This window comes from Pseudolysinimonas sp. (assembly GCF_049651805.1).
In the GTDB taxonomy this organism is placed as follows: domain Bacteria; phylum Actinomycetota; class Actinomycetes; order Actinomycetales; family Microbacteriaceae; genus Pseudolysinimonas_A.
The window spans coordinates 1-40,646 of the sequence record NZ_JBASCU010000054.1 but is presented as its reverse complement, the minus strand read 5'-3'; the positions used below and the strand labels follow the sequence as shown (position 1 = coordinate 40,646).

Below are 40,646 nucleotides of genomic sequence, written 5' to 3'. Positions count from 1 at the left end.
CGATCCAAACCCGCCTGATCCACCTCGCCGCTGCCAAGACCACCGCGCTCAGCGCCGGAATCTCGCGAGCAAAACCCGGTGAGGCACGCACCCACCTTTCGCGAGCATCTTGACGTGAGGCACTACGACGAGCGTTTCGCCCGGGTCTGTTCGGCACGTGCGGCGAGCTCCTCATCCGGCGGGTACCCCACCTCGACGAGGGTGAGTCCCTTCGCCGGAACCACGACGAACTCGCTCGTACGCGCGGTCGCCTCTCGTAGCTCGGTAACCCGTCCGGCGCTGAGCTTCCCGTCGCCCGCCGCGAGGCATGCGCCGACGAGGGCCCGCACCATCGAGTGGCAGAAGGCGTCGGCCCGCACGTGCGCGACGAGCACGCCGTCGGCATCCCGAGCCCAGGTGAACTCCTGAAGGGTGCGGATCGTCGTCGCCCCCTCGCGCGGGCGGCAGAACGACGCGAAGTCGTGCAGTCCGAGAAGGCTGCGGGCGGCGGTCTCCATCGCGTCCCCGTCGAGGGTGGTCGGATGCCACACCTCGTAGCCGCGCCGGCGGGGGTCGCGCAGCGCGGCGGCATCGGCGATGCGGTACTCGTAGCGGCGCCACGTCGCGGCGAAGCGAGCGTCGAACCCGGGAGGCGCCAGTGTCGCGCGCTGAACCTGCACGTCGCCGGCTGCACCGGCGATGCCGTTCAGCCGCCGCACGAGCGCGTCGAGCCCGCGCGGCGCGGGGCCTCCCCGACGCCGACGATCGAGGTCGGCGAGCTGTGCGTCGTCGAGTTCGACGTGGGCAACCTGACCGGTGGCGTGCACGCCGACGTCGGTGCGCCCCGCGACGGTGAGCGTCGGCGCCGACCCGACCGTACGAAAGATCGTCGCCAGCGCCAGCTCGAGTTCGCCCTGCACGGTGCGCAGGCCGGGCTGCTTCGCCCAGCCGGTGAAGTCGCCGCCGTCATAGGCGAGGTCGAGTCGGATGCGCACCACGCGACGAGTCTGCCGCACCGGGATACCCTGGTTCACGTCAGTCCTCCCCTGCTGACATCTTCCGCATGAAGTCGACGACGCCGAGTCCCACCGCCGCGCGCGGCACCTTCCGTGTGCCGGGACTGGACGGCATCCGCGCTCTCGCTGTTGCGACCGTGATCGTCTTCCATCTCTTCCCTGGAACCCTCATCGGCGGTTACCTCGGCGTCGACATCTTCTTCGTCGTCAGCGGGTTCCTCATCACGACGCTTCTGCTACGCGAGCGCGCCACCACCGGCGGCATCTCGCTGCGCGGCTTCTGGACCCGGCGCGCTCGCCGGCTGCTCCCCGCCCTCGTCGTGCTGTTGCTCGCCGGTTGCGCGGCGGCCCTGTTCGTCGGGGGGGACGTGCTGGTGGGGCTCGGCAGCCAGGTCCTCGCGGCCCTCACGTTCTCGAGCAACTGGGTGTTCATCGCGCAAGGCGCCTCGTACTTCGACGCGACGGTACCCGAGCTGTTCCGCAATCTGTGGTCGCTGGGCGTGGAGGAGCAGTTCTACATCGGCTGGCCCCTGCTCGTGGTGTTCGTGCTCGTGCGCATCCCGCGGTGGTCGCGCCTGACACTCATCGGGGCACTCGCGGTCGGCTCGGCCGTCTGGATGGGCGTCTCGTATTCGTCGATCGATCCAACGCGGGTGTACTACGGCACCGATTCCCACGCGTTCGGGCTCGCCGTCGGAGCATTCCTCGCCGTGCTCATGCTCGGGCGCGGCGTGGTTACCGTGGGAGATGTGCCGACGGGGCTCACCTCGCGGGCGGCGCGTTGGACTCTGGATCTCACCGGCACATTGGCGATCGCGGCACTCATCGGGCTGTCGGTGGTGATGAACGGCGACCTCGATCTCGCGTACCGCGGCGGTCTGGCCGCAGTGGCTGTGCTGAGCGCCGTCGCGATCGCCGCGCTGCTCGTCCCCGGCTCGCTGCTCGGCCGGGCGCTCGAGTTCGCACCGATCCGCTGGGTGGGGCTGCGCAGCTATGGCCTCTACCTGTGGCAATGGCCGGTGTTCGTGCTCGTCGGCGCTGCCTACCCCGCGGGGCCGCGCGAGGGTGTCGATGCGGTCACCCGCGGCGTGATCGCGCTCGCGATCACCGTCGTCGCGGCCGGGCTGTCGTACCGGTTCATCGAACAGCCGATCCGCCGGCACGGGTTTCGGGCGACGGCGCGCGCGGTACTCGACGCGCCTCCACGCAGCCGACGGGCGCTCGGCGCTGCATTCGCGATGCTCCTCATGACCGGTCTGGCGGGAACCAGTGTCGCCGCTCTGGTCGCCGACCCGGGTCGTGGCGAGGCGCAGACCTACATCGAAGCCGGACAGGACGCGATCGACGACGCGACGACGACACCGCCCGCGACCGAGGATGCCGAGCAGGACGCCGTCACGACCGGCGACGAGATCACGGCGATCGGCGATTCCGTGATGCTCGCCGCCGCACCCGCCCTCCAGGAGGCGTACCCGGGCATCGCGATCGACGCCGCCGTCTCCCGTTCGATGTACTCGGCCCCGGCCGTCGTGCAGGCGCAGAAGTCGGCCGGCACGCTGCGCCCGGTCGTCGTGATCGCCCTGGGGACCAACGGCCCCATCGATCGCCGCACGCTCGAGGAGGTCCGCGAAATCCTCGGCCCGACGCGCGAACTGATCCTGGTGAATGCCCAAGCGCCGCGCGGCTGGATTCCCGGCGTCAACGCCGAGCTGTCCGCGTTCGCGCGCGTTTACCGCAACGTCGAGTTGGCGAACTGGTACGGCGCCGTCCAGCCTTACCTGCAGGAGATGGCTCGCGACCAGGTGCACTTCGGCCCGATCGGCGCAGGGATCTTCGCCGGCGCCGTTCGCGAAGCGGTCGAACGCCTGGCTGCGCTGCCGCCTCTCCGTGACGAGTCCGCCGACCTCTCCCTTCCGACGCCCTTCTAGCGGTGCGGGCCGGGATGATCGTCCTCACCTTGCGGATCGGCGAGCTGCGCTGTAGGGTCATACCCCACGGGGGTATCACCACTCCGCACCACAGAGAAGGAACGACATCCATGTGTTCAGACCACGCCACCCACGACCTCGGCCTCACCGAAGCGAACCACTCCTGTTCCTGCGGTGACCACGGTCACGGAGCCGCGGCCGCTCCCGCCGGCGAAACCGCGGCGATCAGCGAGTCCGCCGTTCGCGAGCACTACCTCGTCGATGGCATGACGTGCAGTCACTGCGTCGCGAGCGTGACCGAGGAGGTGACCGCGCTCGACGGCGTGGAGAGCGTCAGCGTCGACCTGAACGCCGGCGGAGCGTCGCGGATCATGGTGGTCAGCTCGAAGCCGATCCCTGCCGACGCGATTCGCGATGCGGTGACCGAAGCCGGCTACTCCCTCACGCCGGCGTGAACTGGTGACGACCACCGATCTCGATCTTGAGATCGGGGGCATGACCTGCGCGTCCTGCGCCACCCGGATCGAACGGAAACTGAACCGGATCGACGGCGTCGTGGCGTCGGTGAACTACGCGACCGACCGGGCTCGCATCAGCTCCGCCGGCGTCGATCCGGCGATCCTCATCGCCGCGGTGGAAGCAGCCGGGTATTCGGCGAGCCTCCCGACTCCGCCGGCAGCCGATGACCCCGAGCCGACGAGCCCCGCAGATCGAGAAGTCGCCGAACTCAGGCATCGGCTGATCGTCTCCGCCGGCTTGGCGGTTCCCGTCGTGCTGATGTCGATGATCCCCGCGCTCCAGTTCACCAACTGGCAGTGGCTCGCCCTCACGCTCGCGGCGCCCGTCGCCGTGTGGGGAGCGTGGCCGTTCCATCGCGCCGCGGCGATCAATGCGCGGCACGGCGCGGCGACCATGGACACGCTGATCAGCGTGGGCGTCCTCGCGGCGTTCGGGTGGTCGCTGTACGCGCTCTTCTTCGGGATGGCCGGCATGCCGGGCATGCACATGACCTTCCGATTCATCGGCACACCCGAGGCGGGGGCGTCGGAGCTCTACCTCGAGGTCGCCGCGGCAGTGACCGTCTTCATCCTGGCCGGACGCTACATCGAGGCCCGGGCAAAGACCCAATCGGGCGCCGCCCTCCGCGCTCTCCTCGAACTCGGCGCGAAGGACGCGACCGTCGTGCGGGACGGCATCGAGACCCGCGTGCCGGTCTCGGCACTGCTGCCCGGTGCCACGATCGTGGTCCGGCCCGGCGAGAAGATCGCCGCCGACGGCCTCGTCGTGGACGGTGCCTCCGCGGTGGACATGAGCATGCTGACCGGCGAGTCCCTACCCGTCGAAGTGCAGCCCGGTGACCGCGTCGCGGGCGCCACCATCAATGTCGGCGGTCGGCTGCTCGTCGAGGTGACGACGGTCGGCGCCGACACCGAGCTCTCCCGCCTGGCACGGATGGTCGAGGAGGCTCAGACCGGCAAGGCCGAGGTGCAACGCCTCGCCGACCGCGTCTCGGCCGTCTTCGTGCCCGTCGTGATCGGGTTGGCCCTGACGACGTTCGTGGTGTGGATGATCACCGCCGGCGATGTCGAGCTGGCATTCACGGCAGCCGTCGCCACCCTCATCATCGCGTGCCCGTGCGCTCTGGGGCTCGCCACCCCGACCGCCCTGCTGGTCGGCACCGGGCGAGGTTCCCAGCTCGGCGTCATCATCCGTGGGCCGCAGGTGCTCGAACAGACTCGCACGATCGACACGGTGGTGCTGGACAAGACCGGCACGATCACGACGGGGCGAATGGATGTGGCCGCGGTCATTCCGGCCGGCCGCGCGGAACCGGATGAGGTGTTGCGTCTCGCCGCCGCCGTCGAGGATGGATCGGAACATCCGATCGCCCGCGCCATTGTGCACCGTGGCGACCTTCGCGACTCGGGGCGGTTTCCCGTCGTCGCTGAATTCCAGTCCGAGGCGGGGTTCGGGGTTCGGGCGTTGATCGACGGGCAGCTCGTCGTCGCCGGTCGCCTCTCCTGGTTGGCGGAGGCGTGGTCGATCGCGGTGCCTGACCAACTCGCACGGGTTGCGGTCGATCACGAGAAACAGGGCTCAACCGTCATCGCGGTCGCGAGCGACGCCGAGTTGCAGGGACTCGTGGTCGTGCGTGACACCGTCAAGGTGACCAGTTCCGAGGCGGTCGCGCGCCTGCGAGCGCTCGGCTTGCACCCCATCCTGTTGACCGGGGACAATGCCGGAGCCGCGCATGCCGTGGCCGGCGAGGTCGGAATCGACGACGTCCATGCGGGTGTCACCCCCGAAGGCAAACTCACGCTGATCCGCGCCCTGCAGTCCGACGGTCGCGTCGTCGCCATGGTCGGCGACGGCGTCAACGATGCGGCCGCCCTTGCGGCCGCGGATCTCGGGATCGCGCTGGGAAGCGGCACGGATGCGGCGATCGCCGCCGGTGATATCACGATCGTGAGTGGCGACCTATTGGTCGTGGCCGACGCCGTCCGGCTCGCCCGCCGAACTCTGGGCGTCATCAAGGGCAACCTGTTCTGGGCATTCGCCTACAACGTCGCGGCGATCCCGGTGGCCATGCTCGGGCTGCTCAATCCGCTGCTCGCAGGAGCCGCGATGGCGTTCTCCTCGGTGTTCGTCGTCACCAACAGCCTTCGCCTCCGGCAGTTCCGGCCCCTCCCTCCCCCGCCGTCGCACGCCGCCTCCTGAAGAAGGGAAACCGATCTTGTTCATCCAGCCGATCGACTACTTCCTCGCCGCCTGGTTCGTACTCGTCTTCGCGAGCACGCTGTATGTCGGCATCGACCAGTATCGGAACAACCCCGAGCCGGCGGTGATGAAGTGGGGCTTCATCCTCGTCACGCTCTACCTCGGTCCGATCGGGCTGCTGCTCTATGTGCTCGCCGACAAGGAACCGCGGCCAGGCGAGCACGAGGAGTTCACCAAGCCGCTCTGGAAGCAAAGCATCGGCTCGACCATCCATTGCGTCGCCGGTGACGCAACCGGCATCATCCTGGCCGCGGTGATCACCGCTGCGCTCGGGCTCCCGATGTGGCTGGACCTGATCATCGAGTACCTCGCCGGCTTCGCCTTCGGCCTGTTCGTCTTCCAGTCGTTGTTCATGAAGAACGTGATGGGAGGCAGCTATCTGCAGAACGTGCGTCGGTCGTTCCTGCCGGAGTTCCTGAGCATGAACTTCATGATGGCGGGCATGGCGCCGGTCATGGTGTTCCTGATGATGGGGCGCGACATGCGCGCCATGGAACCGTGGCAACTGCTGTTCTGGGGCGTCATGGCCGTGGGCGTCGCCGCCGGGTTCGCACTGGCCCTCCCGGTCAATGTGTGGCTGGTCAAGAACGGCCTCAAGCACGGTCTCATGACGCTGCGCCCCAAGGCGAAGGCCGAGGCCAAGGCCGAGAGCAAGCCCATGTCGAGTAAGGCCGGCCACGACATGTCGGCGATGAGTGGGATGGCCGACATGGACATGTCGGCCCCCGAGAAGCCCGCGCACGATGGAGCGCGAGCCGGGCTGCGGTTCACCACGACGCAACTCGTCTCCATCGCCGGCATCTCGGTCCTCGCGCTGATCGTGGGAATGATCGCCCCCGCCAACTCGGTCAACATGACGCTCAGCGCCCGCGATGTCGGCGGGCTGATCATGCCGCCGGGCATGATCATGACGCGCGACACCCCCGGTGAGGCCATGGTCGACATGGCAGCCGTCGATCCGAACAGCGTCACCGAGGTCTACGGTGCGGATGATCGCGGGGACCGGCCGCTGAAGCCGACGATCGTCAACGGCGTGAAGGTATTCAAACTGACCGTCTCCATCATCCGGTGGGAGATCTATCCCGGGCAGACGGTCGACGCCTACGCCTACAACGGGCAGGTTCCGGGGCCGCGTCTGGAGTTCACCGAGGGCGACCGGGTGCGCATCGAGGTCACCAACGCCCTCGACGAGTCAACGACAGTGCACTGGCACGGTCTCGATGTGCCGAACGAGATGGACGGTCCCGCAGACATCACCCAGGCACCCATCGAACCCGGTCAGACGTACAGCTATGAATACACCGTGCAGCAGTGGGGGACCTACTTCTACCACTCCCACGACCACGCCGATCGGCAGCAGGCGCTCGGCCTCTACGGATCGATCATCATCAGCCCCCGTGACCGCACGGCGGAGGTCGCCGCCGACAACGAGTACACGATCCAGCTCGGGCAGTGGCTCGAGCGGGAGGGCTTGACCTACCCCGGAATGCCGATGGAGGGAGGCCTCGCCAACTACTTCACGATCAACGGCAAGGCCTACCCCGCGACGGACACCATCGACATGCGCGTGGGCGAGACGTTGAAGGTGCGGTTCATCGGCTCCGATCCGGTCGCCATCCATCCGATGCACATCCACGGTGGCCCGTTCACGGTGGTAGCCGTCGACGGCATCCAGCTCGACCCCGGTCAGCAGTATCAGGCCGACACGATCAACGTCGGACCGGGTCAGCGGTATGACGTCATCTGGACGGCACTTCGCCCGGGCAAGTGGCTCATCCATTGCCACATCAACCACCACACGACCAACAACAACGTCGAGACCGACGGCGCCGGTGGCCTGACCATGATCATCAACGTCACGGAGTGAGTCGAGAGGGCGGGGACCGTCATGGAAGGCGCCTCCTCCAACTAGCGCGATCGGACGAATAGCCGTCCGGAAACGCCCGACGGGCCCGCCGGAAGCGCCAGCTCCGCGGAAACGGAGACCAGCGCACTCGACGAGCCCGTCACGGGTGGTGCTATTTCGCGTCGCCCTCGGCAGCAGCCTCGACCTCGGCAGCTTCGTCCGAAGCACCCTCTGGGGCTTCCTCTGCGAGGGCCTCCTCTGTTGGGGCCTCCTCTGCGGGGGCCTCCTCGGCGGCGGGCTTCGCGGCCTTGGCCGGCTTGTCGGCAGCGGTCTTCGCCGCAGCGGCCTTCTTCGCGGACGGCTTCTTCACGACCGGCTCGAGCACGAGCTCGATGACGGCCATCGGGGCGTTGTCGCCCTTGCGGTAGCCGGTCTTCGTGATGCGGGTGTAGCCACCCTCGCGGTCTTCGACCTGGGGGGCGATCTCGGTGAAGAGCTTGTGCACGACCCCCTTGTCGGAGATGATCCCGAGCACCCGGCGGCGGGCGTGCAGGTCACCCCGCTTCGCGAACGTGATGAGGCGCTCGGCGAGCGGACGCAGGCGCTTCGCCTTCGTCTCGGTCGTCTGGATGCTCTCGTGCGTGAACAGCGCGGCGGCGAGGTTCGCGAGCAGCAGGCGCTCGTGAGCCGGGCCGCCTCCGAGGCGGGGACCCTTAGTGGGCTTAGGCATGGTGCTTCTCTCTCAGTTCCGTCAGAGCGTGAGCCGCGAGGCTCAGCTCTGCTCCTCGTCGTCGTAGCCGCCGTAGAAGTGCGCGCCGTCGAAGCCGGGAACGCTGTCCTTGAGCGACAGGCCCATCTCGGTGAGCTTGTCCCGCACCTCGTCGACCGACTTCTGGCCGAAGTTGCGGATGTTCATGAGCTGCGTCTCCGAGAGGGCGACGAGCTCGGCGACCGTGTTGATGCCCTCGCGCTTGAGGCAGTTGTAGCTGCGCACGCTCAGGTCGAGGTCTTCGATCGGCATGCTGAGCTCGCTCGACAGCACGGCATCCACCGGCGCGGGGCCGATCTCGATGCCTTCCGCGGCGGAGTTCAGCTCGCGGGCGAGGCCGAACAGCTCGACCAGGGTGCGGCCGGCCGACGCGATCGCGTCACGCGGGGTGATCGCGGGCTTCGTCTCGACGTCCACGACCAGGCGGTCGAAGTCGGTGCGCTCACCGGCACGGGTGGCCTCGACGCGGTAGGTGACCTTGAGCACGGGCGAGTAGATCGAGTCGATCGGAACCTGACCGGCCTCGCTGAACTCGCTGCGGTTCTGCGTCGCCGACACGTAACCGCGGCCACGCTCGATGGTGAGTTCGAGCTCGAACTTCGCCTTGTCGTTGAGCGTCGCGATGACCAGCTCGGGGTTGTGGATCTCGACCCCGGTCGGCGCCGAGATGTCGGCGGCCGTCACCTGGCCGGCACCCTGCTTGCGCAGGTACGCGGTGATCGGCTCGTCGTGCTCACTCGAGACGACGAGGTTCTTGATGTTGAGGACGATCTCGACGACATCTTCCTTCACACCCGGAATCGTCGAGAACTCGTGCTGGATTCCGTCGATGCGGATGCTGGTCACGGCTGCGCCCGGAATGGACGACAGCAGGGTGCGACGCAGCGAGTTGCCGAGGGTGTAGCCGAAGCCGGGCTCCAGCGGTTCGATGACGAACTGCGAACGGAACTCGGAGAGGCTCTCCTCGGACAGGGTGGGACGCTGTGCAATGAGCACGTGTATTTCCTTTCAGCGAGGGCGTCCGCCATATGACGCCCACGTCAGGTACGGCGGGTGGCTAAGCCGCCGGTGTTGTTCAGTTATGAAAATTCGGTGGTCGAGTAGCGCCCGCAGGGCGCGTGTCGATCGGTGGTCGAGTAGCGCCCGCAGGGCACGTGTCGAGACCTACACCCGACGGCGCTTCGGCGGACGAACGCCGTTGTGCGCCTGCGGGGTGACGTCGTTGATCGTGCCGACCTCGAGGCCGGCCGCCGTGAGCGAACGGATCGCGGTCTCGCGTCCGGAACCCGGACCCTTCACGAAGACATCCACCTTCTTCATGCCGTTCTCCTGCGCTTTACGCGCAGCAGCCTCAGCCGCCATGCCCGCCGCGTAGGGGGTCGACTTGCGCGAGCCCTTGAAGCCGACGTCGCCGCCGGAGGCCCAGGCGATGACCGCACCCGAAGGGTCGGTGATCGAGACGATGGTGTTGTTGAACGTCGACTTGATGTGGGCCTGACCCACAGCGATGTTCTTCTTTTCCTTGCGACGCGGCTTGCGGCCCGCGGCAGCCTTGGGAGCGGCCATTACTTCTTGCCTGCCTTCTTCTTGCCGGCGACGGTGCGCTTCGGGCCCTTGCGGGTGCGCGCGTTGGTCTTCGTGCGCTGACCGCGCACCGGGAGGCCGCGACGGTGGCGGATTCCCTCGTAGGAACCGATCTCGACCTTGCGGCGGATGTCGGCCTGCACCTCACGACGGAGGTCGCCCTCCACCTTGTAGCTGCCTTCGATGAAGTCGCGGAGAGCGATGAGCTGGTCATCGGTCAGATCCTTGACGCGGATATCGCCGGAGATTCCGGTTTCCTTGAGGGTGAACAGCGCGCGAGTGCGGCCGACCCCGTAGATGTAGGTGAGCGCCACTTCCACGCGCTTGTCGCGCGGGATGTCGACGCCGGCAAGACGTGCCATTGCGTTACTCCTGAGAGTTTTCGGAGGTCTGTGCGTCACCGGTGCCCGGGCCTCCGACCCGAGGTGTCCCCCCTCGGTGGTCGAGTAGCCGCGCCAGCGGCGTGTCGAGACCGGGAGGATCTTGGTGACGCTTGATGTATTGAATTGTGTTCGGGAGGTCTCGACACGCGCCGCTTCGCGGCGCTACTCGACCCTGAACCTGCGGTCGAGACCGCTACGCGGTGTCGACCTCCGGTTCAGCCCTGGCGCTGCTTGTGACGCGGGTTGGACTTGCAGATGACCATGACGCGGCCGTTGCGGCGGATCACCTTGCAGTGATCGCAGATCGGCTTGACGCTCGGGTTGACCTTCATGATGTTTCTTCTCTCGCTGTCATCGTTCCCTCGGTGGTCGAGTAGCGGCGAAGCCGCGTGTCGAGACCCGAAGGCCGTTACTTCTCAGCTCGGCTTACTTGTAGCGGTAGACGATGCGGCCGCGGGTGAGGTCGTACGGGCTGAGCTCGACGACCACGCGGTCTTCCGGAAGGATCCGGATGTAGTTCTGGCGCATCTTGCCGGAGATGTGAGCGAGCACCTTGTGCCCGTTCGTGAGCTCCACGCGGAACATCGCGTTCGGCAGAGCCTCCAGCACCGAGCCCTCAAGCTCGATGACGCCGTCTTTTTTCGCCATACCTCTACTAGTGCTTTGCTGATCTGCGGGGTGGATTGGTGCACGGGCAGGCCGAAGCCGCCACAAGGCACCAAGGGTCAACCTTACGCCATCCGAGCACCTTTCGCATCCACTCGTTGCGGCACCCCGTGCCCAGTGCCCCGATTTGCGTCGAGTGCTCGCAATCACCCAATTGCGCTCGACGCAAATCAGCAGCAGTGGGCGGTTGGTCAGAGATCGGGGTGGCCCAAGGCAGCACGGATGTCGCGCTCGACCTCATGTAGGTGCTGCTCGAACTTGCGCAGCCCGAACTCCGGATAGGTCAGATACCAGCCCTCGTTACTAGCCAGGATGATGTCGACCTCGCTTGCCGAGCCAGCCAGCGTCGCCCACCAGGATGCGATCAACGGCAGCCGCCGGTGACCGTTCAGGCCCCAGATTCCCCAGATCCGAAATGACAACGCCGAACCGAGCTGGAACGCTCGCCATCCCGGGCGTGCCGGCTCGGCCGGCCTCCCGCGCCGTCGCACGAGAGCGCCCCTGATTGCGGCATCAACAAAGCCCGGCTCAAGGTCTGCCGTAATGCTCATCCGACGCATCAAGTCCGGCTTTGCCACCCTGCACCCTCCCTCACGTGTGCACACGCTACTGGACGCGACTTGCTCCTCGGATTGCCCGTTTCGCCGCATGTTTCCCGCGGAGCAATGCGCAATCGGCGGAGCAACGTGGTCAGAGCGACCCGCGCACGGACTCCACGGTGGTGGCGGCGGACTCGTAGAGGGCGTCGGCGGGGGTGAGACCCATCACGGAGGCGACGATGTCGGTGCCGTCGCGCAGCATCCCTTGAAGCTTCATGGCCTCCTCGTCGCCGGGAGCGTCGAAGCGCAGCGCGGCGGCCATGGCGCCGAGCAGCGCTGTCGCGGCTCCCCCGGCTTCGGCGATCTCGGATGCCGGACCGACGAAACGCTCGTTCCTCGAAAGTTTGCGGATGGGCTGCCGCCCGACGCGCTCCACGGAGTCGTCGATCGCGGGGTTCGAGAACCGCTCGAGCGTCTTCTCCAGATACGCACGCTGCTCGACCGCCGCGAAGTCGTGCTTTGCCACCAGGAATTCGGCCGTCTCTCCGAGCACCGCCTCGACCGACGAACGCACCGCGCCATCCGCGAGGGCGGCGGCGATCGTGGCGTGACCGGCGAGCCGCCCGTAGTACGCGGTCGTGGCGTGGCCGGTGTTGACGGTGAAGAGTTTGCGCTCGATGTACGGCGCCAGATCGGGCACGAAGTGCGCACCCGGGATCGGCGGCACGGCCGACCCGAACGCCGCCGACTCCACCGCCCACTCGCAGTACGGCTCGACCAGAACATCCAGCCCTGGCGTCGACTGTTCGGGCACGATGCGGTCGACGGCGGTGTTGGCGAACACCGCCCGCACCCCCACCTCCGCGGCCGGCGCGTGCTTCAGCACCTCGGCCCGCAACAGATCCGTCGCCCCGAGGGCGTTTTCGCACGCCATCACGGCGAGCGGCCCGGCCGAGATGGGGCGAGCGAGGATGCCGGCCGCGATCGCCGGGGCGACGAACTTGAGGATGTTGGGGCCGACCGCCGTCGTGACGACATCCGCGGCAGCGATGGCGGCGACCAGCCCGTCGGGATCGACGCCCGAGTCGATCGCCCGGTATCCGGTGACGGTCTTCTCGACACCGCCAGCCCCGGCTTCGATCACCCGGTACGACGGGGTGGCCTGCAGCGCCCCGATGAGCTCGGCGTTGACATCCGCGAAGACCACCTCGTAGCCGGCTTCGTGCAGCAGCAGCCCGATGAAGCCGCGGCCGATGTTTCCGGCGCCGAAGTGGACGGCGATCATGCGCGCCTCTCAGGCATCCAGATCGATGAGGTCGGCGAGGTCTTGCGGCGTCGCCGCGGCGCCCAGTTTCTCGACCGTCGCCTCGTCACTGAACGCGATCGCGATACCCGAGAGGATGCCGAGGTGGTCGTCGCCCTTGCCGGCGATGCCGACGACGAACCGCACCGGGTTGCCGTCCCAGTCGAGCGGCTCGTCGTAGCGGATGATCGCGAGGGCCGAGCTGAGGATGCCGTCCTTCGCCTCGTTGGTGCCGTGCGGGATCGCGAGGAGGTTGCCCATATAGGTCGACACCGCGGCTTCGCGGTCGAACATCGCGTCGGCGTACGCCTGGGTGACGGCACCCGAGTCGACGAGCAGGGCGCCCACCTCTCGGATGGCGTCGTCACGGGTTCGGGCATCGCCCGAGAGCTTGATGCGGTCGAGGTCGAGCACGTCGGTCATTGGGGGTCCTTCCCGAAGGGTGCGGGGAGAGAGTGCGGGGCGGGAGAGGTATCCACCGCCCCGCACTCATCCTGCGCGCTGCTGATTATTGCGCGCTGGCTACTTCGTGGCCTTCTGGCTTTCGGCGACGGTCGCAGCGACCTCGTCGTAAGCCGGACTGTTCATGAAGTTGTCCACCGAGACGTGCACCGCGTTCGGTTCCTGCTTCTTCGCGCGATCGGTCAGCTGCTTCTGCGTGATCACGAGATCGGCCGTGCCGTCGAGGTTGGCGATCGCCTTGTTGGTGACCGTCACCCCGGTGACGCCGGCATCCTTCAGCTTCTTGCGCAGCACCGTGGCGCCCATCGCGCTCGAGCCCATTCCCGCGTCGCACGCGAACACGATGTTCGAGATCGCTCCGCCCGAAGCCGCGGCAGCGAGCCCGGCGAGCGCCGCGCTCGACTTGCCCTTGTTCGCCTCGGTCTGCGCGATCGCGTCGCTGAACGCCGTATCCGCGTCGGCGAGGTCGCGCTTGCGGCTCGCCCGCAGGATCACTGCGGCGACCAGGAAGGTCACGGAGGCCGAGAGGATGACCGACAAGATGACGCCGACGTAGCTGTCCTGCGCCGTCTGGAACAGGATTGCGAAGATCGACCCGGGCGAGGCCGGAGCTCGCAGACCCGACCCGAAGATCACGTTCGTCAGCACACCCGTCGCGCCACCGGCGATCATCGCGAGGATGAGCATCGGCTTGGCGATGACATACGGAAAGTACAGCTCGTGGATGCCACCGAAGAAGTGGATGATGAACGCGCCGGGTGCCGTCGCGCGGGCCGCGCCCACGCCGAAGACCATGATCGCGATGAGCAGACCCGCACCGGGGCCGGGGTTGGCCTCGATGAGGAAGAAGATGCTCTTTCCGGTCTCGGCAGCCTGTTCGGCGCCCAGCGGCGTGAAGACGCCGTGGTTGATCGCGTTGTTGAGGAACAACACCTTCGCCGGCTCGACGATGATGCTCGCCAGCGGCAAGAGGCCGTTGTCGACGAGGAAGCCGACCGCGCCGCCGAACAGGTCGCTGATCCAGACCACGAGCTTGCTGAGACCGAAGAAGGCTGCGATCGCAAGCCCGAACCCGATGATGCCGGCCGAGAAGTTGTCGACGAGCATCTCGAAGCCGGCGCGGACCTTGCCCGCCCACAGCTTCTCGATCTGCTTGAGGATCCACGCGGCAAGTGGGCCGGCGATCATCGCACCGAGGATCATGACGCGATCCGGCTCGGCGACGATGACGCCCATCGCGACGAGCGCGCCGACCGCGCCGCCGCGCACGCCGTAGACCATGCGGCCACCGGTGTAGGCGATCAGGACCGGGATGAGCGTCAACAGGATGGGCCCGACGAGCGCCGCAATGGTCTCGTTCGGGGTCCACCCGGTCGGGATGAAGAACGCCGTGATGATGCCCCACGCGATGAACACCGCGATGTTGGGCAGGATCATGTTCGACAAGAACGAGCCGAACCTCTGTACTCCGACCCGGGTTTGCCCGAGTCGGCCGGGGCTGGCCGTCGATGACGTCGTCGTCATTGTGTTTCTCCTTTTTGTGTGGGGTTGCAGGGCCTGTGAAGCGGGATGGGTCAAGCGGGGGTGAGAACCTCGACCGCGGTTCGGGCGCCGGCGGCGTCCTCCGCGGCGAGGGCGAGGCGGGCGGCGTCGCGGGCTCCGGTGGGAGTCCAGCGGGCCAGTTCGTCGCGCACGTCGGCGATAGCCGGGGCGGACATCGAGAGGCTCGTCACACCGAGGCCGACGAGCACGACGGCGAGTTTCGGGTCGGCGGCGGCCTCGCCGCACACCCCGACGGGCGTGCCGAGCGCGGTTCCCGCGGCGCCGATCTCGTCGACGAGGCGCAGAACGGCCGGATGCCAGGGGTCCTGAAATCCGGACACCGAACCGAGCATGCGGTCGGCCGCCATCGTGTACTGGGTGAGGTCGTTGGTGCCGATCGACGCGAAATCAGTGACGGCGAGAATACGGTCGGCGAGCAGCGCGGCCGCGGGCACCTCGATCATGACCCCGGCGGTCTTCAGGCCGAGCTCGTGCGCCAGCGCCGTGAAGTAGCGGGTCTCGTCAACGGTGGCGACCATCGGCGCCATCACCCAGACCTCGGCGTCGGTCTCGGCATCCGCCTGGGCGAGGGCGGTGAGCTGGTCGCGCAGGATGTGTTCACTCGCCCGCAACGATCGGATGCCGCGAAGGCCCAGCGCGGGGTTCTCCTCGGGGGCGTCGTTGAGGAACGAGAGCGGCTTGTCGGCGCCTGCGTCGAGCGCTCGCACGACGACCTTCTTGCCGGGGAAGCCGGCGAGCACGGCCGAGTACGCCTCCTTCTGTGCTTCGACCGTCGGGGCGGTCGACGAATCGAGGAACAGGAACTCGGTGCGGAAGAGTCCGACACCTTCGGCGCCGGCGGCGACCGCCGCCGCGACGCCATCCGATGAGCCGAGGTTGGCCAGCAGCGGGATGGCGGTGCCGTCGGCGAGCGCGCCCGGGCCGGTGACGTGCACCCGCGCCGCGCGGTCGGCGACCTTCTGCTCGGCGGCGGCCACGGCATCCGCGGTGGGGTCGACGTCGACCAGGCCGGCGCCGGCATCCACGATCACCGTCGCGCCCTCGGCGATCTCGAGTGCCCCGGCGGTGCCGACGACCGCGGGCAGCCCCTTCTCGCCGGCGAGGATCGCGGTGTGCGAGGTCTTGCCGCCGTCGCTCGTGACGATCGCGAGCACGAGAGCCGGGTCGAGCAGGGCGGTGTCGGCGGGCGCGAGGTCGCGGGCGACGAGCACGAACGGGGTGTCGCTCTGCGGGATGCCGGGAGCAGCGACCCCGGAGAGGCGGGCCACCGCGCGGCGCGAGAGGTCGTCGAGGTCGGCGACGCGGGCGGCCATGTACTCGCCCATCCCGGCGAGCATGTCGCGGAAGACGCCGAACGCCTCGTGCACGGCCCGCTCAGCGGTCGCCCCGGTGTCGATGCGGGCATCCACGTCGGTCTTCAACATCGGGTCGTCGAGCATCAGCGCCTGCGCTTCGAGCACCTCGCCGGCCTTGCCGCCCGCCTTCGCGGCGCGCCCCCGGATGTCGTCGGCGGTCGCCGCGAGCGCGTGGGTGACGCGCTCCTTCTCGGCGTCGGGACCGAGGGTGCTCTGGGTCGTCGGCGGGTCGGGCAGCGGATCGGGCATGCGCAGCACCGGGCCGACCGCGATCCCGCGGCCGACACCGATCCCTCGCAGCTCCGTCACGCGTCGTGGTCCTCGAGCAGCATCGCCTCGAGGGCGTCGAGCGCCTCGTCGGCACCCTCACCTTCGGCGGTGAGCACGACCTCGTCGCCGTGGTCGATGCCGAGCGAGATGACTCCGAGGATGCTCGCGGCGTCGACGGTGCGATCGCCCTTCGTGAGCTTCACCGCGGCGCCCGCCTTCGCGGCGGTCTGGGTGAACAGGGCGGCGGGCCGGGCGTGCAGCCCGTGGCTCGACGCGACGACGACGGTGCGCTCAGACATTGTCGGTGCTCCTTTGCGGGGGTGGTGCGGCGATGGACTGCACGAGGGCGTCGACCGCGTCGACGGCGAGGATGCTGCCGGCCGGCGCCATCGCGTCGGCGGGAAGCACGGCGACCGGTCGCGGCGCGGCGCGCAGGCGGATCGCGTCCTCCGCGGAGGCCAGCTGAGCAGCGATGAGCACGGCGTCGGCACCGGCGAGCGCGTCCTCGAGCGCGTGCTCGGTGGTGACGACGAACTCGACATCGGGGAGAGACGGAGCGATGCGACGGGCGAGGAAGGTGCCGGAGACCCCGGCAGCGCAGACGAGCACGATGGTCGTCATGTCGCCTCCTTGCGATGTCGAACCGGATTGCTCTGCCAGTGTCCCGAAGCGGCATAGGCAGGCTCCACCAGATTCCCTTCCGCACCCCCGGAAGTGCGGGCTCCGTCGCGCCGCATGTCGCATCCATGGTTGAGTGGCTCGCGAGATGGCCGACAAGTCACCGATGCTGCTGACCTACCTCTCCCGTTCGGAGGGGTGGACGCCGGCGAGCGAGATCGCCGAGCATCTCGGCGTCTCGACCCGCACGGTGCGCAGCTACGTGACCGCGATCAAGGTCGCCGCTGCGCCGCTCGACGTCATCCACTCCTCCCCCGACGGTTACCGCCTCAACCGCGACGCCCACGCCGAATACGCGGCGCGCGACCGCACCTCGGCTGTCGCAGGCACACCCCGCGAGCGCGTCACCTTCCTGGTGACCCGGCTCACCCACGCCGGAGTGGAACTCGACGTGCACGACCTCGCCGACTCGCTGTTCGTCAGCTCGTCGACGATCGAAGCCGACCTGCGGCAGGTGCGGGCGCTCGCGCGCGAAGCGGGCCTGGAGCTGGTGCGCGAGGGTGACCACGTGCGGCTCGACGGCCCGGATGCCGGCCACCGGCGATTGGTCAGCCGCCTGTTCTCCGACGAGCAGGCGCACGGGCTCGTCGACCTGCGACGCGTGCAAGAGGCGTTCGGCATCGACGACCTCTCCGGCTTCAAGACCGACGTGATGGCGGTGCTCGAACGACAGGGCTACGCGATCAACGAGTTCGGTCTCGACCGGGTGCTGCTGCATACCGCGATCGCCGTCGAACGATCACGCGGCTCGTCGCTGGCCGACGACGCCCCCGAACCCGACGACGCCGTCGCGCGCGACCTCGACCGTCTCGTCGTCGCACGCTTCGGCACCCGCCTGCCCGCCGGGGAGCTCGCCGCGCTCACCACTCTGCTCACCACGCGGGCCGGCACCCGCCTCACGCCGCGCGACGAGGTCGGGGAGCACGTCGCAGTCGTGCGCACGATCATCGACCACGCCCAGGAGGAGTTTCTCGTCGACCTCGACGACGACGACTTCCTCACCCGGCTCGGTGCCCACGTCGGCAACCTCGTCATCCGCGCCCGCGACGGGGTGGGCAACCCCAACCCGCTCGCGCGAACCATCAAGTCGTCGTACCCGCTCACCTACGAGCTCGCGGTCTTCGTCGCGGCCGAGATTCAGCGCGAGTTCGAGATCACGATCGGCGACGACGAGATCGCCTACATCGCCCTGCACATCGGCTCCCATCTCGAGCGGCGAGCGACGCACGGCGAGCGCCTCACCTGCGTGCTGGTGAGCCCCGGCTACCACGACATCGCCGACCTGCTTCAGCGCCGCATCCTTCCCACCCTCGGCGACGAGGCGAGTATCGACCGGGTGCTCACCCGCACCGACGTCGACCCGGCCGACCTGCACGCCGACCTCGTCATCTCCACGGTGCCATGGGAGGTGCGTCCGGCGAACGTCGTCATCGTGCAACCCCTGCCCACCGACGCCGATTTGGATGCCGTGCGCGGCGCGATCACACGCATCCGTCGCCAGCGTCGTCGCCGGGCGATCACCGACGAACTGCTGCTCTACTTCGACGACGCCCTGTTCTACCGCGACCTGGATGAGCGCGATGCGGAATCCGTCATCCGAGTGCTCGGTGACCGGATGCGCGAGCGCGGCATCATCGACGACGAGTACCTCGCCGGGGTGCTCGACCGGGAGCGCATCTCGTCGACCGCGTTCACCGAGTGGCTCGCCGTGCCCCACGCCCTCACGATGTCGGCGAAGCGCACGGCGATCGCGATCGCCCTCTACGAGAACCCGATCCCCTGGGGCGACGCGACCGTGCAGGTCGTCGCGCTCGTCGCTTTCAGCGCGAAGGACCGCGCCTCGTTCCAGACCGTCTTCGAGCAGTTCGTCGAGGTCTTCAGCGACCGCGCCGACGTGCAACGTCTGCTGCGGGCATCCACCGACTTCCCCGCCTACATCGACGAGTTGGTGCGGCTGATCGATGAGTAGGTCGTGACGTGACGTGGGTCAGATGAGCCAATTCAACTCGTGCGGCAGCTTTCCGCCCGTCACTGCGACGTGATCGAGTGCGATTCGGCGCAGCCGGTGCCACATCCGCAGCGAAAGCGTCGGGATCGTGGCGATCAGAGCACCGAAAACCCACATGCCGATCGCGAAGGCGAGTGCTTTTTCGAAGGGCATACCGCGGGGAACCCCGACCCAAAGGGCCAGGAAGCCAAGCGGAACGCACATGGCCGCGAAGAGGAGCCACCGATACGGGTTGCTCGGCGGGTACGTGACGACTCCACGCAGGCGGTACTTGCGCATTCCGGCCGCGAGCAGCTTTTCGTCGAGATCCGGATCCCGATCAGCCGCAGTCAGCGCGTTGAGCGCGTCGGCGTTCGCCGCCGTCGGACCCCAGGGCGGGTAGAACCGCCGCTCCCGCTCGTTCGTCACCGCGCCATCCTTCCAGGTGTGCGGCGTTGGTCCTCAATTTGCGTGTTCCGCACGATTCGCGCGGAACAATTCGCAAAGTGCGGCGCAACCCGGTCTGAACGTGCCCAGTGCACTGATTTGCGTCGAGGGCGCGGGATCACCCAATAGCGCTCGACGCAAATCGATGCAGTCGGCGACCCAACAGGCCTGCGGGGCGGGTTAAGCGGCGACTTCGAGGCCGCGGGCGGCGAGGGCTTCGAAGATGCGCTCGGTGACGTCGTCGATCGCACCGAGGCCGTCGATCTCGACGAGCAGACCCTGCTCGCGGAAGAGCTCGATGAGCGGCGCCGTCTCGCGCAGGTAGACCTCCTGGCGGTGGCGGATCGCCTCCTCCGAATCGTCGACCCGGCCCATCTCGATGGCACGCTGACGCAAGCGCCGCACGATCTCGTCCTGGTCGGCGACGAGCCGGATGACGGCGTCGAGTGCGTGACCGTGCGACGACAGCAGCTCGGTGAGGTAACGCACCTGGTCGGTCGTGCGGGGGTAGCCGTCGAGCAGGAAGCCGCCGGCGGCATCCGCTTCATTGAGCCGGTCGGTGACGAGCGCGTTGGTGAGCGAGTCGGGCACGTAGTCGCCGGCATCCACGATCGCCTTGACCTGGGTGCCGAGTTCGGTGCCCTCGGCGATGTTCTTGCGGAAGATGTCGCCCGTTGAGATCGTCGGGATGCCGAAGTGCTCCGCGATGCGCGCCGCCTGGGTTCCCTTCCCGGCTCCGGGGGGCCCCACGATCAGCAGGCGCGTCATCGCAGGAGGCCTTCGTAATGCCGCTGCTGCAGCTGCGAGTCGATCTGCTTCACCGTCTCGAGGCCGACGCCGACCATGATCAGGATGCTGGTGCCGCCGAACGGGAAGTTCTGGTTCGCGTTGATGGCGACCAGGGCGATCAGGGGGATCAGGGCGACGAGGCCGAGGTACAGCGAGCCGGGCAGCGTCACGCGGGTGAGCACGTAGTCGAGGTACTCGGCGGTCGGCCGGCCTGCCCGGATGCCCGGGATGAAGCCGCCGTACTTCTTCATGTTGTCGGCGACCTCTTCGGGGTTGAAGGTGATCGCGACGTAGAAGTACGTGAAGCCGACGATGAGCAGGAAGTACAGCACCATGTACAGCGGGTGACCGCCGTTGGTGAGATTGTTGTTGATCCAGTCGACCCACCACGGGTTGATGCCATCGGTGCCCTGGTTGAACTGCGCGATGAGCGACGGCAGGTACAGCAGCGACGAGGCGAAGATGACCGGCACGACGCCCGCCATGTTGACCTTGATCGGGATGTAGGTGTTGTTGCCGCCGTAGGTTCGACGACCCACCATGCGTTTCGCGTATTGCACCGGGATGCGGCGCTGCGACTGTTCGACGAAGATGACGGCCGCGATGATGCCCAACCCGATCGCGATGACGATGACGAGCACCTCGATGCTCTGCTGCTGCGCGATCTGGGTGAGCGAGCCGGGGAAGGTCGCGGCGATCGAGGTGAAGATGAGCAACGACATGCCGTTGCCGATGCCGCGCTCGGTGATGAGCTCGCCCATCCACATGATGAGGCCGGTGCCGGCGGTCATGGTGATGACCATGAGCAGCATGCCCCAGATGGTCTCGCCGTCCGAGGTGATGAGCGGCAGGTCACACGGGATCAGCTGACCGCTGCGCGCGACGGTGATGAGCGTCGTCGACTGCAGCACGCCGAGCGCGATCGTCAAGTAGCGGGTGTACTGCGTCAGACGCGCCTGGCCCGACTGGCCCTCCTTGTAGAGGGTCTCGAAGTGAGGGATGACGACGCGCAGCAGCTGCACGATGATCGACGCGGTGATGTACGGCATGATGCCGAGCGCGAAGATCGACAGTTGCAGCAGCGCCCCGCCGCTGAACAGGTTGACGAGCGCGTAGAGGCCCGCGGCCCCGTCGGCCGACCCGCTCTGGATCGGCGTGAGGCAGTTCTGCACGACCTCGAAGTCGACGAACGGTGCGGGAATGAACGATCCGAGCCGGAACAGGGCGACGATCGCGAGCGAGAAGCCGATCTTCTTCCGCAGGTCAGGCGTGCGGAAGATTCGTGCGACGGCACTGAACACGACGCCTCCTGGGTTGCAGTAACGGAAAAGTTGAGCCTAACCGGCCCGACGGGCGGCCGCTGTCGAGCGCCGCCCGCATCGGGCTGGTTGAAAGGCGTGCTACTTGACGGAGCCGCCCGCCGCGACGATCTTCTGCTCAGCGGAGCTCGAGACCTTGTCGACGGCGACGTTCAGCTTAACCGCAATCTCGCCGGTGCCGAGCACCTTCACCTTTTCGTTCTTGCGAACCGCACCCTTGGTGACGAGGTCGCCGATGGTGACGTCGCCGCCCTTCGGGTACAGCTCGGCGAGACGCTCGAGGTTGACGACCTGGTACTCCACCCGGAACGGGTTCTTGAAGCCGCGCAGCTTGGGCGCGCGCATGATGGAGTTCAGGTTGCCACCCTCGAGGCCGACGCGCACCTGGTAGCGGGCCTTGGAGCCCTTGGTGCCGCGGCCGGCGGTCTTGCCCTTCGAGCCCTCACCGCGACCCACCCGCGTGCGCTCCTTCTTGGAGCCGGCGGCGGGGCGCAGGTGGTGAGCCTTGAGCACCTGCGGACGCGACGGAGCCGCATCCTTCTTGGGCGCAGCCTTGGCGGCGGATGCCTTCGCAGCAGGCTTCGCGGCGGTGTCGTCCTTCGCGGCGGCAGCAGCCTTGGGGGCAGCAGCCTTCTCAGCGGCAGCCTTCGGGGCGGTATCCTTCTTGGGCGCAGCCTTCTCAGCGGCAGCCTTCGGAGCGGCAGCCTTCGGAGCAGCCGCCTTCGCGGGCGCCTTCTTCTTCGGAGTGGTCTCTTCAGCCATTAGTCAATCTCCTCGACCTTGACGAGGTGCGCGACCGTCTTCACGTAGCCGCGGTTCTGCTTGTCGTCCGGCCGCACGACGACGTCGCCGATGCGCTTCAGTCCGAGGCTGCGCAACGTGTCACGCTGGTTCTGCTTCTCGGAGATCTTGGACTTGATCTGGGTCACCTTGAGCCGGGCGGCCATCAGGCACCTGCCTTCGCGTTGGCGAGGTCTTCGGCCTCGGCGCGCACGAGGCGCTCCGGGGCGACATCCTCGAACGGCAGCCCGCGACGGGCGGCGACGGCACGCGGCTCTTCGAGCTGCTTCAGCGCCGCGACGGTCGCGTGCACGATGTTGATGGTGTTCGACGAGCCGAGCGACTTGCTCAGAACGTCGTGGATGCCGGCGCACTCGAGCACGGCACGCACCGGACCACCGGCGATAACACCGGTACCGGCAGCGGCCGGACGCAACAGCACGACACCGGCAGCGGCCTCGCCCTGCACGGGGTGCGGGATCGTCTTTTGCGAACGCGGGACGCGGAAGAAGTTCTTCTTCGCCTCCTCGACGCCCTTGCTGATCGCGAGCGGCACCTCACGGGCCTTGCCGTAGCCGACGCCGACCATGCCGTTGCCGTCACCGACGACGACGAGCGCGGTGAAGCTGAAGCGACGACCGCCCTTGACGACCTTCGAGACGCGGTTGATCGTCACGACACGCTCGAGGAACTGGCTGTCGCCACGGTCCCGCGAGTTGCGGTCGTTACGGGGCTGACGCTCGCGCGACCCGCGACGGGCCTCGCGCTCGTTGGTGCTCGGCGCGGTGCCGGCGGCGGTCTCGACGACCTGGCCCTCCGGCGCCTCCAGCGCGGCGCCCCCGGCGACGGAGGCGACCGTCTCGGTGCTTTCCGAAGCCGTCTCGACCTCGGTGGCCTCAACCGCTGCAGTTTCGACCTCAGCGGTCTCGACCTCGGTCGCATCCTTGTTCGTTGCGTCGCTCACAGGTTCAGCCCTCCTTCACGGGCACCCTCGGCGATCGCGGCGACACGACCGGCGAAGCGGTTTCCGCCGCGGTCGAACACGACGGCGTCCACCCCGGCCTTCTTGGCGCGCTCGGCGAGCAGCTCGCCGACCTTCTTGGCCTTCGCGGTCTTGTCACCGCTGAAAGCGCGCAGGTCTGCTTCGAGCGTCGACGCGAACGCCAACGTGTGGCCCGTGCTGTCGTCGACGAGCTGTACGAAGACGTGGCGGGCCGAACGGTTCACGACCAGGCGCGGACGCGCAGGCGTTCCGACGATGCGCTTGCGCAGTCGGGCGTGCCGACGTGTGCGCTGTGCGGACTTGCTCACGGTAGCCATTACTTTCCACTCTTTCCGGCCTTGCGGCGAACAACCTCGCCGGCGTAACGAACGCCCTTGCCCTTGTAGGGCTCGGGCTTACGCAGCTTGCGGATGTTCGCGGCGACCTCGCCCACGGCCTGCTTGTCGATGCCGCGGACGGTCAGTTTGTTGTTGCCCTCGACCTCGAACGAGATGCCGGCGGGCGGGTCGACGGTGATCGAGTGCGAGTAGCCGAGGGCGAACTCCAGAGAGTTGCCCTTCGCCTGCACCCGGTAACCGGTTCCGACGACCTCGAGGCCCTTGGCATACCCTTGCGTGACGCCGATGATCTGGTTGGCGATGAGGGTGCGCGTCAGGCCGTGCAGCGAGCGCGAAGCGCGCTCGTCGTCGGGACGGGTCACGACGACCTGGCCGTCTTCGAGGGCGACCTCGATCGGCGCGGCGACGTTCAGGCTCAGTTCGCCCTTGGGGCCCTTGACGGCGACGGCACGGCCGTCGATGGTCACGGTGACACCCGCGGGGACCTCGATGGGGAGGCGTCCGATTCGCGACATTAGAGAATCACCACACGTAGGCGAGGACTTCCCCACCCACGCCCTTCTTGGTCGCGCCGCGGTCCGTCAGGAGCCCCGAGGAGGTGGACAGGATGGCGACACCAAGCCCGCCGAGAACGTGCGGGATCTCGTTCGACTTCGCGTAGACGCGCAGGCCGGGCTTCGACACGCGCTTGATGCCGGCGATCGAACGCTCGCGGTTCGGCCCGTACTTCAGGTCGATCGTGAGGGTCTGTCCGACGCGCTCGTTCTTCTCGACCTTCCAGCCGGAGATGTAGCCCTCCTTCTGGAGGATCTCGGCGATGTGGGTCTTGAGCTTGCTGCTCGGCATCGAGACCTCGTCGTGGTACGCGCGGTTGGCGTTACGCAGACGGGTCAGCATGTCGGCCACAGGGTCCGTCATGGTCATGGGTGTTCGTTCCTTATCTCAATCGGTTTCGCGCCCGGGTCCACCCCGACGCGACCTTGCTTGATCGTTGGCGCTTTACGCCTGGGTGTCGGCGGCCTTGAACGGGAAGCCGAGCTGGCGCAGGAACGCCCGCCCTTCGTCGTCGTTCTTGGCCGTCGTCACCACGGTGATGTCGAATCCGCGGACGCGGTCGATCTGGTCTTGGTTGATCTCGTGGAAGATGCTCTGCTCCTGCACGCCGAACGTGTAGTTGCCGTTGCCATCGAACTGCTTGTCCGACAGTCCACGGAAGTCACGGATGCGGGGCAGGGCGAGCGTCACCAGGCGGTCGACGAACTCCCACGCGCGGTCGCCCCGCAGGGTGACGTGCGCGCCGATCGGCATGCCCTCGCGCAGCTTGAACTGCGCGATCGACTTGCGGGCCTTCGTGACCTGCGGCTTCTGACCGGTGATCAGGGTGAGGTCCTTGATCGCGCCGTCGATGACCTTCGAGTCGCGAGCCGCCTCACCGACACCGGTGTTGACGACGACCTTGACCAGACGCGGCACCTGGTGCGGGTTGGTGAACCCGAACTCTTCGGTGAGCGCTTTGGTGATCTCGGCACGGTAGCGCTGCTTCAGGCGCGGCTGAGCCTTTTCGACCTTCGCAGCTGTTGCGGTAGCCATTAGAGCTTCTCTCCGGACTTCTTCGCGTAACGGACGCGAACCTTCTTCTTGACGCCGTCCTTCTCGACGACCTCCTCGCGGAAGCCCACGCGGGTGGGCTTCTTCGACTTGGGGTCGACGATGGCGACGTTCGAGATGTGGATCGGGGCCTCGTGGGTCTCGATGCCACCGGTCTTGGTGCCGCGCTGGGTCTGGCCGACCTTGACGTGCTTCGTGACGAAGTTGATGCCTTCGACGATGACCTTGTCGCGCTCGACGAGCACCTCGATGACCTTGCCCTGCTTGCCGCGGTCTCCGCCGCGGGCCTGAGTCGGTCCCGAGATGACCTGCACGAGGTCACCCTTCTTGATGTTCGCCATGGGTTACAGCACCTCCGGTGCCAGCGAGATGATCTTCATGAATTTCTTGTCGCGCAGCTCGCGGCCCACCGGGCCGAAGATGCGGGTGCCGCGCGGGTCGCCGTCGTTCTTGAGGATGACGGCGGCGTTCTCGTCGAACTTGATGTACGAGCCGTCGGCGCGACGGGTGGACTTGATCGTGCGAACGATGACCGCCTTGACGACGTCACCCTTCTTCACGTTGCCGCCCGGGATGGCGTCCTTGACGGTCGCGACAACCTGGTCGCCCAGCCCGGCGTAGCGGCGGCCGGAGCCACCGAGCACCCGGATGACGAGCAGCTCTTTGGCGCCCGTGTTGTCCGCGACCTTGACGCGGGATTCCTGCTGAAGCATGGGTTACTTCGCCTTCTCTGCGATCTCGACGAGACGCCAGCGCTTCGTTGCCGAGAGCGGGCGGGTCTCTGCGATCACGACGAGGTCGCCGATGCCGGCGGTGTTCTGCTCGTCGTGCGCCTTGACCTTGGAGGTGCGACGGATGACCTTGCCGTAGAGCGGGTGCTTGACCCGGTCTTCGACCTCGACGGTGATCGTCTTGTCCATCTTGTCGCTCGTCACGTAGCCGCGACGCAGCTTGCGGTAGCCACGGGCGTTCTCGTCGCGCACGTCGTGCGCGGCGGACTCGTGTCCGGCATCTGCCTTCGGGGCGGCGGTCTTCGCGGGCTTCTTGGGCGCCGCAGCCTTGACCTCAGCCATCAGTTCTTCTCCTCGGGAGCGACATCGGTGGACTCGGCCTCAGCCGCATCCGCCTTCTTCGCCGTTGTCTTCTTGGCAGCCTTCACCGGCACCTCGAGCGGGGCGGGCGTGGCACGGATGCCGAGCTCGCGCTCACGGATGACGGTGTAGATGCGGGCGATGTCGCGCTTCACGGCGCGCAGGCGACCGTGGCTCTCGAGCTGACCGGTGGCCGACTGGAAGCGCAGGTTGAACAGCTCTTCCTTGGCCTTCTTCAGCTCGTCGAGCAGGCGATCATTCTCGAACGTGTCGAGCTCGGTGGGGGCAAGTTCCTTGGATCCTACGGACATCAGGCGTCCCCTTCCTCGCGCTTGATGATGCGAGCCTTCAGTGGCAGTTTGTGGATCGCGCGGATGAGCGCCTCCCGAGCGAGTTCCTCGGGGACGCCGGCGACCTCGAACAGCACGCGGCCCGGCTTGACGTTGGCGATCCACCACTCCGGCGAACCCTTTCCGGAACCCATGCGGGTTTCGGCGGGCTTCTTCGTCAGTGGGCGGTCGGGGTAGATGTTGATCCACACCTTTCCCCCACGCTTGATGTGCCGGGTCATGGCGATACGCGCCGACTCGATCTGGCGGTTGGTCACGTACGCCGGCGTGATGGCCTGGATGCCGAACTCGCCGAAGCTGACCTTGGTACCACCGGTGGCAGCGCCCGAACGTCCGGGGTGGTGCTGCTTGCGGTGCTTGACCTTACGGGGAATGAGCATGATTACGCCTCGGCTCCTGCCGCCGCGGGCGCGTCGCTGCGGGGGCCACGCGGCCCGCCGCCGCGGGGACCGCGGTCGTCACGTCGCTCAGGACGGGTCGACTTCTGCGACGCCTGTTCACGAGCGAGTTCTTTGTTGGTGATGTCGCCCTTGTAGATCCAGACCTTCACGCCGATGCGGCCGAACGTCGTGCGGGCCTCGTAGAAGCCGTAGTCGATGTTCGCGCGGAGCGTGTGCAGGGGCACGCGGCCCTCGCGGTAGAACTCGGAGCGGGACATCTCCGCGCCGCCGAGGCGACCGGAGACCTGGATGCGAACGCCCTTGGCGCCGGCACGCTGCGCGCCCTGCAGGCCCTTGCGCATGGCGCGACGGAACGCGACACGAGCGGAGAGCTGCTCGGCGATGCCCTGAGCGACCAGCTGAGCCTCGGCCTCGGGGTTCTTCACCTCGAGGATGTTCAGCTGGATCTGCTTCTTGGTGAGCTTCTCGAGGTCGGAGCGGATGCGCTCGGCCTCGGCACCACGGCGGCCGATGACGATGCCCGGGCGCGCCGTGTGGATGTCCACGCGGACACGGTCACGGGTGCGCTCGATCTCGATCTTCGCCACACCGGCGCGGTCGAGGCTCGTCTTCAGCAGCTGACGGATCTTGACGTCTTCCGTCACGTAATCGGAGTAGCGCTGACCCGGCTTGGTCGAGTCGGCGAACCACCGCGACACGTGGTCGGTGGTGATGCCCAGGCGGAAGCCGTAGGGGTTGACCTTCTGGCCCATTACTTCGCCCCTTCCTTCTTCGCGGGCTTGACAGCGCCCTTGGTCTTCGAGGGGGCAGCCGCGACGAACTCGTCGGGCGTGGCCACCTCGATGGTGATGTGGCTGGTGCGCTTCATGATCTTGAACGCGCGACCCTGCGCCCGCGGACGGAAACGCTTGAGCGTCGTGCCCTCGTCGACGTAGGCCCGCACGATCACGAGGTCTTGTTCGTCGAGGAACGAGTTCGAGGCGTCGGCCTTGACCCGGGCGTTCGCCATCGCCGAGGCGACCAGCTTGTACACCGGCTCGCTCGCCGACTGCGGGGCGAACTTGAGGATCGCGAGGGCTTCGGCAGCCTGCTTGCCGCGGACGATGTCCACGATGCGGCGGGCTTTCTGCGGCGTGACGCGGATGTGCTTCACGCGAGCGATAGCGGTAACCATCAGCGACGCCGTCCCTTCTTGTCGTCCTTCTCGTGTCCACGGAACGTACGCGTGGGCGCGAACTCGCCGAGCTTGTGCCCGACCATGGTCTCCGTCACGAAGACGGGGATGTGCTTGCGACCGTCGTGCACCGCGATGGTGTGACCCAGCATCGCGGGGATGATCATCGAGCGACGCGACCAGGTCTTGATCACGTTCTTGCTGTTGGCCTCGTTCTGCGTGACGACCTTGCGGAGCAGGTGGTCATCGACGAAGGGGCCCTTCTTAAGGCTGCGCGGCATCCTGGTTTATCCCTTGCGCTTCTTGCCGACGGTACGACGGCGGACGATGAGCTTGTCGCTGGGAAGGTCGCGCTTACGCGTGCGGCCTTCCTTCTTGCCCCAGGGGCTGACGGGGTGACGTCCACCGGACGTCTTGCCCTCGCCACCACCGTGGGGGTGGTCGATCGGGTTCATGGCGACACCACGCACGGTCGGGCGGACGCCCTTCCAGCGCATGCGGCCGGCCTTGCCCCAGTTGATGTTCGACTGCTCGGCGTTGCCGACCTCGCCGATCGTGGCGCGGCAGCGCACGTCGACGTTGCGGATCTCGCCCGAGGGCAGACGCAGTTGCGCGTAGGGGCCGTCCTTGGCGACGAGACGAACCGACGATCCGGCCGAGCGGGCCATCTTGGCACCGCCCCCGGGACGCAGCTCGATCGCGTGGATGACGGTACCCACGGGGATGTTCTTCAGCGGCAGGTTGTTGCCGGGCTTGATGTCGGCAGCAGGACCCGACTCGATGATGTCGCCCTGGTTGAGCTTCGCTGGCGCGAGGATGTAACGCTTCGTGCCGTCCACGTAGTGCAGCAGCGCGAGGCGCGCCGTGCGGTTCGGGTCGTACTCGATGTGCGCGACCTTGGCGTTGACGCCGTCCTTGTCGTTGCGCTTGAAGTCGATGAGGCGGTACTGACGCTTGTGACCACCACCGATGTGGCGGGTCGTGATGCGCCCCTGGTTGTTGCGCCCACCGGTCTTCGGCAGCGGCTTCAGCAGCGACTTCTCCGGCGTCGATCGGGTGATCTCGGCGAAGTCGGCGACGCTGGAACCGCGGCGACCCGGGGTCGTCGGCTTGTATTTGCGAATGGCCATGATGTTCTCCTGTAGCCCTTAGCCGACAGCCGTGAAGATGTCGATGGAGCCGGACTTGAGCGTGACGATCGCGCGCTTGGTGTCCTTGCGCTTACCGGTGCCGAACCGCGTGCGGCGGTTCTTGCCGGTGCGGTTGAGGGTGTTGACGCTGGCCACCTTGACGCCGAAGATCTTCTCGACCGCGAGCTTGATCTCGGTCTTGTTCGATCGCGGGTCGACGACGAAGGTGTACTTGCCGTTGTCGATCAGCCCGTAGGACTTCTCGCTGACGACCGGCGACAGGATGATGTCGCGCGGGTCCTTGTTGTAGCCGCTCATTCGCCGGCCTCCTCGGTGTTGGTCGCCTGGGTCTTCGCGGCCACGAACGACTCGTAGGCGGCCTTCGTGAAGACGATGTCGTCGGAGACGACGACGTCGTAGGCGTTGAGCTGGTCGGCGTAGAGCACGTGCAGATCCTTGAGGTTGCGCACGCTCTTCTCGGCGGCCTCGTCGCCGCGCTCCAACACGACGAGCACGTTGCGGGTCACGCCGTGACCGCCGTTGAGGCTGGCGAGCAGTTCTGAAGCGGCCTTGGTCGACGGCGCGCCGTTGACCGTGCCGAAGCCGTCGACGATGTGCAGACGCTCACCGCGGGCCCGGTCGGAGATCACGCCGAGCAGCGCTGCGGCGATCATCTTCTTGGGGGTGCGCTGGGCGTAGCTGCGCGGAACCGGTCCATGCACGATGCCACCACCGCGGTGCTGCGGCATGCGGATCGAGCCCTGACGGGCGCGACCCGTGCCCTTCTGCTTGAACGGCTTGGCGCCGGAGCCCGAGACCTCGCCGCGACCCTTGGTCTTGTGCGTGCCCTGGCGGGCGGCAGCGAGCTGCGCGGTCACCACCTGGTGGATGAGCGGCACGTTGGTCTGAACGTCGAAGACGCTCGCGGGAAGTTCGACCGAACCGGCCTTCTTGCCCTTGGCGTCGAGCACGTCGAGAGAAGTCATGATCAGCCCTTCACCGCGTTGCGGACGAAAACGATGCGGCCGCGAGCGCCGGGAACGGCGCCCTTGACCAGCAGGAGGCCCTTTTCGGCATCCACCGAATGCACCTTGAGGCCCTGCACGGTAACGCGCTCGCCACCCATGCGCCCCGCCATCCGCATGCCCTTGAACACGCGGCTCGGGGTCGACGACGCGCCGATCGAGCCGGGCTTGCGGTGGTTGCGGTGCGAACCGTGGCTCGCCGAGACGCCCTTGAAGTTGTGGCGCTTCATGACACCGGCGAAGCCCTTGCCCTTGGAGGTGCCGACGACGTCCACCAGCTGGCCGGGCTCGAAGATCTCGACGGTGAGCTCCTGGCCGAGCTCGTACGAGTCGGCGTCGGGGGTGCGCACCTCGGTGAGGTGACGGCGCGGCGTGACGCCCGCCTTCTCGAAGTGCCCGGCCGCCGGCTTGTTCACCTTGCGGGGGTCGATCTGGCCGTACGCGATCTGAACGGCTGCGTAGCCGTCCTTCTCGACGTTGCGCACCTGGGTGACGACGTTCGGGGAGATCGAAACGACGGTGACGGGAACGAGCTTGTTGTTCTCGTCCCAGACCTGAGTCATGCCGAGCTTGGTGCCCAGCAGACCCTTCGTGGTCGCGGTTGCAGTCATGGGTGTGTTCCTTCAGGGTCTTGAGCAGGCGCGAGCCGGCTCAGGCCTTGATCTCGAGGTTGACGTCGGCGGGCAGGTCGAGGCGCATGAGCGAGTCGACCACCTTCGGGGTCGGGTCGATGATGTCGATGAGACGCTTGTGGGTGCGCTTCTCGAAGTGCTCGCGGGAGTCCTTGTACTTGTGGGGCGAACGGATCACGACGACCACGTTCTTCTCCGTCGGGAGCGGCACCGGGCCGACCACGGTGGCGCCTGCGCGCTGCACCGCATCGACGATCTTGCGCGCCGAGGCGTCGAGACCGGCGTGGTCGTAGGACTTCAGCCGGATGCGGATCTTCTGGGCCGCCATAGGTTTCTCTTCTCTCCTGAGTACATGCGGCATCCTGCTCGGATTCCGCACCCGCGAACCGTGTGATCCGCGCACCGCTGTTCTTCTGTCAATCCGGTCCTGTTTCGGCGCGCACGCGCGCAGATAGGTCAGGATTCGAGTTGAAGCTTTGTGTGTTCTGCCGCTCGCGGCCCAGGGAGAGGGCGAAGCCCGATTCCCCTGTGCACTGCCAGAGCGGTGACCCGCAGCGCTTGCGCGCGCAGGATGTTGAACCACATGAGTTTGCCACACTCCGGGAGGTCGTGCAACCCGGGCGTGTCGCGGCTGCTTTCGGGCTCTTGAGCGGGGTGATCTAGCCGCCGAGTGCATCGATTTGCGTCGAACGCGCGAGTTCACCCAATTGCGCTCGACGCAAATCTGCGCGTTGGGTAGACGCCGGCGCGGTGAAGTCGGCGCGCAGGCTCGTGGCCACCGAGTGCGTGGTCCCACCCCCAGCGCGCGAAGCCGCGAACGACGGAGCGCAGGATGTCTTCGCGGTCCTTCTCCGCCCACAGTCGAGCCTCCGGCAGCGAGCCGTCGAACCCATCCGGTGCGTACTTCGAGCGACCGTCGGCTTCTCCGATCACATCGGCCTCCTCGAAGTAGAAATCCGTTCGGAACACCCGACCGTCTACCGTGAACTCGACTTGCTGGCGGGGCTGGGGGAAGCCCAAGAGGTGGCATTGGCCCAGGCTCAGCGACTCGAGAGGCGTCTCGGCGAGCCCGGTCGCCACGCCGAGTGCTGCATCCGCTCGTCGAGCTCCGCGAAAGGGCCGCGCTCGTTCCAACCACATCTCCGCCTCGCCGCGTGGAGCTTTGAATGCCGCGCCGAGGACGTAGTCGAGGGCGACGACACCCGCCAGGAACCCCCGTGTAGCAGCGATCTCGAATGCTGTGCGGAGAGGGCTGGTCGCCAGGACATCACCGATCTGAACCACATCCTCGTCGGGCAGATCGAGGCGGTGAGTGGCGACACCGACAAGAGCGGCCCGGCGACGACCGACCTGGTCGACGATATGGGGCCGTTCGGGCCAGGCTCCGAGCACGGGGATGCCGTGGAGAGCCGCCGCGGACTCGGCGCAGAACAGCAACCTCCGCCGTGACGTCTCGCTGACCGCGCGCATTGCGACCAGATGCCGGTCACGGGGAGACAGCGACTGCCACTCAGCGGCGGTCAGGTACGCGCCAGGCCTGACGCGAACGAACTCGCCGACTCGTGCTCCGCGCTCGATGTACTGCGTCGACTCACCCGCCGCGCGCAATCGAGCCGAAAGGATGAGTGACGGGGTAGCCGACGTCATCCGCCCGATGCTGCCCGGTCACCAGCGGCGCGCTCAGCGACTGCGGCAAATCAGTGGGCTCCCTGCACCGGTATCCCCTGTGGAGGACCCCTCGCGGCCCCGACTGCATCGATTTGCATCGAGTGCAATGCCGAAATACCGCGCGCTCGACGCAAATCGAGAGGTGGGCTACGGCTCGAACTCGGTGGCGCGGGGTGTGAAGATCGCGAAGTGGGTGAGGGCGAGGGCGATCACGCCGCCGATGAAGAGTTCGCCCGAAGCGAGGAAGGCGCCGAGCACCGAGACGCCCGCCAGCCCGACGGAGAGGGCGCCGACGAAGACGCCGGCGGCGAGGGTGACGAGGGTGCCGATGACGAGGGCGACGACCAGGGCTCCGACGTTGATCCAGAACTGCGAGCCGCTCCCCCGGCGGTGGCCCGCCGCGTTGGCGAACAACAGGAACAGCAGGAACAGTCCGATCGAGACCGCGCCTCCCGTGAAGAGCGCGAGCCAGGCATCCTCGACGACGGTCGAGATGAGATCGCTGCCGTTGAGGATCATCAGCACGATCGTCGCCAGCACGTAGGCGATCGCGAGGGTGAGCAGAATCGTCACCAGTGTCTTGGCCAATGGCCGCATGTTCTGCTCCCCTCGCTCGTCAGTGATGTGAGATCGCGGTTACATCGCCGCCGACGGCGGAGTGCCCACGGGCTCGTCATCGTCGGTCGCGTCGGCGACCTTCGAAGCGAGGTCGTGCGTCGTGTCCTTCACCTTGTCGGCGACGTCTCCGACGAACTCCTTGGTGTTGTCTACCGCGTCGCCCACGAACTCCTTCGTGTTGTCGACCGCGTCACCCGCGAACTCCTTGGCCTTGTCCACGATGTCGTCGATGCCCATGCCGTCCTCCAGCGCCGGCGAGCCCATCCCGCCCGGCAGAGCCATTCTGTCGGCTTCCGGGGGTGCCCGCGCGACTTTCGCGATTCAGTCGAGCAACAGGTGCCGCAGCTGCGACTCCGCCGACCGCAGCCGGGTCGGGTCGATCGTGTCGCCCTCCTCGTACCGGTCGAGCACGCGAGGGTCGACGTAGCTGCTCTTCGCGACCGTCGGGGTGTTGCCGAGCGCGTCGGCGGCGAGGCGCACCGCCTGCACGATCGCGCGTTTACGAGCGGTCGGAGTCTCACCGGGTCCTGAGCGCGCGAGGCTCACCGCTGCAGTGACGGTGCCGTGCAACGTGCGGAAGTCTTTCGCCGTGAACTCGCCGCCGGTGCGGTCGCGCACGTCGTCGTTGATCTCGGCGGCAGAGAGGGGATGCCAGCCGCCTTCGTCATCGCGCCAGGAGAGCAGTCGCGCCCGGCCCCCGCGACGCTTCAACGTGGCGATGACCCCGGCGAGGACGGAGTCGACGATCTCGGACTCCCACGGCTGCCCGCTCTTCGCGGGAAACGACAGCACTACCCGCGAGCCGTCGATCACCCGCGCGTGCGCACCCAGCAGCGTCGAGAGCCCGTAGCTGCCGTGGGCGTCGGCGTAGCGCTCCGAGCCGACGCGCAGCATCCCGGTGTCGAGCATCCGGAATGCCGCGGCGAGCACACGCTCGCGCGACAGGTCGTCGCGCTTCAGGTCGCGGGTGACGCCTCGACGCGCCGCAGGAAGGACGGCGGCGAGGTCGAGCATCCGGTCGAACTTCAGCCGATCCTTCTGCGCCCGCCAGGCGGGGTGATACAGGTACTGACGGCGACCCGCGTCGTCGACACCGGTCGCCTGCACGTGACCGTTCGCGTAGGGCGCGACCCAGACATCCCGCCAGGCGGGAGGGATGACGAGGGCGACGGCCCGCTCGCGGGTCACCCGATCGACCGGTCGCCCGGACTCGTCGACGAAGGCGAAGCCCCGACCGCCGCGCACCCGGTGAACGCCCGGCCCGCGGAGGTCGCTGCGGCGGAGACGGGACATCCCAACACGCTAGGCGGGCGGGGTGCTTTCGACCGAGGGCTTGACGTCGGCGCGGAACAGACGGCGGATGATGGGGGCAACGACGAAGACGGCGACCAGGAACGCGATCCCGGCTTCGATCGCGAATGGCACCAAGAAGGCGTTCCAGCCACCCTGCACGAGCCCGACGATGAGCACGACGATCGCGTTGATCACGACCCCGACGAGGGCGGCGAGCAGCGTCGCTCCGATCCCCGGGAGCGAGCGCCGACGCACGACGAGCACGATCAACGCGACGAGCCAGAGCGCGAGGCCGACATCCATGAAGAGGAACAGCAGGCGTGCGCCCTCCGCGATCGCCGACGTGAGGTCAGCGGTCAGGAACCACTGCCACACCGTGCCCAGCAACAGGGCGACGACGACGACGAGAAGCACCTCGGCGATGAGCGCGACGATGGCGCGAGACATGGCGACACGTTAGCGCGGCAGCGGGCGCCTTCGCTCCCCAAGGTTTCGCGCGGGACAATCGTGCCCGAAAGGCTCCCGGCGCCGTTTGCGCCCGGAGCACGGACCGTCGAGCCTCGAGCATTTGGCGCGTCACTTGCTACTATGTACACATGGACTCGGTGACGTCAGAGGTAACCACGCGCCAGCTTCGAGCCGAACTAGCGGACGTGATCGGCAAAGCCGGCTACGCGGGTGAGCGCGTCGCGATCACCCGCAACGGCAAGCTCGCGGCAATCGTGATCGGCCCCGACGACCTCGAACTGCTGGAGAGCCTCGAGGAGGCCGAGGATCTGCGCGCGTATCGCGAAGCGAAGGCGGCGGACGACGGCGGACGCGTGAGCCTCGAAGAACTGCGCACCGACCTATCGCGGTGAGTCGCTACTCGGTTGAGTTCACGACCGCGGCAGCACGCCAGATCCGCAAACTGCCGCCCCCAATCCGAGCGAGGATCCTGACGGCCGCAGCGGCGCTCTCCGACGACCCCCGCCCACCGGGCGCCAAGAAGCTGGTCGGCGAGCAGACCGCGTGGCGAATCCGCGTCGGCGACTATCGCGTGCTCGACGACATCGAGGACGAGATCTTGACGATCACGGTTGTCCGCGCCGCCCACAGGCGCGAGGTCTATCGCTGAGCGCCGAACGGGAACGACGAAGGGGCCGGACCTTTCGGCCCGACCCCTTCGATGTGTGGTCTCGACACGCGCTACGCGCTACTCGACCACCGAGAACCTACTTGAGGATCTTCGTGACCTTGCCGGCGCCCACGGTGCGGCCACCCTCACGGATGGCGAAGCCGAGGCCCTCCTCCATGGCGATGGGCTGGATCAGCTCGACCGTCATGTCGGTGGTGTCGCCGGGCATGACCATCTCGGTGCCGTCGGGCAGCGTGATGACGCCGGTGACGTCGGTGGTGCGGAAGTAGAACTGCGGGCGGTAGTTGCCGTAGAACGGGTTGTGACGCCCACCCTCGTCCTTGGAGAGGATGTACGCGGTGCCCTCGAACTGGGTGTGCGGCGTGACCGAACCCGGCTTGACGACGACCTGGCCGCGCTCGACATCTTCGCGCTTGGTGCCGCGGAGCAGCAGACCACAGTTCTCGCCGGCCCAGGCCTCGTCGAGCTGCTTGTGGAACATCTCGATACCCGTGACCGTGGTCTTCTGCGTCGGGCGGATGCCGACGATCTCGACCTCGGAGTTGATGCCGAGGGTGCCGCGCTCGGCGCGACCCGTGACGACGGTTCCACGACCGGTGATCGTGAAGACGTCCTCGATGGGCATCAGGAACGGCTTGTCCTTGTCGCGCACCGGGTCGGGCACGTTGTTGTCGACGGCCTCCATGAGGTCGAGAACGGACTGGGTCCACTTCTCGTCGCCCTCGAGAGCCTTGAGGCCCGAGACGCGAACGACGGGGGCGTTGTCGCCATCGAAGTCCTGGCTCGAGAGCAGCTCGCGCACCTCCAGCTCGACGAGCTCGAGGATCTCCTCGTCGTCGACCATGTCGGCCTTGTTGAGCGCGACGAGCAGGTACGGCACGCCGACCTGCTTGGCGAGCAGCACGTGCTCACGCGTCTGGGCCATCGGGCCGTCGGTCGCCGCGACCACCAGGATCGCGCCGTCCATCTGGGCGGCACCGGTGATCATGTTCTTGATGTAGTCGGCGTGGCCGGGGGCGTCGACGTGCGCGTAGTGGCGCTTCGGCGTCTCGTACTCGACGTGCGAGATGTTGATCGTGATGCCGCGCTGACGCTCTTCCGGAGCCGAGTCGATCGACGCGAAGTCACGGGGGACGTTCACGCTCGACGGGTACTTGTCGGCAAGGACCTTAGAGATCGCTGCGGTGAGCGTGGTCTTGCCGTGGTCGACGTGACCGATCGTTCCGATGTTGACGTGCGGCTTGGTCCGCTCGAACTTGGCCTTGGCCACTTTGGGTCCTCCTCAGGACTGATTTCGGTTTACTACTTTAGGGGTTGTTGGCCGAGCGACTAATCGCCCTTGGCCTTCTGGACGATCTCGTCGGCCACGTTCTTCGGGACTTCGGAGTAGGAGTCGAACGTCATGGAGTACACGGCGCGGCCAGAGGTCTTCGAGCGCAGGTCGCCGACGTATCCGAACATCTCGGACAGCGGGACCTTCGCCGTGACGACCTTGACGCCCGTGGCATCCGTCATCGACTGGATCTGCCCACGACGCGAGTTCAGGTCGCCGATGACGTCGCCCATGTACTCCTCGGGCGTGCGTACCTCGACGGCCATGAGCGGCTCGAGCAGAACGGGGTCGGCCTTGCGCGCGGCCTCTTTGTAGGCCATCGAGCCGGCGATCTTGAACGCCATCTCCGAAGAGTCGACGTCGTGTGAGGCGCCGTCGACGAGGGTCGCCTTGACGCCCACCGTCGGGTAGCCGGCGAGCACGCCGACCTGCATGGCGTCTTGGATGCCGTGGTCGACAGAGCCGATGTACTCGCGCGGAACGCGCCCACCCGTGGTGGCGTTCACGAACTCGTAGTTCGTCTCAGGGGTGACCTCGAGCGGCTCGAGCGTGATCTGCACCTTCGCGAACTGGCCGGATCCACCGGTCTGCTTCTTGTGGGTGTAGTCGTACTTCTCGACCTTGCGGCGCAGGGTTTCGCGGTAGGCGACCTGCGGCTTGCCGACGTTCGCCTCGACGTTGAACTCGCGCTTCATGCGGTCGACCAGGATGTCGAGGTGAAGCTCGCCCATCCCCTTGATGATGGTCTGACCGGTTTCCTGGTTCTGCTCGGTGCGGAACGTGGGGTCTTCTTCGGCGAGCTTCTGGATCGCGACGCCCAGCTTCTCCTGGTCGGCCTTCGTCTTCGGCTCGATCGCGACCTCGATGACGGGCTCGGGGAACGTCATCGACTCGAGGATGACCTGGTTGGTCGGGTCGGAGAGGGTGTCACCGGTGGTGGTGTCCTTCAGGCCGATGACCGCGTAGATGTGGCCGGCGGTGACGCCGTCGACCGGGTTCTCCTTGTTGGCGTGCATCTGGAAGATCTTCCCGATGCGCTCCTTCTTGCCCTTGGTCGAGTTGATGACCTGGGCGCCGGATTCGAGCTTGCCCGAGTAGACGCGGATGTAGGTGAGCCGCCCGAAGAACGGGTGGGTCATGATCTTGAACGCGAGCGCCGAGAACGGCTCGGTCGAGTCAGCGTGCCGCTCGATGACCTTCTCTTCGTCGCGCACGTCGTGGCCCTCGATCGCCGGCATGTCGAGCGGCGACGGGAGGTAGTCGACGACCGCGTCGAGCATCGGCTGCACGCCACGGTTCTTGAACGCGGAGCCGCAGAACACGGGGTAGATCTCGCTCGCGATGGTGAGCTTGCGCACCGCGGCCTTGATCTCCTCGGGGGTGAGGTCTTCGCCACCGAAGTGCTTTTCGAGCAGTGCCTCGTCGGTCTCGGCGACGGTCTCGAGCAGCACCTGGCGGTACTCGTTGGCCTTCTCGACGAGGTCGGCGGGGATCTCTTCGATCTCGTACTTGGCGCCCAGCAGCACGTCGCCCTTGGCGTCGCCGCGCCAGGTGAGGGCGCGCATGTAGACGAGGTCGACGACGCCTTCGAACGACGACTCCGCGCCGATCGGAAGCTGCATGACGAGCGGCTTCGCGCCGAGGCGCTTGATGATGGTCTCGACGGTGAAGTAGAAGTCGGCGCCGAGCTTGTCCATCTTGTTGACGAAGCAGATGCGCGGCACGTCGTACTTGTCGGCCTGACGCCACACCGTCTCGGACTGGGGCTCGACGCCCTCCTTGCCGTCGAAGACGGCGACCGCGCCATCGAGCACGCGCAGGTTGCGCTCCACCTCGACGGTGAAGTCGACGTGCCCGGGGGTGTCGATGATGTTGAGCTGCGTGCCCTCCCAGAAACAGGTGGTCGCGGCGGAGGTGATCGTGATGCCACGCTCCTGCTCCTGCGCCATCCAGTCCATGGTGGCGGCGCCGTCGTGCACTTCACCGATCTTGTGGTTGATGCCCGTGTAGAACAGGATGCGCTCGGTCGTCGTCGTCTTGCCGGCATCGATGTGCGCCATGATGCCGAAGTTGCGGACCTTCTTGAGGTCGGTGAGCACGTCCTGTGCCACGGGGTTTCCTATCTGTGTTTATCGGTGGTCGAGTAGCGGCCGTCAGGCCGCGTGTCGAGACCAGGGTGGGTCTCGACACGCCGCTACGCGGCTACTCGACCACCGAGGAGGTGACTGCTTACCAGCGGTAGTGCGCGAAGGCCTTGTTCGACTCGGCCATCTTGTGGGTGTCTTCACGACGCTTCACCGCGGCACCGAGGCCGTTGCTGGCGTCGAGGATCTCGTTCTGCAGGCGGTCGGTCATCGTCTTTTCGCGACGCGACTTGGCGTACGAGACGAGCCAGCGCAGCGCGAGGGTGTTCGCGCGGTGCGGCTTCACTTCGACCGGCACCTGGTAGGTCGAGCCACCGACGCGGCGGCTCTTGACCTCGAGGGTGGGGCGCACGTTGTCGAGCGCCTTCTTGAGAACGACGACGGCATCCTGACCGGACTTCGTACCGACACCTTCGAGCGCGCCGTAGACGATGCGCTGGGCGAGGTCTTTCTTGCCGTCGAGCAGGATCTTGTTGACGAGCTGGCTGACGATCTGGGCGCTGTACACCGGGTCGGCGACAACGGGGCGCTTGGCCGCGGGTCCCTTACGAGGCATTACTTGGCCGCCTTCGCACCGTAACGGCTACGCGCCTGCTTGCGGTTCTTGACCGCCTGGGTGTCGAGGGCGCCACGCACGATCTTGTAGCGAACGCCGGGCAGGTCTTTCACACGACCGCCACGCACGAGCACCATCGAGTGCTCCTGCAGGTTGTGGCCCTCGCCGGGGATGTAGGCGGTGACCTCGGTGCCGTTGGAGAGCTTGACGCGCGCGACCTTGCGGAGGGCGGAGTTCGGCTTCTTCGGGGTGGTGGTGTACACACGCGTGCACACGCCCCGCTGCTGCGGGTTGGCCTTGAGGGCCGGCGCCTTGGTCTTGACGACCTTCGGCGTGCGGCCCTTGCGGACCAGCTGCTGGATAGTAGGCAAAGCGGATTGCTCCTTATGTACTGCACGGTGACAGTGATGGATGTTCCATCGGGATCCGAACCCCGGTTGCGACTGCTCGCGGGACTTCGATCGGATATGCCGTGGGTCTGCGCGCACGGCTGACCGGAGTCGTTCAGTGCGGGGAGACGTGTGCGAAAGCACACACCCGGTCGAGTGTAGTCGACCGGGTGTGTGCCTGCAATGTGACGACGAGACTCACCTATAGTGCTCGCGTAATGGGGTGCGTGCCTCATTTGGGATCTGCTCGCGAAACGCTGGCCCCGCGTCGAGCGCTGGTGTGTGCTGGCGGGATGGGCTCGTTGTCGATGTCG

Annotated in this window: 53 protein-coding genes; 7 read left to right on the top strand and 46 right to left on the bottom strand. The window is 67.2% G+C overall.

Features of this window, described 5'->3' with window-relative positions; genetic code table 11:
- Nucleotides 1-122: 122 nt before the first annotated feature.
- On the bottom strand, nucleotides 123-974 hold the full coding sequence (locus WBL06_RS13860; RefSeq protein ID WP_424457019.1) for a tRNA pseudouridine synthase A: 852 nt from the start codon (nucleotides 972-974) through the stop codon (nucleotides 123-125).
- Between the two features lie 68 nt (nucleotides 975-1,042).
- On the opposite strand from WBL06_RS13860, the gene WBL06_RS13855 reads away from it, so the two are divergent.
- The 4 genes from WBL06_RS13855 (at nucleotide 1,043) to WBL06_RS13840 (ending at nucleotide 7,568) form a co-directional block, all read left to right on the top strand.
- Nucleotides 1,043-2,923: an acyltransferase family protein gene (locus tag WBL06_RS13855; RefSeq protein WP_424457015.1), complete on the top strand. Its 1,881-nt coding sequence runs from the start codon at nucleotides 1,043-1,045 to the stop codon at nucleotides 2,921-2,923.
- 110 nt (nucleotides 2,924-3,033) lie between these two features.
- Nucleotides 3,034-3,378 carry a heavy-metal-associated domain-containing protein gene (locus tag WBL06_RS13850; protein ID WP_424457013.1) on the top strand — a complete coding sequence of 115 codons (345 nt, stop codon included), beginning with the start codon at nucleotides 3,034-3,036 and terminating at the stop codon, nucleotides 3,376-3,378.
- 4 nt (nucleotides 3,379-3,382) lie between these two features.
- The gene (locus WBL06_RS13845; RefSeq protein WP_424457011.1) at nucleotides 3,383-5,641 is read left to right on the top strand and encodes a heavy metal translocating P-type ATPase; all 2,259 of its coding nucleotides are present in this window, start codon (nucleotides 3,383-3,385) and stop codon (nucleotides 5,639-5,641) included.
- Between the two features lie 16 nt (nucleotides 5,642-5,657).
- On the top strand, nucleotides 5,658-7,568 hold the full coding sequence (locus WBL06_RS13840) for a DUF4396 domain-containing protein (protein ID WP_424457010.1): 1,911 nt from the start codon (nucleotides 5,658-5,660) through the stop codon (nucleotides 7,566-7,568).
- Between the two features lie 151 nt (nucleotides 7,569-7,719).
- Here the strand turns inward: WBL06_RS13840 and rplQ are convergent, their stop codons facing one another.
- From rplQ to WBL06_RS13775, 13 genes are all read right to left on the bottom strand, one after another.
- Complete coding sequence (gene rplQ / locus WBL06_RS13835) at nucleotides 7,720-8,277, bottom strand: 50S ribosomal protein L17 (RefSeq protein ID WP_424457008.1); 558 nt, start codon at nucleotides 8,275-8,277, stop codon at nucleotides 7,720-7,722.
- A 42-nt stretch (nucleotides 8,278-8,319) separates the two neighbouring features.
- On the bottom strand, nucleotides 8,320-9,312 hold the full coding sequence (locus WBL06_RS13830) for a DNA-directed RNA polymerase subunit alpha (RefSeq protein WP_424457007.1): 993 nt from the start codon (nucleotides 9,310-9,312) through the stop codon (nucleotides 8,320-8,322).
- 168 nt (nucleotides 9,313-9,480) lie between these two features.
- Complete coding sequence (gene rpsK, locus WBL06_RS13825; protein ID WP_191283556.1) at nucleotides 9,481-9,882, bottom strand: 30S ribosomal protein S11; 402 nt, start codon at nucleotides 9,880-9,882, stop codon at nucleotides 9,481-9,483.
- A complete protein-coding gene (gene rpsM, locus WBL06_RS13820) occupies nucleotides 9,882-10,262 on the bottom strand; it encodes a 30S ribosomal protein S13 (protein WP_424457005.1) in 381 nt (126 codons plus the stop codon). The genes rpsK and rpsM overlap by 1 nt, the downstream gene beginning before the upstream one ends.
- Nucleotides 10,263-10,498: 236 nt before the next feature.
- Nucleotides 10,499-10,615, bottom strand: coding sequence for a 50S ribosomal protein L36 (gene rpmJ, locus WBL06_RS13815; protein WP_055821300.1), 117 nt, complete (start codon nucleotides 10,613-10,615; stop codon nucleotides 10,499-10,501).
- 94 nt (nucleotides 10,616-10,709) lie between these two features.
- Entirely contained in the window at nucleotides 10,710-10,931 is a 222-nt protein-coding gene (gene infA, locus WBL06_RS13810) for a translation initiation factor IF-1 (RefSeq protein WP_191283558.1), read from the bottom strand.
- 209 nt (nucleotides 10,932-11,140) lie between these two features.
- The gene (locus tag WBL06_RS13805) at nucleotides 11,141-11,527 is read right to left on the bottom strand and encodes a hypothetical protein (RefSeq protein WP_424457003.1); all 387 of its coding nucleotides are present in this window, start codon (nucleotides 11,525-11,527) and stop codon (nucleotides 11,141-11,143) included.
- A gap of 112 nt (nucleotides 11,528-11,639) precedes the next feature.
- Nucleotides 11,640-12,773 (bottom strand): mannitol-1-phosphate 5-dehydrogenase, encoded by a 1,134-nt coding sequence (locus tag WBL06_RS13800; protein ID WP_424457001.1) that lies wholly within the window; start codon nucleotides 12,771-12,773, stop codon nucleotides 11,640-11,642.
- Between the two features lie 9 nt (nucleotides 12,774-12,782).
- Nucleotides 12,783-13,214, bottom strand: coding sequence for a PTS sugar transporter subunit IIA (locus WBL06_RS13795; protein ID WP_424456999.1), 432 nt, complete (start codon nucleotides 13,212-13,214; stop codon nucleotides 12,783-12,785).
- Between the two features lie 99 nt (nucleotides 13,215-13,313).
- Nucleotides 13,314-14,777 (bottom strand): PTS mannitol transporter subunit IICB, encoded by a 1,464-nt coding sequence (locus WBL06_RS13790; RefSeq protein WP_424456997.1) that lies wholly within the window; start codon nucleotides 14,775-14,777, stop codon nucleotides 13,314-13,316.
- A 50-nt stretch (nucleotides 14,778-14,827) separates the two neighbouring features.
- Nucleotides 14,828-16,480, bottom strand: coding sequence for a phosphoenolpyruvate--protein phosphotransferase (gene ptsP / locus WBL06_RS13785; protein ID WP_424456996.1), 1,653 nt, complete (start codon nucleotides 16,478-16,480; stop codon nucleotides 14,828-14,830).
- Entirely contained in the window at nucleotides 16,477-16,740 is a 264-nt protein-coding gene (locus WBL06_RS13780) for an HPr family phosphocarrier protein (protein ID WP_424456995.1), read from the bottom strand. The genes ptsP and WBL06_RS13780 overlap by 4 nt, the downstream gene beginning before the upstream one ends.
- Complete coding sequence (locus tag WBL06_RS13775; RefSeq protein WP_424456994.1) at nucleotides 16,733-17,062, bottom strand: hypothetical protein; 330 nt, start codon at nucleotides 17,060-17,062, stop codon at nucleotides 16,733-16,735. The genes WBL06_RS13780 and WBL06_RS13775 overlap by 8 nt, the downstream gene beginning before the upstream one ends.
- 145 nt (nucleotides 17,063-17,207) lie before the next feature.
- Here WBL06_RS13775 and WBL06_RS13770 point away from each other — a divergent pair, with 145 nt between their 5' ends.
- Complete coding sequence (locus WBL06_RS13770; RefSeq protein ID WP_424456992.1) at nucleotides 17,208-19,088, top strand: BglG family transcription antiterminator; 1,881 nt, start codon at nucleotides 17,208-17,210, stop codon at nucleotides 19,086-19,088.
- A gap of 18 nt (nucleotides 19,089-19,106) precedes the next feature.
- On the opposite strand, the gene WBL06_RS13765 is transcribed toward WBL06_RS13770, so the two are convergent.
- From WBL06_RS13765 to WBL06_RS13630, 28 genes are all read right to left on the bottom strand, one after another.
- The gene (locus WBL06_RS13765; protein ID WP_424456990.1) at nucleotides 19,107-19,535 is read right to left on the bottom strand and encodes a hypothetical protein; all 429 of its coding nucleotides are present in this window, start codon (nucleotides 19,533-19,535) and stop codon (nucleotides 19,107-19,109) included.
- A 198-nt stretch (nucleotides 19,536-19,733) separates the two neighbouring features.
- Nucleotides 19,734-20,321: an adenylate kinase gene (locus WBL06_RS13760; RefSeq protein WP_424456988.1), complete on the bottom strand. Its 588-nt coding sequence runs from the start codon at nucleotides 20,319-20,321 to the stop codon at nucleotides 19,734-19,736.
- Entirely contained in the window at nucleotides 20,318-21,643 is a 1,326-nt protein-coding gene (secY, locus tag WBL06_RS13755) for a preprotein translocase subunit SecY (protein WP_424456987.1), read from the bottom strand. The genes WBL06_RS13760 and secY overlap by 4 nt, the downstream gene beginning before the upstream one ends.
- A 99-nt stretch (nucleotides 21,644-21,742) precedes the next feature.
- Nucleotides 21,743-22,423, bottom strand: a complete 681-nt coding sequence (gene rplO / locus WBL06_RS13750) for a 50S ribosomal protein L15 (protein WP_424456985.1) — start codon at nucleotides 22,421-22,423, stop codon at nucleotides 21,743-21,745.
- Complete coding sequence (gene rpmD / locus WBL06_RS13745) at nucleotides 22,423-22,608, bottom strand: 50S ribosomal protein L30 (protein ID WP_191283567.1); 186 nt, start codon at nucleotides 22,606-22,608, stop codon at nucleotides 22,423-22,425. Before rpmD ends, rplO begins: the two co-directional genes overlap by 1 nt.
- Nucleotides 22,608-23,270 (bottom strand): 30S ribosomal protein S5, encoded by a 663-nt coding sequence (rpsE, locus tag WBL06_RS13740; RefSeq protein WP_424457017.1) that lies wholly within the window; start codon nucleotides 23,268-23,270, stop codon nucleotides 22,608-22,610. The genes rpmD and rpsE overlap by 1 nt, the downstream gene beginning before the upstream one ends.
- A 131-nt stretch (nucleotides 23,271-23,401) precedes the next feature.
- On the bottom strand, nucleotides 23,402-23,761 hold the full coding sequence (gene rplR / locus WBL06_RS13735) for a 50S ribosomal protein L18 (RefSeq protein WP_424456983.1): 360 nt from the start codon (nucleotides 23,759-23,761) through the stop codon (nucleotides 23,402-23,404).
- Nucleotides 23,761-24,297, bottom strand: coding sequence for a 50S ribosomal protein L6 (gene rplF, locus WBL06_RS13730; RefSeq protein ID WP_424456981.1), 537 nt, complete (start codon nucleotides 24,295-24,297; stop codon nucleotides 23,761-23,763). The genes rplR and rplF overlap by 1 nt, the downstream gene beginning before the upstream one ends.
- Before the next feature lie 7 nt (nucleotides 24,298-24,304).
- Nucleotides 24,305-24,706 (bottom strand): 30S ribosomal protein S8, encoded by a 402-nt coding sequence (gene rpsH / locus WBL06_RS13725; protein WP_424456980.1) that lies wholly within the window; start codon nucleotides 24,704-24,706, stop codon nucleotides 24,305-24,307.
- A 75-nt stretch (nucleotides 24,707-24,781) separates the two neighbouring features.
- Nucleotides 24,782-25,372 (bottom strand): 50S ribosomal protein L5, encoded by a 591-nt coding sequence (gene rplE / locus WBL06_RS13720; protein WP_424456978.1) that lies wholly within the window; start codon nucleotides 25,370-25,372, stop codon nucleotides 24,782-24,784.
- Entirely contained in the window at nucleotides 25,372-25,731 is a 360-nt protein-coding gene (gene rplX / locus WBL06_RS13715) for a 50S ribosomal protein L24 (RefSeq protein ID WP_424456976.1), read from the bottom strand. Before rplX ends, rplE begins: the two co-directional genes overlap by 1 nt.
- 3 nt (nucleotides 25,732-25,734) lie before the next feature.
- On the bottom strand, nucleotides 25,735-26,103 hold the full coding sequence (rplN, locus tag WBL06_RS13710) for a 50S ribosomal protein L14 (protein ID WP_424456974.1): 369 nt from the start codon (nucleotides 26,101-26,103) through the stop codon (nucleotides 25,735-25,737).
- Between the two features lie 3 nt (nucleotides 26,104-26,106).
- On the bottom strand, nucleotides 26,107-26,463 hold the full coding sequence (gene rpsQ / locus WBL06_RS13705; RefSeq protein ID WP_424456972.1) for a 30S ribosomal protein S17: 357 nt from the start codon (nucleotides 26,461-26,463) through the stop codon (nucleotides 26,107-26,109).
- Entirely contained in the window at nucleotides 26,463-26,792 is a 330-nt protein-coding gene (gene rpmC, locus WBL06_RS13700; RefSeq protein ID WP_424456970.1) for a 50S ribosomal protein L29, read from the bottom strand. The genes rpsQ and rpmC overlap by 1 nt, the downstream gene beginning before the upstream one ends.
- Nucleotides 26,792-27,211 carry a 50S ribosomal protein L16 gene (rplP, locus tag WBL06_RS13695; protein WP_424456968.1) on the bottom strand — a complete coding sequence of 140 codons (420 nt, stop codon included), beginning with the start codon at nucleotides 27,209-27,211 and terminating at the stop codon, nucleotides 26,792-26,794. The genes rpmC and rplP overlap by 1 nt, the downstream gene beginning before the upstream one ends.
- Before the next feature lie 2 nt (nucleotides 27,212-27,213).
- On the bottom strand, nucleotides 27,214-27,984 hold the full coding sequence (gene rpsC / locus WBL06_RS13690; RefSeq protein WP_424456966.1) for a 30S ribosomal protein S3: 771 nt from the start codon (nucleotides 27,982-27,984) through the stop codon (nucleotides 27,214-27,216).
- Nucleotides 27,984-28,406: a 50S ribosomal protein L22 gene (rplV, locus tag WBL06_RS13685; protein WP_424456965.1), complete on the bottom strand. Its 423-nt coding sequence runs from the start codon at nucleotides 28,404-28,406 to the stop codon at nucleotides 27,984-27,986. Before rplV ends, rpsC begins: the two co-directional genes overlap by 1 nt.
- Nucleotides 28,406-28,687 carry a 30S ribosomal protein S19 gene (rpsS, locus tag WBL06_RS13680; RefSeq protein WP_130283793.1) on the bottom strand — a complete coding sequence of 94 codons (282 nt, stop codon included), beginning with the start codon at nucleotides 28,685-28,687 and terminating at the stop codon, nucleotides 28,406-28,408. Before rpsS ends, rplV begins: the two co-directional genes overlap by 1 nt.
- A 6-nt stretch (nucleotides 28,688-28,693) precedes the next feature.
- The gene (rplB, locus tag WBL06_RS13675; RefSeq protein WP_424456963.1) at nucleotides 28,694-29,536 is read right to left on the bottom strand and encodes a 50S ribosomal protein L2; all 843 of its coding nucleotides are present in this window, start codon (nucleotides 29,534-29,536) and stop codon (nucleotides 28,694-28,696) included.
- A gap of 18 nt (nucleotides 29,537-29,554) precedes the next feature.
- A complete protein-coding gene (gene rplW / locus WBL06_RS13670; RefSeq protein WP_424456961.1) occupies nucleotides 29,555-29,854 on the bottom strand; it encodes a 50S ribosomal protein L23 in 300 nt (99 codons plus the stop codon).
- Nucleotides 29,851-30,522, bottom strand: coding sequence for a 50S ribosomal protein L4 (rplD, locus tag WBL06_RS13665; protein ID WP_424456959.1), 672 nt, complete (start codon nucleotides 30,520-30,522; stop codon nucleotides 29,851-29,853). The genes rplW and rplD overlap by 4 nt, the downstream gene beginning before the upstream one ends.
- A 2-nt stretch (nucleotides 30,523-30,524) precedes the next feature.
- Entirely contained in the window at nucleotides 30,525-31,172 is a 648-nt protein-coding gene (gene rplC, locus WBL06_RS13660) for a 50S ribosomal protein L3 (RefSeq protein WP_424456957.1), read from the bottom strand.
- A 40-nt stretch (nucleotides 31,173-31,212) separates the two neighbouring features.
- Complete coding sequence (gene rpsJ / locus WBL06_RS13655; protein ID WP_309710524.1) at nucleotides 31,213-31,521, bottom strand: 30S ribosomal protein S10; 309 nt, start codon at nucleotides 31,519-31,521, stop codon at nucleotides 31,213-31,215.
- Nucleotides 31,522-31,892: 371 nt separating this feature from the next.
- Nucleotides 31,893-32,840 carry a hypothetical protein gene (locus WBL06_RS13650; protein ID WP_424456955.1) on the bottom strand — a complete coding sequence of 316 codons (948 nt, stop codon included), beginning with the start codon at nucleotides 32,838-32,840 and terminating at the stop codon, nucleotides 31,893-31,895.
- Between the two features lie 168 nt (nucleotides 32,841-33,008).
- The gene (locus WBL06_RS13645; protein ID WP_424456953.1) at nucleotides 33,009-33,449 is read right to left on the bottom strand and encodes a hypothetical protein; all 441 of its coding nucleotides are present in this window, start codon (nucleotides 33,447-33,449) and stop codon (nucleotides 33,009-33,011) included.
- Nucleotides 33,450-33,497: 48 nt separating this feature from the next.
- Nucleotides 33,498-33,761 carry a hypothetical protein gene (locus WBL06_RS13640; protein WP_424456952.1) on the bottom strand — a complete coding sequence of 88 codons (264 nt, stop codon included), beginning with the start codon at nucleotides 33,759-33,761 and terminating at the stop codon, nucleotides 33,498-33,500.
- A 39-nt stretch (nucleotides 33,762-33,800) separates the two neighbouring features.
- Nucleotides 33,801-34,772 (bottom strand): DNA topoisomerase IB, encoded by a 972-nt coding sequence (locus WBL06_RS13635; RefSeq protein WP_424456950.1) that lies wholly within the window; start codon nucleotides 34,770-34,772, stop codon nucleotides 33,801-33,803.
- A gap of 9 nt (nucleotides 34,773-34,781) precedes the next feature.
- Nucleotides 34,782-35,219: a hypothetical protein gene (locus tag WBL06_RS13630; protein ID WP_424456948.1), complete on the bottom strand. Its 438-nt coding sequence runs from the start codon at nucleotides 35,217-35,219 to the stop codon at nucleotides 34,782-34,784.
- 149 nt (nucleotides 35,220-35,368) lie between these two features.
- On the opposite strand from WBL06_RS13630, the gene WBL06_RS13625 reads away from it, so the two are divergent.
- Nucleotides 35,369-35,632 carry a type II toxin-antitoxin system prevent-host-death family antitoxin gene (locus WBL06_RS13625; protein WP_424456946.1) on the top strand — a complete coding sequence of 88 codons (264 nt, stop codon included), beginning with the start codon at nucleotides 35,369-35,371 and terminating at the stop codon, nucleotides 35,630-35,632.
- Complete coding sequence (locus WBL06_RS13620; protein ID WP_424456944.1) at nucleotides 35,629-35,889, top strand: type II toxin-antitoxin system RelE family toxin; 261 nt, start codon at nucleotides 35,629-35,631, stop codon at nucleotides 35,887-35,889. Before WBL06_RS13625 ends, WBL06_RS13620 begins: the two co-directional genes overlap by 4 nt.
- A 97-nt stretch (nucleotides 35,890-35,986) precedes the next feature.
- On the opposite strand, the gene tuf is transcribed toward WBL06_RS13620, so the two are convergent.
- The 4 genes from tuf to rpsL all read right to left on the bottom strand — a co-directional run bounded on the left by tuf (nucleotide 35,987) and on the right by rpsL (nucleotide 40,314).
- Nucleotides 35,987-37,180: an elongation factor Tu gene (tuf, locus tag WBL06_RS13615; RefSeq protein WP_424456942.1), complete on the bottom strand. Its 1,194-nt coding sequence runs from the start codon at nucleotides 37,178-37,180 to the stop codon at nucleotides 35,987-35,989.
- 59 nt (nucleotides 37,181-37,239) lie between these two features.
- Nucleotides 37,240-39,354, bottom strand: coding sequence for an elongation factor G (fusA, locus tag WBL06_RS13610; RefSeq protein WP_424456940.1), 2,115 nt, complete (start codon nucleotides 39,352-39,354; stop codon nucleotides 37,240-37,242).
- Between the two features lie 118 nt (nucleotides 39,355-39,472).
- Entirely contained in the window at nucleotides 39,473-39,943 is a 471-nt protein-coding gene (gene rpsG, locus WBL06_RS13605; protein WP_191283592.1) for a 30S ribosomal protein S7, read from the bottom strand.
- A complete protein-coding gene (rpsL, locus tag WBL06_RS13600; RefSeq protein WP_191283593.1) occupies nucleotides 39,943-40,314 on the bottom strand; it encodes a 30S ribosomal protein S12 in 372 nt (123 codons plus the stop codon). Before rpsL ends, rpsG begins: the two co-directional genes overlap by 1 nt.
- Nucleotides 40,315-40,646: the final 332 nt, after the last annotated feature.

What these genes read in the sequence shown, in the direction of transcription:
- WBL06_RS13855 (WP_424457015.1), top strand. Translation starts at nt 1,043, where the DNA reads ATGAAGTCGACGACGCCGAGTCCCACCGCCGCGCGCGGCACCTTCCGT.
- WBL06_RS13850 (WP_424457013.1), top strand. Translation starts at nt 3,034, where the DNA reads ATGTGTTCAGACCACGCCACCCACGACCTCGGCCTCACCGAAGCGAAC.
- rplQ (WP_424457008.1), bottom strand. Translation starts at nt 8,277, where the DNA reads ATGCCTAAGCCCACTAAGGGTCCCCGCCTCGGAGGCGGCCCGGCTCAC.
- rpsK (WP_191283556.1), bottom strand. Translation starts at nt 9,882, where the DNA reads ATGGCCGCTCCCAAGGCTGCCGCGGGCCGCAAGCCGCGTCGCAAGGAA.
- rpsM (WP_424457005.1), bottom strand. Translation starts at nt 10,262, where the DNA reads ATGGCACGTCTTGCCGGCGTCGACATCCCGCGCGACAAGCGCGTGGAA.
- rpmJ (WP_055821300.1), bottom strand. Translation starts at nt 10,615, where the DNA reads ATGAAGGTCAACCCGAGCGTCAAGCCGATCTGCGATCACTGCAAGGTG.
- infA (WP_191283558.1), bottom strand. Translation starts at nt 10,931, where the DNA reads ATGGCGAAAAAAGACGGCGTCATCGAGCTTGAGGGCTCGGTGCTGGAG.
- WBL06_RS13800 (WP_424457001.1), bottom strand. Translation starts at nt 12,773, where the DNA reads ATGATCGCCGTCCACTTCGGCGCCGGAAACATCGGCCGCGGCTTCATC.
- WBL06_RS13795 (WP_424456999.1), bottom strand. Translation starts at nt 13,214, where the DNA reads ATGACCGACGTGCTCGACCTCGACCGCATCAAGCTCTCGGGCGATGCC.
- WBL06_RS13790 (WP_424456997.1), bottom strand. Translation starts at nt 14,777, where the DNA reads ATGACGACGACGTCATCGACGGCCAGCCCCGGCCGACTCGGGCAAACC.
- WBL06_RS13780 (WP_424456995.1), bottom strand. Translation starts at nt 16,740, where the DNA reads ATGTCTGAGCGCACCGTCGTCGTCGCGTCGAGCCACGGGCTGCACGCC.
- WBL06_RS13775 (WP_424456994.1), bottom strand. Translation starts at nt 17,062, where the DNA reads ATGACGACCATCGTGCTCGTCTGCGCTGCCGGGGTCTCCGGCACCTTC.
- WBL06_RS13770 (WP_424456992.1), top strand. Translation starts at nt 17,208, where the DNA reads ATGGCCGACAAGTCACCGATGCTGCTGACCTACCTCTCCCGTTCGGAG.
- WBL06_RS13760 (WP_424456988.1), bottom strand. Translation starts at nt 20,321, where the DNA reads ATGACGCGCCTGCTGATCGTGGGGCCCCCCGGAGCCGGGAAGGGAACC.
- rplO (WP_424456985.1), bottom strand. Translation starts at nt 22,423, where the DNA reads ATGGCTGAAGAGACCACTCCGAAGAAGAAGGCGCCCGCGAAGGCGGCT.
- rpmD (WP_191283567.1), bottom strand. Translation starts at nt 22,608, where the DNA reads ATGGCCGCCCGGCTCAAGGTGACCCAGATCAAGTCCAAGATCTCCGAG.
- rplR (WP_424456983.1), bottom strand. Translation starts at nt 23,761, where the DNA reads ATGGCTACCGTGAGCAAGTCCGCACAGCGCACACGTCGGCACGCCCGA.
- rplF (WP_424456981.1), bottom strand. Translation starts at nt 24,297, where the DNA reads ATGTCGCGAATCGGACGCCTCCCCATCGAGGTCCCCGCGGGTGTCACC.
- rpsH (WP_424456980.1), bottom strand. Translation starts at nt 24,706, where the DNA reads ATGACCATGACGGACCCTGTGGCCGACATGCTGACCCGTCTGCGTAAC.
- rplE (WP_424456978.1), bottom strand. Translation starts at nt 25,372, where the DNA reads ATGGCTACCGCAACAGCTGCGAAGGTCGAAAAGGCTCAGCCGCGCCTG.
- rplX (WP_424456976.1), bottom strand. Translation starts at nt 25,731, where the DNA reads ATGGCGAACATCAAGAAGGGTGACCTCGTGCAGGTCATCTCGGGACCG.
- rplN (WP_424456974.1), bottom strand. Translation starts at nt 26,103, where the DNA reads ATGCTTCAGCAGGAATCCCGCGTCAAGGTCGCGGACAACACGGGCGCC.
- rpsQ (WP_424456972.1), bottom strand. Translation starts at nt 26,463, where the DNA reads ATGGCTGAGGTCAAGGCTGCGGCGCCCAAGAAGCCCGCGAAGACCGCC.
- rpmC (WP_424456970.1), bottom strand. Translation starts at nt 26,792, where the DNA reads ATGTCCGTAGGATCCAAGGAACTTGCCCCCACCGAGCTCGACACGTTC.
- rplP (WP_424456968.1), bottom strand. Translation starts at nt 27,211, where the DNA reads ATGCTCATTCCCCGTAAGGTCAAGCACCGCAAGCAGCACCACCCCGGA.
- rpsC (WP_424456966.1), bottom strand. Translation starts at nt 27,984, where the DNA reads ATGGGCCAGAAGGTCAACCCCTACGGCTTCCGCCTGGGCATCACCACC.
- rplV (WP_424456965.1), bottom strand. Translation starts at nt 28,406, where the DNA reads ATGGTTACCGCTATCGCTCGCGTGAAGCACATCCGCGTCACGCCGCAG.
- rpsS (WP_130283793.1), bottom strand. Translation starts at nt 28,687, where the DNA reads ATGCCGCGCAGCCTTAAGAAGGGCCCCTTCGTCGATGACCACCTGCTC.
- rplB (WP_424456963.1), bottom strand. Translation starts at nt 29,536, where the DNA reads ATGGCCATTCGCAAATACAAGCCGACGACCCCGGGTCGCCGCGGTTCC.
- rplW (WP_424456961.1), bottom strand. Translation starts at nt 29,854, where the DNA reads ATGAGCGGCTACAACAAGGACCCGCGCGACATCATCCTGTCGCCGGTC.
- rplD (WP_424456959.1), bottom strand. Translation starts at nt 30,522, where the DNA reads ATGACTTCTCTCGACGTGCTCGACGCCAAGGGCAAGAAGGCCGGTTCG.
- rplC (WP_424456957.1), bottom strand. Translation starts at nt 31,172, where the DNA reads ATGACTGCAACCGCGACCACGAAGGGTCTGCTGGGCACCAAGCTCGGC.
- rpsJ (WP_309710524.1), bottom strand. Translation starts at nt 31,521, where the DNA reads ATGGCGGCCCAGAAGATCCGCATCCGGCTGAAGTCCTACGACCACGCC.
- WBL06_RS13650 (WP_424456955.1), bottom strand. Translation starts at nt 32,840, where the DNA reads ATGACGTCGGCTACCCCGTCACTCATCCTTTCGGCTCGATTGCGCGCG.
- WBL06_RS13640 (WP_424456952.1), bottom strand. Translation starts at nt 33,761, where the DNA reads ATGGCTCTGCCGGGCGGGATGGGCTCGCCGGCGCTGGAGGACGGCATG.
- WBL06_RS13635 (WP_424456950.1), bottom strand. Translation starts at nt 34,772, where the DNA reads ATGTCCCGTCTCCGCCGCAGCGACCTCCGCGGGCCGGGCGTTCACCGG.
- WBL06_RS13630 (WP_424456948.1), bottom strand. Translation starts at nt 35,219, where the DNA reads ATGTCTCGCGCCATCGTCGCGCTCATCGCCGAGGTGCTTCTCGTCGTC.
- WBL06_RS13625 (WP_424456946.1), top strand. Translation starts at nt 35,369, where the DNA reads ATGGACTCGGTGACGTCAGAGGTAACCACGCGCCAGCTTCGAGCCGAA.
- rpsG (WP_191283592.1), bottom strand. Translation starts at nt 39,943, where the DNA reads ATGCCTCGTAAGGGACCCGCGGCCAAGCGCCCCGTTGTCGCCGACCCG.